The following is a 55881-nucleotide window of genomic DNA, read 5'->3' as shown; positions in this document are numbered from 1 at the left end:
CATGGCTGTCGGCGCGCTTCGGCCTGCCCGCGCTCGACCCGCTGGCGCTGGGCATGGCGGTGCTCGGCTCGCTGGCGCCCGACATCGACCATCCGAAATCGGCGCTGGGCAGCCGGCTGAAGCCGATCTCGATTCCCATCTCCGTCGTCTTCGGCCATCGCGGCATCACCCATTCGCTGCTGGCGGTGGGGGCCTGCACCTGGCTGTTCCTGGAAAGCGGCGCCTACGCCCGCTTCACCGCGCCATTCCTGGTCGGCTACATGATGCATCTGGCGGGCGACCTGCTGTCGCCGGCCGGGCTGCCGCTGCTCTACCCGCTGAAGCGGCGGCGCACCTTCGCGCTGCCGATCATCAAGACCGGCGGTTTTTCCGAACAGATCGTCGTCGTCCTGCTGTGCGGCTGGCTGATCTCCGGCCTGTTCGGCTGCGACTGGCGCGGCATCCTCGACACCGGGCCGTGGCGCAGCGTCGTCGCCGTCCTCGACGAGACCGAACGCGCGTTGTCGCGGCTGCGGCCGGTGGTGGAAACCCACATTCCGCCCCAAGCCCGGCCGGTGCCGGCAGCGCCCAAGCCGGTCCCCAAACCGCTTCCCAAGCCGCCGCAGCGGGTCGCGGCGGTCGCCTGCGGTGGTTGCGGCTGAAGCCTTTCCGCGTCATCGCCACCTTTTCGCCGGAATTTTGCTGCACGCCGACAAAAGTCTGGAATAAAGGATGCGGGACGCGCGTTCGCACCCATATGCATCGGGTCCTTGTCAAAAAGGCCCGGCCCTGGATTGCGGCGCCGCGTTCCTGTTCTCGACCCCTTCGTCGAGAAGGGGAGCCATGGCGCGAGCCATGGCGTGACCGAAACGATCGGGTGCGCGGTTGAGCAAATTCGGGGTCGATCTGGAAGTCCACATTGCGTCCTTGCGGCGCTACGCGCGGGCTTTGCTGCGCAACAACCGCGCGGACGCCGAGGATCTGGTGCAGGAGGCGCTGACGCGCGCGGTGGCGCGCGCCGACAGCTTCCAGGCGGGGACGAACCTGCGGGCGTGGCTGTTCACGATCCTGCACAACGTCCACGTCAATCAGGTCCGGTCCAAGGCCTCCCGCCCGGTCGAGGTCGACGTCGAGGACGTCGAATCGAAGCTGGTCACGCCGGCACGGCAGGAGGAGCGGGTCGAACTGCGCGAGATGATGCGCGCGGTCGACGAACTGCCCGAGGAGCAGCGCAAGGTGCTGCTTCTGGTGGCGCTGGAGGGCCTGAAATACGACGAGGTCGCCGAGATGCTCGGCGTGCCGATCGGGACCGTCATGTCGCGCCTCTCGCGGGCGCGCGAGGCGGTCAGGGCGAAACTGGCGAACGAGGGCGGCGTTGCCCTCCGGCGGGTGAAGTGATGAGCGCGCAACGGGTGAGCGAGGCCGAACTCCACGCCTATGTGGACGGCCAACTGGACGGCAACCGCCGTCTCGCGGTGGAACGCTGGCTGGCCGACGATCCGGAGGCCGCCCGGCGGGCCGAGGATTACCGGACGCAGACGGCGCTGCTGCACGACCTGTTCGACACCGTGCTGCGCGAGCCGCCGACCGACGAGGAGCAGGAACTGGCCGACCGGCTGAAGGGCCGGCTGGCCTTCAACGACAACCGGCCGCCCTGGCACGCCCGGCCGCTGGTGCGATTCGCCGCCGCGGTCATGCTGGTGGTGGCGGGGGCCGGCGGCGGCTGGTTCGGGCGCGGCGCGCAAGGTCCCTCGCCGGTGGTCCAGCAACAGCAGCAGCAGCGCCAGACGCTCGCCACCTTCGCCGAGGAGGCGACGCAGGCCCACCGCTTCTACACCGCCGACGAACGCTTCCAGGTCGAGCTTGGCGCCGACAACCAGGACGAGCTGAACGGCTGGCTGTCCAAGCGGATGGGGCGCGACGTGTTCGGACCGGATCTCGGCCGGGTCGGTTTCCGGCTGATCGGCGGGCGCTCGCTGCCGACCGATCTCGGCGCCGGCGCTCAGTACATGTACGTCAACGACGGCAACAAGCGGATCACGCTGTTCGTCGGCGCGCCGCGCTCCGGCAACGCCTCGGAGTTCAGCTTCACCCAGAACGGCGACGTCCTGACCTTCTACTGGGTCGAGGGGCCGCTGGCCTACGCGCTGGCCGGGCGTCTGTCGAAGGAGGAACTGCTCCAGATCGCCAAGGCGGTCTACAGCGACGTCAAGGCCGGCCCGCCGCGCCGCGAGGAACCGCCCCCGCAGGATCAGCGCCCGCAGGACCAGCAGCAGCAACAACAGCAGCAGGACCAGCCGGCCGGCGTCCAGCCGATCAGCGACACGCAGAAGCCGAAGGACAGCTGAGAAGGGGGCCGCCGTTTCCTTGCGTCATGCCCGTGCTTGGCACGGGCATCCACGGGCAAGCTTTAGGGCTCCGCGTGGATGACCGGGACAAGCCCGGGCATGACGGGAGGCGCCGCTGCCGAAGCGTCACTGCGCCTTGCGGGCGTGCTGCACGGCGCGGCGCACGATGGAGCGGGCCTCGACCGTCACGTCGCCGTTGCCGAACAGGCGCAGGAACATCGCGTTCAGCGAGGCGCGGCCGCTGACCGTCAGCGTGCCGGCCGCCGCATCCTCGGCGATGGTCAGCGGGGCGGCGTGGGCGCCCAGGAAGCCGTTCGGGAAGGCCTTGTCGAAGAAGCTGCGGATGTGCCCGTCGCGCTGGGTGTCGAACATCACCCGTCCGCCGGCCAGCGCCGCCGAGTCGACCGCCTGCGCCAGCCGGGCCCGCACCGCGTAGCCGCGCAGCGCGTCCACCGTGCAGCCAGCCCCGAGGATCGCCGGCGCGGTGAGGACCAGCGCCAGGACGAGTACGAAACGTCGACCCGTCCGCCGGCCCTCATGCCCGCCGTAGGGCAGGGGACGATAGACCAAGGTCATTCCGGCCTCCCAAGCAATCGCCAATGTGAAATGCAGTGATGAAGATAGGCGGCCTTCTCTTAACATGGGTTTAAGGCTGCGAGAACCTGGATTTTACCAAAAAGTTCACAACGAGTTTCGGCGTATTTTATACGTTAACCAGCTCCGGTCCGAGTAATCGGGTATGACGCTGGAGGATCCCTGTCGAAGCCATGCCATGGTAGGGTGAAGGTGGGCGGCTCGACTTGACCGATGCCTCGGGTCCACGCTCGGGTCCGCAAGGGAATGGGGCAAGTTTGCGACAAATCTTAACAATATCCGGTCCGTTCAGACATTGTTTCCCGATCCGGCGCCAGAATCTTGCGGATTTCTCATCCATGTCCCCGCGAGCGCCCATGCCCGACCTCCGCTTCCCCGTCCGCAACCGGCTTGGCCTGCCGGGCCGCGACCACGCGCTCCTGGTGGCGGTGGTCGCCCTTCTCCTGCTGGGCCTGTCGGGGGAGGTGCGCGGGTCGCTCGCCGCGCTGATCGCCGGCTTGCCCGGCCCGCTCCTCTGAGCAGCCCTTTCGGAGCGCGGAACGGCGGGCCGCTTCACCGTTTCCGCCGCTGTGGGTAATGTCGGGTCATGACGGTGACGCAACGGGAGGCGGCCCGATGATGGGCGGTGCATGGCGGGTGGCGATGGCCGGGCTGGTGACCGCCGCCGCGGCGCTGGTCTTTCTCGGCATGGACATCGCCGGGACGGCCGGCATCGATCTGGGCGTGCCGATGCGGGAGGTCCAAATCCGCGACATGGCGGCGGCCGGGATCGGTCTGATCGCCGTGTGGATCGTCTTCGCCAAGCTCAACCGCCATTTCCGCGATCTCGGGCGCCTGCGCGACCGGCTGGCCGGGGGTGGGGGGCGGAGCCGCGACGACGACTGGGCGTCCGGCCGCAGCGACGAGGTCGGCCGGCTTGCCCAGGCCGCCGCCCAGTTGGCGCGTCCCGACCGGATGGCCGAGCGGACGCTCCCCGGCCGTCCGGAACGCAGCCTGTCGGCCCTGCTGGCCCTGGCGGATTCGCCGCTTCTGCTGCTCGACGACCGTGGGCGGGTCGAGCGGCTCAACGCCGCCGCCGCCCGCCTGCTGGACATCGGGGAGGGCGACGACATCGGCCAGGCGCTGGTCCGCGCCGACCTGGCGCGGGCGATCGAGCGCGCGCGGGGCAGCGGCGAGGCGACGCCGGCCGTGCTGCGCCGTTCCGACGACAGCGAGCTGTCGGCGCGGGTCGTCGATCTCGGGCTGAACGCCGGGGTGGCCCTGTCCTTCGTGCGCGGCGGGGCCGGGCTGAGCGGCACCCGCACCCTGTCCCTGCGTCCGGCCGCTCCGGCCGAGCCGCTGGGCGACGAGCAGCCGCTGGCCTCCCTGCCCTTCGTCGCGCTGTGGGTGGCCACCGCCGGGCCGGGGCCGGAGGAAGGACCGGTCGTCGCCGTCGGCACGGTGCGTCTGGCCGGGGCGCGGGTGTTCCGCACCGTGTCGCTGTCGCTGCTGGTCGATCCCGCCACCCCGATCGCGGCGGAGGCCACCGCCCGCCACGGCATCGCCACCGGCACCGTTGCCGGCGAGCGTCCCTTCGCCGAGGTCTGGCCGTCGGTCGCCGAGGCGATGCACCATTGCCTCGCGGTCGGCGTCGGGGTGGACATGGCGCTGGCGGCGCTGGCGCGGACCTGCGCGCAGGTGGGGCTGCCGGTGCCGCCCCTGCCGCCGTCGCTCGATCTCGGCGCCCTGGCGGTGGCGCTGGAGCCGTCGCTGGCCGGTGCGGCGCTCGACCGGCTGGCGGATGCCTTCGGCGTGGCGCCGGCCGCCGCCGGGCCCTTCGCTCCGGCGCTGCGGCAAGCCGAGCTGGCGGCGGTCCTGCTGCGCCGGCTGGACGCGCGCGGCATCGCCACCCACGGGCAGGTTCGGGCGCTGCTGGCCGGTGGGTCCGGTTCCGCGCCCGCCTGACCCGGAATCCAAACTCGGGAACCGCCGCCGCCGCCGGAGCGTTGCTTGTCCCATGGCGGCGTTCCAACCAGCGGCAATCGACCGGTGTCCATGGCCGGCGGCAGGCGGTGACCGATGAGCGGCGGATTGACGGACTGGCTGGTGCAGGTGATGCACCAGCTCGATTACCTGGGGATTTTCCTGCTGCTGGTGCTGGCGCGCGTCGTGCCGCCGGTGCCCGCCGAGTCGGTGATCCCGCTGGCCGGCATCGGCGCGGCGACCGGCGAATACAGCCTGCTCGGCATCGCCATCGCCGGCGGGCTCGGCTCGCTGGCCGGGCAGCTGGTCTGGTTCCTGCCGAGCCGCCTGATGGGGCGCGACCGGCTGGAGGCTTTCCTGAAGACGTATGGTCCCTGGCTGACCATCCACCCCAAGAAGGTGCGGCGCAGCACCGACTGGTTCGAGAAGCGCGGCGGCCTCGCCGTCCTGTTCTCGCAGCCGGTGCCGGGCGTGCGCACGCTCATCTCGATTCCGGCGGGGGCCTGCCGGATGCCGATCCTCAACTATTGCCTGGCCGCCGGTATCGGGTCGGTCCTGTGGACGCTGGTGCTGGCCTGGACCGGCTACACGCTGTCCTCCTGGCCCTTCGCCCACCGGCTGGTCGGGTATGCCACGGTCGGGCTGCTGGTGGTCCTGGTCGGTCTCTACCTGTTCCGGCTGGTCGGCCATTTGCGCCTGCTGCGCAAGGGGACCGCCGGCCCGCGGCCCTACACCCCGTCGCCCAACTGCTGAGGGTCAGCCGGCGTTGGCGGCGATGCCGGTGGCGGCCATGCCCAGCGCCCACAGGCCGAATGCGGCCAGGGCCACCCCGGTGCAATGGTTCAGCATGACCAGTCCCCGGTCGGAGATGCGGTGCCGGACGGCCGCCACCCCCATCGACAGGGTGAACCACCAGAGCGACGCGCCCAGGAACACCCCGAGAACCAGCGTCGACGCCTCGACCCGGTCCAGCGTGCCGCCCAGCCCGAATCCGGCGAAGATGGCGATGAAGGCCATGATCGTCGCCGGGTTGGTCAGCGTCAGCGACAGGCCGGTCATGAAGCCGCCGATCCAGGTCTTGCTGTCGGGGGCCGAGGCCGCCTCGCGCTCCTCCGCGTCGGGCTTCTGGCGGAAGGTGCGGACGGCGACCACCAGCAGGAAGATGCCGCCGACGAGCTGGAAGGCGACCTCGTGCCCGCGCAGGAAGCTGAGCGCCGCCGACACGCCGAAGGCGGCGATGGCGCCGTAGATGGTGTCGGCGATGGCGGCGCCGAAGCCGGTGAAGAAGCCCATCAGCGGGCCGTGCTGGAGCGTGCGGCGGATGCACAGCAGGCCGATCGGCCCGACGGGCGCGGCGATGGCGAACCCGAGGACGATCCCCTGAATCAGCACCCACAAGCCTGCCACCGCGCGTCGCCCCCATTCCAGGAATTCATCGCGGTGTCGATTCGTCGCACCGGCGCGTCGGCGGGTGATAAACGGCCCGGCCGCATCCGTCAATCTTCCATCCTTCAACCGGGGGAACCCGGATTCGCTGCTGTTCGAGCCGAGTGTTTCTTTGTTGTGTGGAATGATGGGACGGATATCCTTTGGGTCAGGTTTCGACGTCCGGGAGAAGGTGGGACATGAAGACGCGTTTTCTTGCCGCGCTGTTGACGGGCTCGGCCCTGGCTCTGCCGATCGTCGCCGCCACCGCTCCGGCCGCGGCGCAGGAGTTCGTGCCGGCCGTGGTGTTCGACCAGGGCGGCAAGTTCGACAAGTCCTTCAACGAGGCGGCCTACAACGGCGCCGAAAGGTTCAAGAAGGACACCGGCACCGCCTACCGCGAGTTCGAGATCACCAACGAGGGCCAGCGCGAGCAGGCGATGCGCACGCTGGTGCGGCGCGGCGCCTCGGTGATCGTCGCCGTCGGCTTCTCGCAGACCGCCGCCGTCGAGAAGGTCGCCAAGGATTCGCCCAACACCAAGTTCTGCCTGATCGACGACAAGCTCGACGCGCCCAACGTCCAGTCGGTGACCTTCAAGGAGCATGAGGGCTCCTTCCTGGTCGGCATGGCGGCGGCGCTGGCGTCGAAGACCGGCAAGGTCGGCTTCGTCGGCGGCATGGACATCCCGCTGATCCGCAACTTCCTGACCGGCTACGAGCAGGGCGTGAAGCACGTCGCGGCCGGAAACGAGGTGTTCGTCAACATGACCGGCACCACGCCAGCCGCCTGGAACGACCCGACGCGCGGCGCCGAACTCGCGAAGAGCCAGTTCGGGCGCGGCGCCGACGTGGTGTTCGCGGCGGCGGGCGCGACCGGCCTCGGCGTGCTCCAGGCGGCGGCGGACGCCGGCAAGCTCGGCATCGGCGTCGACAGCAACCAGAACCACGTCCATCCCGGCAAGGTGCTGACCTCGATGGTCAAGCGCGTCGACGTCGTCGTTTACGACTGCATGAAGACCGCCAAGGAAGGGAGCTGGAAGCCCGGCCACCGCGTCGTCGGGCTGAAGGAGGAGGGCGTCGGCTATGCGCTCGACGCCAACAACCGGGCGCTGATCTCCCCGGAGGTCGAGGCGAAGCTGGAGGCCGCCAGGAAGGACATCATCGACGGCAAGCTGGCGGTGAAGCCCTACCAGCCCTGACGCCACGGCCCCGCCATGGACGGCGCCCTCCCGCCCCCGAATCCCGCCCCCGCTTCCTCCGGCCCGTCCCCGCCGCCGGCCGCGCTGGAGGCGGTGGCGATCAACAAATGGTTCGGCGCCAACCACGCCAACCGCGACGTGTCGCTGGCCATCCCCGCCGGAACCATCCACGGGGTGATCGGCGAGAATGGCGCCGGCAAGTCGACGATCATGAGCATCGTCTACGGCTATCTGCGCGCCGACAGCGGGGAGATCCGGGTGAACGGCCGGCCGGTCGCCATCCGCAGCCCGCGCCACGCGCTGGACGCCGGCATCGGCATGGTCCACCAGCACTTCATGCTGGTCGACCCGTTCAGCGTGCTGGAGAACGTGCTGCTGGGGGCTGAGGGCGGCGTCACCCTGTCGGCCGGGCTGGCCCGCGCCCGCGCCGAGCTGATCCGGCTGGCCCGCGACTACGGGCTGGAGGTGGATCTGGATTGTCCGGTCGGCGACCTGCCGGTCGGGGCCCAGCAGCGGGTGGAGATCCTGAAGGCGCTCTATCGCGGCGCCGACATCCTGATCCTCGACGAGCCGACCGGGGTGTTGACCCCGCAGGAGGCGGACCATCTCTTCCGCATCCTCCGCGCGCTGCGGGCGCAGGGCAAGACGGTGGTCATCATCACCCACAAGCTGCGCGAGATCATGGAGCTGACCGACAACGTGACGGTCATGCGGCGCGGCCAGGTGGTCGCCGACGTCGCCACCCGCGACACCAGCCGCGAACAGCTCGCCGAACTGATGGTCGGCCGCAAGGTTCTGCTGCGGGTCGACAAGCCGCCGGCCCGGCCGGGCGCCGAGGTGCTGCGGGTGGAGGGGCTGCGCGTGCGCGACCCGTCCGGGGTGGAGCGGGTCAAGGGCGTCGGGCTGTCGGTGCGGGCGGGCGAGATCGTCGGCATCGCCGGCGTCTCCGGCAACGGCCAGTCGGAGCTGCTGGAGGCGCTGGCCGGCATGCGGCCCATCGCCGGCGGGTCGGTGCGGCTGCGCGGCGAGGAGATGGCCGGGCGTCCCGAGCGCTTCAACGCGCGGGCGCTGCGGCGTCTCGGCGTCGGCCACATTCCGGAGGACCGCCAGCGGGTCGGTCTGGTCACCAGCTTCTCGGCGGAGGAATGCTCGATCCTCGGCTTCCAGGACGACCCGGCCTGGAACGGCGGCCTGCTGCTCGACCGCGCCGCGGTGGCCGAGCGCTGCGCCCGCCAGATGGAGGATTACGACACGCGCCCGCGCGACGGCGGCCTGAGCGCCGCCAACTTTTCCGGCGGCAACCAGCAGAAGATCGTGCTGGCGCGCGAGATCGAGCGGAACCCCGACCTGCTGCTGGTCGGCCAGCCGACGCGCGGCGTCGACATCGGCGCCATCGAGTTCATCCACCGCCGGCTGGTGGCCCTGCGCGACCAGGGCAAGGCGATCCTGCTGGTGTCGGTCGAGCTGGACGAGATCCGCGCGCTGTCCGACCGCATCCTGGTGATGTTCGACGGCCATCTGGTGGGGGAGGTCGCTCCCGACGAGGCCGACGAGAAGCGGCTGGGCCTGATGATGGCCGGCGCGGCGGATTGAGGTCCCTCTCCCGCATCGGGAGAGGGACGATCATTATTTCGCGAACAGCTGCCCCATGTCGGCGAACGCCTTGAACTCCAGCGCGTTGCCGGCCGGGTCGAGGAAGAACATGGTCGACTGCTCGCCGACCTGCCCCTTGAAGCGGGTGTAGGGCTCGATCACGAATGTCACGCCGGCCGCCTTCAGGCGCTCGGCCAGGGCGTCCCAGTCGGCGGGTTGCAGCACGACGCCGAAATGCGGCACCGGCACGTCGTGACCGTCCACCGGGTTGTGGTGGGCACCGGGAGCCGCCGCCTCGCGCGGCTTCAGGTGGGCGACGATCTGGTGGCCGAACAGGTCGAAGTCGATCCACTGGTCGCTGCTCCGCCCCTCCGGACAGCCGAGCACATGGCCGTAGAAGCGGCGGGCCTCGGCCAGATCGTCGACCGGGAAGGCGATGTGGAAGGGCGTCAGTGTGCTCATGGGTGAGGTCTCTTTCCCGCTGGCGGATGGCTGTTGCGGTTCCCAGCAGACCGCATCGTCGCGGGGTTGACAAACGAGTTCTTGGTCGGATTTGTATGAGTTGAACTCATAGATCGGCCCAACCCCATGTCCGACCGCTCCCTGCCGTCCCTGAACGCCGTCCGCAGTTTCGTCGCGGTGGCGCGCCATCTCAGCTTCACGAAGGCGGCGGCCGACCTGTCGGTGACGCAAGGGGCGGTGAGCCGGATGATGCAGACGCTGCACGCGGACCTCGGCGTCGAGCTGTTCCGCCGCGTCGGGCGCGGCATCGAGCTGACGCCGACCGGCGAGGCGTTCTACGCCGAGGCCTCGCAGGCGCTCGACCGCATCGCGGCGGCGGCGCGGGCGGCGCGGTTGCAGGAGGGGGGCGTGCTGCGGGTCAGCGCGCTGCCGACGCTGGCGCAGCGCTGGCTGGTGCCGCGGCTGAAGCGTTTCCAGGCCGAGAATCCCGACATCCTGGTGGACGTCAGCGTCGGCGAGCACAACGTCGATTTCGCCAAGGAGCCGCTGGACGTCGCCATCCGCTTCGGGGTGGCCGGCTGGCCGGGCACCGTCACCACGCCGCTGATGGCCGAGACGATCGGCGTCTTCTGCGCCCCGTCGCTGCTGGAGCAGGGACCGCCGCTGCGCCACCCCTCCGACCTGCCCAAGCACCGGCTGCTCCAGCACACGACGCGGCCCGATTCCTGGCGCGGCTATCTCGGCGCCTTCGGCCTGACCCTGCCGGAATCGTCCCTGTCGCTCGGCTTCGAGCATTTCTTCATGATCATCGAGGCGGCATCGGCCGGCATGGGGGTGGCGCTGTTGCCGGTCTTCCTGGTGCAGGAGGATCTGGCCTCGGGCCGGCTGGTCCAGCCCTTTGCCGAGACGCTGCGCCAGCGCGGCAGCTACTTCATCGCCCACGCGCCGGGCGCCGAGAGGGCGCGCCGAGTCCGCCAGTTCAAGGCGTGGCTGCTGACGGAGCTTGGGTGAGACGGAATTGGGAATGGCCTGAAAACGAAAAGGCCGCCCATTGGGCGGCCTTTCGTGTAGCGGTCGATCGGGAGCCTTACTTGATCTTGGCTTCCTTGAACTCGACATGCTTGCGAGCCACCGGGTCGTACTTGCGGAACGACAGCTTCTCGGTGGTCTTCTTCGGGTTCTTCTTCTTCACGTAGAAGAAACCGGTGTCAGCCGTGCTCAGCAGCTTGATGAGGACGGTGTTCTGCTTGGCCATGATCTCGATCCCGACAAAAAATCCGTGCCCGCCGGCCCGGCGGGGGCGGCGTCGTAGCGGCGGAAGATACCGTCTGCCACCACGATGTCAAGAGGTAAGGGAGGCGGCTTCCAAGAACAAAATGGCGGCTCGGTCAAGTCGCCGAGTCTAACGCTCCGCCACCGTGTTGACCACGGCAAGAGCCGCCGCGCGCTGGTAAAGCGCCGGTTCGGACAGCAGCCGCGTCGCGACTTTCAGGTCCAGTTCCGGTTCGTGCTCCTTCCAGGGGCAGGACTCGCGGAGCCGGGCCAGCGCCTGCTCGTCGTCGGCCGCCTTGGCGCGCCAGCCGGCGATCTGGGTCGGGCGCAGCCGCCCGTCGCGCAGGTCGCCCAGCAGGGTGTCGGGGTCGTCCTGGCCGGCCCGGCTGGTGCAGACGGTGGGCTGGACGCCCTGGCGGTGCAGGGTGTAGCCGGCCGGGGTGTAGATGCGGCTCCAGGTCAGGAACAGCTCGCCGTCGTTGGGCAGGCGGGTCACCGTCTGGACGCTGCCCTTGCCGTAGGAGGAGGCGCCGACCACCACCGCGCGGCCCGAATCCTGGAGCGCCGCCGCCACCACCTCCGCCGAGGAGGCCGAGCGGCCGTCGACCAGCACCACCAGCGGCAGCCCGTCGGCGATGTCGTCGGGCGCGGCGTCGAAGCGCTGGCGGCTGTCGGGGTGGCGCCCCTCGGTGGCGATGATGCGGCCGCGCCGGATGAACAGGTCGGCGACCGACACCGCCTGGTCGAGCAGCCCGCCGGGGTTGCCGCGCAGGTCGAGCACGAGGCCGCGCAGGTTCCGCCCGGCGCTCTGGCGGATGGTCGCCACCGTCTCGCGCAGGTTGGCGGCGGTCGTCGCGTTGAAGCGCTCCAGCTTCATCACGCCGACCTGATCGGTGATCGAATAGCTGACGGTGTTGGGCACCACCCGCTCGCGGCGCAGCGGCAGGCGGCGCGGCGTGCCGCCGTCGCGGGCCAGCGTCACCATGACGATGGTGCCGGTCGGGCCGCGCAGCCGGTCGCGCATGTCGGCCTCGCTCATGCGGCCGGTCAGGTCGCCGTCGATGGCGAGCAGCTGGTCGCCGTCGCGCACGCCGGAGCGGTCGGCCGGGCTGCGCGGCAGCACGTCGCGCACCGTCACCCGTCCGTTGGCGAGGTCGAGCGAGACGCCGATGCCGCCGTAGCCCTCGCGCTGCGCCCGTTCGTTGGTCGCGCGCTGGACGCCGGTGTAGCGGGAATAGCCGTCGAGGTCGGCGGTCACGCCGTCGAACACCACCTGATAGATGCGCTCGGGCGTCGCCTGGGCGATCGGCGGCGAATAGAGGCGGGCGCGGTCGATGACGCGCGTGGTCAAGGTCGCCCAGCCGGCGGCGTCGGCCGCCCCGGCGGCGCCGTACTCGCCGGCCAGGCCGCCGGACACGTACAGGCGTACGGTGCTGTTGGCGCGCTCGACCTTGACGGTCGGGTCGATGACGGTCAGGCCCTTCAGCCCGTCGACGCCGAGCTGGTCGAAGCTGACCGGCTTCAGGTAGACCTCGGCGATCTTGCCGAAGCCGACGGCGAAGACCTGTTCGCTGACCGTCGCCGGATCGGCGTTCGGCACGGCGTGGACCGGGTTGCCATGGGCGTTGAGGGCAAGGAAGGCGGCGGCGGCGGGAGCGGCGATGCGTCGTGCTCCGCGCAGGCGATGCGACAGAACCCGGAACGGCGAAACGCGAGACGGAGCGTTGCGATCGCGACTGGCCATGGGGCGAACCCGGCCTCCCTTTCCAGCAAATCCGGACCGGAGGGGGGATGATCCCGATCCCGGATGGGTAAGAGATAGCACCATCGTTCGTGGCCGGAGCGGGACAAAATTGAGAGTCCCAACACAATCTTGCGAATTCCATGCCAGTGTGGCGTCAAGGCCACGCTTGCCTGGCCGACTCGCTGAAACGCCACGCTTTCGCTGGTGAGTGGAAGCGTGGCTTGACGGTCACACCTGGGGGTCGGACCCGGGGTCGGCGAGCCGGAACAGGGTGCTGCCGGTCAGCGGATCGGCCTCGGTCAGCACCACCGCCACCGGCGCGCCGAGGCGGTAGGCGCGGCCGCTGCGCTCGCCGACCAGCGCGTGCTTCGCCTCGTCATGCTCGTAACGGTCGTCGGGCAGGGTGCTGGCCGGGACCAGCCCGTCGGCGCCGCTTTCGTCGAGCCGCACGAACAGGCCGAAGCGCGTCACCCCGGCGATGCGGCCGGCGAAGCGATCACCGATCCGGTCGGCGAGATGGGCGGCGGTGAAGCGGTCCACCGCGTCGCGTTCCGCCGCCGCCGCCCGCCGTTCGGTGGTGGAGATGTGATCGCCGATCTCCTCCAGCCGCCCGAGCGCCCCGTCGTCGAGCCCGCCGACGCCGAGGTTGAGGCTGCGGATCAGCGCGCGGTGGACGATCAGATCGGCGTAGCGGCGGATCGGCGAGGTGAAATGCGCGTAGCGCCGCAGGGCGAGGCCGAAATGCCCGATGTTCTCCGGGCTGTAGACGGCCTGGGCCTGGGCGCGCAGCACGACCTCGCTGACCAGCGGGGCCTCGGGCGTGCCCTCCACCTTGCGCAGGATTCGGGTGAAATGGTCGGGCGTCAGCTCCTGCCGCTTGGGCAGGGTCAGGCCGAGGCTGGTCAGGAAGCCGCGCAGGGATTCCATCTTCTCCATCGCCGGCTGGTCGTGGACGCGGTAGAGGCCGGGCATGGTCCGCGCCTCCAGCGTCTCGGCGGCGGCGACGTTGGCGGCGATCATGAACTCCTCGATCAGCCGGTGGCTGTCGAGCCGCTCGCGCACGGCGATGCCGAGGACCCGGCCGCGCTCGTCGACCCGCACGCGCCGTTCCGGCAGATCGAGCTCCAGCGTGCCGCGCCGCGCACGCGCCTGCCAAAGCCGCTCGTACGCGCCGTAGAGCGGGGCGATCACCGGTTCGGCGAGCGGGCCGGTGTCGTCGTCCGGCCGCCCGTCCCGGCAGGCCTGGACCTGTTCGTAGGTCAGCCGGGCGGCGGAGCGCATCAGCCCGCGCACCAGCCGGTGCCGGATCAGCGCACCGTTGCGGTCGAGCCACAGGTGGAAGGCGAGGCAGGCGCGGTCCTCGCCCGGCCGCAGGGAACACAGCCCGTTCGACAAGGCTTCCGGCAGCATCGGCACGACCCGGTCGGGGAAATAGACCGAGTTGCCGCGCTCGTAGGCGGCGCGGTCGAGCGCCGAGCCGGGGCGGACGTAGTAGGAGACGTCGGCGATGGCGACCAGCAGGTGCCAGCCGCCGGGGTTGGCCGGGTCGGGGTCGGCCTCCGCCCACACCGCGTCGTCGAAGTCGCGGGCGTCGGAGCCGTCGATGGTGACCAGCGGGAGGGCGCGCAGATCCTCGCGCTGCCCGAGCGGCGGCACGGCGGCGAGTTCGGCCTCGCGCAGGGCGGCGTGGGGGAAGTCGGTCGGCAGGCCGTGGCTGTGGATGGCGATCAGGCTGAAGGCGCGCGGCTCGGCGGTGGAGCCGAAGCGCTCGGTCACGCGGGCCTGCGGCAGGCCGAGCCGCCCGGCCGGCAGGATGTCGGCCAGCACGAGGTCGCCGTCCTCGGCGTCGCCCCGGTTGGGCGGCAGGACGACGAACTCGGTGCGGTTGCGGCGGTCGGTCGGCAGGATGCGCCCGCCGTCGGGCGCCGGCCGGTAGACGCCGAGGATGCGGCCGTCGGTTCCGGCGTCAACCCGGCGGACGATGCGGCCCTCGTAGAGCCGGTCGTTGATGCGGGCCAGCTTGGCGAGCAGCCTGTCGCCGACGGCCAGGGCGGGAAGGCCGGGTCGGTCGCCCTTGCGCCTACCCTTGGACTCCGGCAGCAGGAAGATGCGCGGCGGCGCGCCCTCGCCGGTCCAGGTCAGCGGGCGGGCCTGGAGTTCGCCGTCGGGGTCGATGCCGGACACCTCCAGGACGGCGACCTCGGGCAGCGATTGCGGCGGAGCCATGCGCTTGTTGCGGCCGCGCTCGACGGTGCCGCCGGCCTCCAGGTCGCGCAGCAGCTCCTTCAGCCGCTCGCGGTCCGCGGAGCCGGACAGCTTGAAGGCGCGGGCGATCTCCCGCTTGCCGACCGGCACCGTGCTGGAGCGGATGAAGGCGAGGACGGCGTCCTTGGTGGGAAAGCGGGAGTCGGTCAAGGGAGGGCGCCGTTCGGGAAGGGGAGGGCGGATAGGTAAGCCCTGGCTCGGGGAAATCCAACCACTCCCCGCGCGATCGCCCGCTCGTCCAGCGTCACGTCTTCCGCGCCCGCGGATGGGCGGAGCGGTAGACGCTCATCAACTGCTCGTTCTCGACGTCGGTGTAGCGCTGGGTCGTCGACAGCGAGGCGTGGCCCAGCAGATCCTGGATCGCCCGCAGGTCGCCGCCGCCGGCCAGCAGATGCGTCGCGAAGCTGTGGCGCAGGGCGTGCGGGGTGGCGCTGTCCGGCAGGTCCATCAGCCCGCGCAGGCGCTGCATCTGATGCTGGGCGATGCCGGGGTTGAGCCGCTTGCCGCGCACGCCCACGAACAGCGGCCCGTCCGGCGCCAGCGTGAAGGGGCAGAGGTCGAGATAGGCGCGCACCGTCTCGTTGACCGCCGGCAGCACCGGGATCATGCGCTCCTTGCGGCCCTTGCCGGTGACGCGCAGGGTGTCGCCGAGCGGCGCGTCCTTGCGCGCCAGCCCCAGCGCTTCCGAGATGCGCAGGCCGCAGCCGTAGAGCAGGGTGAACAGGGCGCGGTCGCGCTTGCCGATCCACGGTTCCTCGCGGTCCTGCTCGGCCTCGCCCAGGAAACGGCCGGCGTCGATCTCGGTCAGCGGGCGGGGGGCCGGGCGCAGCACCTTCGGCGTGGCCAGCGAGGCCACCGCCGGGTTGTGCAGGCGCCCGCTGCGGTCCATCCAGCGGAACAGGTTGCGCACGGCGGCGAGCTTGCGCGCCCGGCTCGCCCCGACCAGCCCGGCCATGGCGAGCCGCGACAGCCAGGCGCGGAAGTCGCCGGCCTTCAAATCGCCGAGGTCGTTGAGCGAGGGCGTGCCGCCGCCGCGGTATTCGGTGAGGAACTGGAGGAACTCGGCGACGTCGCCGATGTAGGCCGACAGGGTGTGGCGGGAGAGGGTGCGCTCGCTCTCCATCCAGCGGCGCCAGTGCTCCAGCGCCTCCTGCACGTCGGGCTTGGCGGCGAAGCCGAGGCTCGGTTCGGTCATCGGGATGTGGTCATCGGGGTCTGGTCATCCGCATTCGGTCACGCCGGCAGCTCCAGCCAGCCGCGGATGACCCGCTCGACCACGCGGGCGAGGAAGCCGACCAGCTCGGTGCCCTGGCCGCCGTGGAAGGTGTCGGGCTCGCGGCTGCCGAAGGCCAGCATCCCCTCGGGCGTCTCGCTCGACACATGGATGCGGATCAGCGCCTCGGACCGCACCAGACCGGCGCCGGGGCCGTAGATGTCGGGGTCGCCCTGGATGTCCTTGTTCAGCACCACGTCGGCGCGGCCCAGCCGCCCGGCGATGGCCCCCGGCTCGACCACGCGCACGCCGGACGTGTGGACGTGCGGGATGTCGGCCCCGTTCGATTCGACGACCAGACAGGCGACGTCGAGGTCGAGCAGAACCGCCAGATCGGTGGTGATGGTCTGGATCAGCTGCTCGAAGCTCTGGGCGTCGAGCAGGAACAGCACGGCGGCGTGGATGCGGTTCTGGCTGTTCAGGTTGGCGCGGCTGGTGACGATCAGCTCGCGCTGCTCGGCCTTCAGGCGCCGCACCTCGCCGCGCAGCCGCTCGACCATGAAGGCCTGGAGGTCCACCACCCCGCGCCCGCGGTCGAGCGACGGCGGGGTCAGGTGGTGGACCAGATCGGCGTTCTGGACCAGGAAGTCCGGGTGGTCCCGCAGATAGGCGCAGACATCCTCGGCGGAGAGGGTGTGCGTCGGTCGTTGGGTGTGGCCCGGTTCCCGGCCCATGGCGCGTCGGCCCGCCCTTAGAGGATCGACTGGCCGGTCTTCTTCCAGTCGTCGACGAACTGGGCGAGGCCCTTGTCGGTCAGCGGGTGGTTGAAGAGCTGCTTGAGCACCGACGCCGGGGCGGTCACCACATGGGCGCCCAGGCGGGCGGCCTTGACGATGTGCATCGGGTTGCGGATCGAGGCGACCAGCACCTCGGTCTTGAACTGTTCGTAGTTGCTGTAGATCTCGCAGATGTCGGTGATGATGCCCATGCCGTCCTGGCCGATGTCGTCCAGCCGGCCGACGAAGGGCGACACGAAGGTGGCGCCGGCCTTGGCGGCGAGGATGGCCTGCGCCGGGGAGAAGCACAGCGTGACGTTGACCATCGTCCCTTCCGACGACAGGATCTTGCAGACCTTGAGCCCGGCCGGGGTCAGCGGCACCTTCACCGCGACGCGGTGCGAGATCTTGGCGATCTTGTGGCCTTCGGCCAGCATGGTCTCGAAATCGGTGGAGGCCACCTCGGCGCTGACCGGGCCGTTCACCACTTCGCAGATCTCGGCGACGAGGTCGAGGAACTTGCGGCCGCTCTTGGCGATCAGGGTGGGGTTGGTGGTAACACCGTCCAGCAGACCGGAATCGGCCAGATCGCGGATTTCGGCAATGTCGGCGGTGTCGACGAAGAACTTCATGACGAAGGGTCCATGCTTGCAGAAGATGACCGGGACCGGCCGCACCGGCACCTTACCGACGCGCCGCCCCGCCCGGTGTCCGGGACATGAGGTCACTGTAGCCGATGCGTGAGCCTTCCGCCAGTTCCGGCCCCGCGACCCAGGGGGATCTTGGATGGGATCTTCTGGGGGCGGTGCCGCGCGTCGCCGTGCTGCTGCCCCTGCCGCTGCGCGAGCCCTACGACTACCGCGTGCCCGACGGCATGACGCTCAACCCCGGCGATATCGTGGAGGTGCCGCTCGGGCCGCGCCGCGTCGTCGGCGTCGTCTGGGGGCCGGGGAGCGGGCAGGTCGAGAGCGGGCGCCTGAAGCCGGTGGTCCGCCGCTTCGACGTGCCGGCGATGACCGGGGTCGCCCGCCGCTTCGTCGAGTGGGTGGCCGCCTACACCATGACGCTGCCCGGCTTCGTGCTGCGCATGGCGATGAGCGTGCCGTCGGCGCTGGAGCCGCCCAGGCCGATGCTGGCCTACACGCGCAAGCCCGGCGCCGAGCCGCCGCCCGGCTTCAAGATGACCGACCCGCGCAAGAGGGTGCTGGCGCTCCTCGACGACACGCTGGCCGGCGGTCCGCCGCGCACGCCGTCCGAACTGGCGGAGGAGGCCGGCTGCGGCGTCACCGTGGTGCGCGGGCTGGCCGAGGCCGGGCTGCTGGAGCCGGTGATGCTGAACCCGACGACGATCGGCCGGCAACCCGACTGGCTGCGGCCCGGCCCGGCCCTGTCGGCGACCCAGCAGGCCGCCGCCGACGATCTGCGGACCCGCGTCGAGGCCGGCGGCTATTCGACCGTGCTGCTCGACGGCGTCACCGGGTCGGGCAAGACCGAGGTCTATTACGAGGCGATCGCCGCCGCGCTGAAGCAGGGTAAGCAGGCGCTGGTCCTGCTGCCGGAGATCGCGCTGTCGGCCCAGTGGCTCGACCGCTTCGCCCGCCGCTTCGGCGCGCCGCCCGCCGAATGGCACTCCGAGCTGACCGGCGCCCAGCGCCGCGACACCTGGCGCGCCGTCGCCAAGGGCGAGGTGCCGGTGGTGGTCGGCGCCCGCTCCGCCCTGTTCCTGCCCTATCCCGACCTCGGCGTCATCGTCGTCGACGAGGAGCACGATTCGGCCTACAAGCAGGAGGAGGGCGCCATCTACCACGCCCGCGACATGGCGGTGGCGCGGGCCCATCTCGGCGGGCTGCCGATCGTGCTGGTCTCGGCCACCCCGTCGCTGGAGACCAAGGTCAACGCCGACAGCCGGCGCTACGCCCGCATCGAGCTGCCGGGCCGCCATGGCGGCGCCGTGCTGCCGGACATCGAGCTGGTCGACCTGCGGCGCGACCGTCCGCCGGCCCGCCATTGGCTGGCGCCGAGCCTGACCAGGGCGCTGACCGAGACGCTGGCCGGCGGCGAGCAGGCGATGCTGTTCCTGAACCGGCGCGGCTACGCTCCGTTGACTCTGTGCCGTGCCTGCGGCCACCGCATGCAATGCCCGAACTGCACGGCGTGGCTGGTCGAGCACCGGCTCGCGCGCAAGCTCCAGTGCCATCATTGCGGCCTGTCGCAGCCGCTGCCGCACGCCTGCCCGGAATGCGGCGAGGAGGGCAGCATGGCCGCCTGCGGGCCGGGGGTCGAGCGCATCGCCGAGGAGGTGGCCGAGCTCTTCCCCGAGGCCCGCGCCGCCATCATGGCGTCGGACACGCTGTTCGGCCCGCGCGCCATCCAGGAGATGGTGCGCAAGGTCGGCGACCATGAGCTGGACATCATCATCGGCACCCAGGTGATGGCCAAGGGCCACCATTTCCCGATGCTGACCCTGGTCGGGGTGGTGGACGCCGACCTCGGGCTGAACGGCGGCGACCTGCGGGCGGCCGAGCGGACCTACCAGCTTCTCCACCAGGTGGCGGGGCGGGCCGGGCGCGGCGAGCGGCCGGGGCGGGTCATGCTGCAAACCTTCATGCCGGAGCACCCGGTGATGCAGGCGTTGGCCGCCGGCGACCGCGACGGCTTCTATCAACTGGAGGCGGAGATGCGGCTGGAGGCCGGGATGCCGCCCTTCGGCCGGCTGGCGGCGCTGATCGTGTCCGGCGAGGATCCGACGCTGGTGGAGCGGGTGGCGATGGCGCTCGGCCGCGCGGCGCCGCGCAGCGAGACGGTGCATGTGCTGGGGCCGGCCCCGGCGCCGCTGGCGCTGCTGCGCGGCCGTCATCGCCGCCGGCTGCTGCTGAAGGCGCCGCGCAGCACCCCGGTGCAGCCCCTGATTGCGGAATGGCTGGAGCGCGTCGAAATTCCGCCCGCGGTCCGCGTGCAGATCGATGTCGACCCCTACAGCTTCCTGTAGAACCCGAAACAAAACAGGGGGAAGACCCGTGGCGGGCAGCGTCGGCGTCACGGCATGGCACCTGTGACGATTGGTCCATTGCCATGGACCTCATCATGGTATTACCACGGTGCGGTCATTTTTGGCTCCGCCCTCTACCCGAGATCACTCATGCACAGGCTGAGCGGCCGCGTCCACCGCCACACCCTGCTGACGGTTCTTCCGGTTCTGCTGCTGCTGCTGGTCATCGCGCTGGCCGCGGGGGCGCCCGCCCGCACGCGCGGCAGCGACGCCGAGGCCGGGGCGATGATGGACCGGGCGGAGCAGTTCCTGCGCCGCCATGGCGCGGACGCCGCCGTCGGCGCCTTCGCCGACCGCGAGGGCGCCTTCATCGACCGTGACCTCTACCCGATGCTGCTGGACCGCGAGGGGGTGATGGTGGCGCATGGCTGGACGCCGGCGCTGAACGGATCGAACCTGCTCGACCTGCGCGACGTGGACGGCAAGCTGTTCATGAAGGAGGCGCTGGAAGGCGTCGGGCGGCAGGGCAGGGCCGACGTCACCTATCAATGGCTCGACCCGCTGTCGGGCCAGATCACCCGCAAGACGCTGCACGCGCGCCGCCTTGAGCTGGGCGGCGAATCCTACACGCTGGCGGTCGGCGTCTACCGCTGAACCGCCGGTCCCAGGGACGCTCAGCGCGCCGCCGGCTTGGCCGGGCGGGGGCGCCAGATCGCCAGGCACTCGGCGGCGCTGCCGCCGGCGCCGATGCCGTACCAGCCGGATCGGTCGTGGAAGGACAGGCTGTAGCGCCCCTCGCCGTCGCGCTCGAACCGGAACACCGGCTTGTCGACCTCCGGCAGCAGCACCAGCAGCCGGTCGTGCCCGCGCCCCGACTCGCGCACCACGCCGACCCAGTGACCGTCCCGCAGCTTGGGTTCGGCGATGGATTCGAAGGTGGCGAGGTCGTCCGGCGTGAAGCGGGCCCGCGAGAAGGCGAGGACGGTGGCGGTGCTGGCGGCGGCGGTGGCGGTCATGGTGGAGGGCCTTTCGTTTCGGTGTCCCGAAATGAGGCGAACCGAAGAAGCGGCTCTGAAACAAGCGGTGCGGCGACCTTGCGCCCGAATGGTTAATTGCCGCTTAAGTTGAGTCCGCGTGACCTCGGAGGTCACAGCCGGTCCGACCACTGGACCGGATTCACCGGTGGCCCGACCGAAGATTCCGCAACCGCTCAAAACGCCGCAGTCAAATTGTCCAGACTCCGTTGCGCGGTGGCGGATCCTGTGATATTGGACCGCTCGCTTTCGCGGCCGGGGTGTTTGTGCCTCGGGTTGACACCCTCTAGGGCCGCCGAATTCACCGTCTACCGAACTCAATTCGAGGGATCAGGTGGCATCCGAAGGAACAGGCGTTTCCGAACTCGCCGCGCGCTACTCCACCGCGCTGTTCGAGCTTGCGGACGAAAACCAGGCGTTGGACACGGTCGCGAGCGATCTGTCCACGCTGAAGCAGATCCTGGCCGAGAGCGCTGACCTGCGTCGCCTCGTCCGCAGCCCCGTGATCAGCCGTGCCGACCAGGCCCGCGCGATGGCCGCTGTCCTGGACAGCGCCGGCCTGTCCGATCTGACCAAGCGCTTCATCGGGCTGGTGGCGGCGAACCGCCGCCTCTTCGCGATCGACGGCATGATCGAGGGCTTCCTGGCCGAGCTGGCCCGGCGCCGCGGCGAGGTGACCGCCCAGGTCACCTCGGCCCAGCCGCTGAGCGACGCCCAGCACGCGGCCGTGGTCGACGCGCTGAAGGCGTCCATCGGTTCCAAGGTGCTGGTGAGCACCTCCGTCGATCCCGAGCTGATCGGCGGCATGATCGTCAAGTTCGGCTCGCGCATGGTCGATACCTCGGTGCGCACGAAGCTGAACAAGTTGCAACTCGCCATGAAGGCCTCAGGGGGGTCAGTCTGATGGATATCCGCGCCGCAGAAATCTCTGCGATCCTCAAGCAGCAGATCGCGAATTTCGGTACCGAGGCGGATGTCGCCGAAGTCGGTCAGGTTCTGTCGGTGGGCGACGGCGTCGCCCGCGTGCACGGCCTGGACAACGTGCGCGCCGGCGAGATGGTCGAGTTCCCCGGTGGCCTGCAAGGCATGGCGCTGAACCTCGAGACCGACAATGTCGGCATCGTGATCTTCGGCGACGACCGCGGCATCAAGGAAGGCGACACCGTCAAGCGCACCGGCACCATCGTCGACGTCCCCGTCGGCAAGGGCCTGCTGGGCCGCGTGGTCGACGGTCTGGGCAACCCGATCGACGGCAAGGGCCCGCTGGTCGACGTGACCCGCACCCGCGTGGAAGTGAAGGCCCCCGGCATCATCCCGCGCAAGTCGGTGCACGAGCCGATGCAGACCGGCCTGAAGGCCGTCGACAGCCTGGTTCCGATCGGGCGCGGCCAGCGCGAGCTGATCATCGGTGACCGCCAGACCGGCAAGACCGCCGTCGTCATCGACACCTTCCTGAACCAGAAGCCGATCAACCAGGGCGACGACGAGAGCAAGAAGCTCTACTGCATCTACGTCGCCATCGGCCAGAAGCGCTCCACCGTCGCCCAGATCGTCAAGACCCTGGAAGACGCCGGCGCCATGGAATACTCCATCGTCGTCGCCGCCACGGCCTCGGAACCGGCCCCGCTGCAGTTCCTGGCGCCCTACACCGGCTGCACGATGGGCGAGTATTTCCGCGACAACGGCATGCACGCCCTGATCGTGTACGATGACCTGTCCAAGCAGGCCGTCGCCTACCGCCAGATGTCGCTGCTGCTCCGCCGTCCGCCCGGCCGCGAAGCCTACCCCGGCGACGTGTTCTACCTCCACTCGCGCCTGCTCGAGCGCGCCGCCAAGATGGGCGACGCCCACGGCAACGGCTCGCTGACCGCCCTGCCGGTCATCGAGACGCAGGCCGGCGACGTGTCGGCCTACATCCCGACGAACGTGATCTCGATCACCGACGGCCAGATCTTCCTGGAAACCGGCCTGTTCTACCGCGGCATCCGTCCGGCCATCAACGTCGGCCTGTCGGTGTCCCGCGTCGGCTCCGCCGCCCAGATCAAGGCGATGAAGCAGGTCGCCGGCACCATCAAGATGGAGCTCGCGCAGTACCGCGAGATGGCCGCCTTCGCGCAGTTCGCCTCGGACCTCGACGCCTCGACCCAGCGCCTGCTGGCCCGTGGCGCCCGTCTGACCGAGCTGCTGAAGCAGGGCCAGTTCCAGCCGCTGCCCGTCGAGGAGCAGGTCGTCTCGATCTTCTCCGGCGTGAAGGGCTATCTGGACGCGATCAAGGTCGAGGACGTCAACCGCTTCGAGGCGAAGTTCCTGTCGGAAATCCGCGCCAAGGGCGCCGACATCCTGGCGGCGATCCGCACCGACAAGCAGATCACGTCGGCGACCGAGGAAAAGCTGAAGGCCTTCCTCGACAGCTTCTCCAAGGTCTTCGTCTGATCCGACGAGCAACAGGGGGCGGGCAACCGCCCCCCGCTGTCACGAACGGTCACGGAACGACCCCGAGCGGAATTGAAGGGCCGGCATGCCTAACCTCAAGGACCTAAAAAACCGGATCGCGAGCGTCCAGTCGACGCGCAAGATCACCTCGGCCATGAAGATGGTCGCGGCCTCCAAGCTGCGCCGCGCGCAGGAGCAGGCGGAAGCCGGCGGTCCCTACGCGGAGCGTATGGGCCGGATGCTGGCCTCGCTGGCCTCCAACGTGCAGGACAGCGGCAACGGGCCGAAGCTGATGACCGGGACGGGCGCCGACAAGGTGCACCTGCTGGTCGTCGTCAGCTCCGATCGCGGTCTGTGCGGCGCCTTCAACGGCTCCATCGTCCGCGAGGCCAAGCGCCAGATCGCCCGCCTCCAGGGCGAGGGCAAGACCGTGAAGCTGCTGACCGTCGGCCGCAAGGGCCGCGACCAGCTGCGTCGCGAGTACGCCTCGCTGATCGTCGAGAGCTACGAGGATGTCGGCCGCCGCCGGCTGTCCTTCAGCGACGCCGACATGGTGGCGAAGAAGGTGCTGGCGATGTTCGACGCCGGCGAGTTCGACGTCTGCTCGGTCGTCTTCAACAAGTTCAAGTCGGCGATCTCGCAGATCGTGACCGTCCAGCAGTTGATCCCCTTCGCGGTTCCGGTCGCGGCCGACGCCGCTCCCGCCGCGACGGAGGAAGCCAAGCCGGTCTACGAGTTCGAGCCGGACGAGGAGCAGATCCTCGCCGAGCTGCTGCCGCGCAACCTGTCGATCCAGATCTACCGCGCGCTCCTGGAGAGCGCCGCGTCCGAGCAGGGCGCCCGGATGACCGCGATGGACAACGCGACGCGCAACGCCGGCGACATGATCAACAAGTTGACGATCACCTACAACCGGACGCGCCAGGCCTACATCACCAAGGAGCTGATCGAGATCATCTCCGGTGCGGAAGCCCTGTAAAGGCGGCGACGAGACGCAATCGGCCGGCGACGGCACACCGACACTTACCGAGTTCCTAGGGAGCTTTACTCCATGGCCACCACCAATTCCGTCGGCAAGATCACGCAGGTTACGGGCGCCGTCGTCGACGTGCAGTTCGACGGCGTCCTGCCGTCGATCCTGAACGCGCTGCACACCCAGAACGACGGCAAGACCCTCGTCCTGGAAGTGGCGCAGCATCTGGGCGAAAGCACGGTCCGTACCATCGCCATGGACAGCACCGACGGTCTGGTGCGTGGTTCCGAGGTGGTGGACACCGGCAACCCGATTGCCGTGCCGGTCGGCCCGGAGACGCTCGGCCGCATCATCAACGTCATCGGCGAGCCGATCGACGAGCGCGGCGCCGTCAACGCCGCCCGCACCCTGCCGATCCACCGCTCGGCCCCGGACTTCGTCGACCAGTCGACGGACGCCGAAGTGCTGATCACCGGCATCAAGGTCATCGACCTTCTCGCTCCCTACGCCAAGGGCGGCAAGATCGGCCTGTTCGGCGGCGCCGGCGTCGGCAAGACCGTGACCATCATGGAGCTGATCAACAACGTCGCGAAGGCGCACGGCGGCGTGTCGGTGTTCGCCGGCGTCGGCGAGCGCACCCGCGAGGGCAACGATCTCTACCACGAGATGATCGAGTCGGGCGTCATCAAGCTCGACGGTCCGGGTTCCAAGGTGGCGCTGGTGTACGGCCAGATGAACGAGCCGCCGGGCGCCCGCGCCCGCGTCGCGCTGAGCGGCCTGACCCTGGCGGAGTATTTCCGCGACGAGGAAGGCCAGGACGTGCTGTTCTTCGTGGACAACATCTTCCGCTTCACGCAGGCCGGTTCGGAAGTGTCGGCCCTGCTCGGCCGCATCCCGTCGGCGGTGGGCTACCAGCCGACGCTGGGCACCGACATGGGCGCGCTCCAGGAGCGCATCACCTCGACGAAGAAGGGTTCGATCACCTCGGTGCAGGCCATCTACGTGCCCGCCGACGATCTGACCGACCCGGCCCCGGCCGCCTCCTTCGCCCACCTCGACGCCACCACGGTGCTGTCGCGCTCGATCGCCGAAATGGCCATCTTCCCGGCCGTGGACCCGCTCGACTCGACCAGCCGCATCCTCGACCCGCGCGTCGTCGGTGACGAGCACTATTCGGTCGCCCGTTCGGTCCAGAAGGTTCTGCAGACCTACAAGTCGCTGCAGGACATCATCGCCATCCTGGGCATGGACGAGCTGTCGGAAGAGGACAAGCTGGTCGTGGCCCGCGCCCGCAAGATCCAGCGCTTCCTGTCGCAGCCCTTCCACGTCGCCGAGGTGTTCACCGGCACGCCGGGCGTGCTGGTCAGCCTGGAAGACACCATCAAGGGCTTCAAGGGCATCGTGAACGGCGACTACGACCACCTGCCGGAGGCCGCCTTCTACATGGTCGGCACCATCGACGAGGCGATCGCCAAGGCCAAGAAGCTGGCGGCCTGATCGGCCTCCGACCTTCGCTGACGCATGGTTCACCCTCTCCCCTCGCAAGAGGGGAGAGGGTTCTTACGAAGAGGCACCAGGAAACCCATGGCCGATAAAGTCGAATTCGAGCTGGTCTCGCCGGAAAAGCTGCTGAAGTCGCTGCCGGTGGACATGGTCGTGGTGCCGGGTACGGAAGGCGATTTCGGCGTGCTCGCCGGGCATGCGCCGCTGATCTCGACCGTGCGTCCGGGCGTCATCGACGTCTATGAGGGCGAGCGGATCGTGGACCGCGTCTTCGTCGCCGGCGGTTTCGCCGAGGTGACCGAGACGCGCTGCACCGTCCTGGCCGAGGAGGCGGTGGCGCTCTCCGATCTCGACCGCGTGTCGGTCGAGAAGACGATCAAGGACCTGTCCGAGGATCTGGACGATTCCAAGTCCGACGCCGAGCGGGCCGCGGTCGAGGCGAAGCTCGCCGTCGCGCGCGCCAAGCTGGAAGCGCTGGGGGCGTCGTCCGCCGCTCACTGAGCGCACGGCACACACCTCGTTGGTTCGACGGGCGGTTCGGTCATCCGAGCCGCCCGTTTCCGTTGCAACGCGGTGAACATTCCTTACATTCAGACGTTGGGCGCGGGCGGCGACGGCTGCGCTTCGATGAGGCTTTCGCCGCGACGGCGCGGCACAACAGAGGCGGACCATGGCCCGAACCCACTGGCGGATCGACGACCTTCCCTGGGACCAGTTCGATCGCAGCAAGATCGATCCGGACATCATCCCGCTGATCAAGGCCGCGGCGCTGGTGGAGTTCAACGCCCACGACTACACCGCCTATCTCTGCAACGTGTTCCACGATGACGCCGAGTTCAAGGCCGTCGCCCAGGATTGGGCGGTGGAGGAGGTCCAGCACGGCCAGGCGCTCGGCCGCTGGGCGGAGCTGGTCGATCCGGAGTTCCAATTCGAGGAGGCCGTCGCCCGCTTCCGCGCCGGCTACAAGGTGCCGATCGACCTGGAGGACTCCGTGCGCGGCTCGCGCAGCGGCGAGATGATCGCCCGCTGCATCGTCGAGACCGGCACCAGCTCCTACTACACCGCCATCGGCGATTCCACCGACGAGCCGGTGCTGAAGGAGATCTGCCGGCGCATCGCCGCCGACGAGCTGCGTCATTTCAAGCTCTTCTACACCTACACCAAGAAGTATCTGGAGCTGGAAGGGCTCAACAGGTTCCAGCGCCTGAAGGTGGCGCTGTCGCGCATCGGGGAATCCGAGGACGACGAGCTGGCCTACGCCTACTACGCGGCCAACGCGCCGGCCGACAGCGTCTACGACCACAAGCGCTACAACGCCGCCTATTCGCGGCGCGCCTACGGCCGCTTCCGGCCCAAGCACATTGACCGCGCCGTCGCCATGGTGTTCAAGGCCTGCGGGCTGACTCCGCACAGCCGCCTGTGCAGCGTCGCCTCGCGCGGCGCCTGGTGGCTGATGGACCGCCGCACCAAGCGGCTGATCGCGCAAGGCGCCTGATCGGGCGCGCCGCCGGCCGGGGCGTCAGCCCCGGCGCCCGCGGCGGACCAGCGACTCCGGGGTGAATTCCTCCGGTTTCAGCGGCTTGTCGAAGATGGGCGGGCGTTGCAGATTGTCGATGCCGCGCGCGACGTAGCGGTCCGTCGTCAGGTCATGGACGAACTCGACCGCCGGCAGGAAGGCCGGCACCTGCCAGTGGGCCACATTGTGGGCCTCGGCGTAGCGCAGCAGCTCGCCCTTGCCGTTGTAATGCTCGGCCATGACGATCTGCCAGGAATCCTCGTCCAGGTAATAGGTGCGGTCGGGCAGGGCATGCTGGAAGTTCGGCTTCAGCCGGGCGTCGACGATCCACACCCGGTGCAGCTCGTAGCGCAGGAACTGCGGGTTGGGGTGGCCGTACCACATGAATTCCGACGGGGCGAGGCCGGCCGTGTTCAGGCGGTAGGCGTTGTAGGGGACGTACATCTCGCGCCGCGACACCAGCGTGAAGTCGAAGCGGTCGAGTGGGCCGCTGAACATGTCGAGCATGTCGGCGGTGGCGATGCCGTCGGTCGCCGGATCCGGCGTGTCGTAGAGGAAATCGGGCGCGGGCACGACGCGTCCCCGCTCCCCCTGGCGGAACCAGGCACGAAAGCCCGACTGGATCGGGTTCAGGGTCGCCTGGGCCAGCAGCACGCTGCCTTCCTGCTCCTTGGGCATCAGGGTGGTGCGGCGGTAGAGCAGGGGACGGCCGCTCTCCTCGCCGGCCGCGTAGGGGAAGGCGACATCCTCGCGGTACAGGCGGCTGTCCAGGGCGCCGGTGGCGCTGGGCAGGATCGTCTGGCCGGTGCGGGTGAGCGACGTGCCGCGCCAGCGCAGCAGATGGTTCCACATCGCCTGCACGCCGTTGGCCGGGATGGGGAAGGGCACGCCGACACGGGCTCCGGTCAGCACCAGCCCGTTGTTGCCGAGCGCGGCGCGGCCGGCGTTCTCCAGGCTGGCGTCATAGACGGCCTGCGGGGCGGCGGCGCTGCGGCGGCAGGGAAAGACCGGAACCTCGAAGCTGTCGGGATGCTTCGCCAGCAGGGCCTGGAGCCCGGCCGACAGGCGGATCTTGTAGCGTTCGACATCGTTGGGACCGACGGTGAACCAGCGCCCGTCCTCGATGTAGGGGTTGGGCGAGGGGCGGCCGGGGACATAGCCCCTCGGAGCCCTGGTCAGCCCGCCGGTCCAGGCGGGGATGGCGCGGGTGCGGTTGCCGGCGCGTATGGCGCCGAAGGGGGTCAGCTCCTCGCCGAGCTTCGGCACGGGGGGCGCCTCGGTCGGTGCCGTCACCGCCTCCTGCGCGCCCGCCACGGTGGCGGCGGTGGTGGTGGCGGCGGTCGTGGCTATCGTTCCCAGCGCCAGGGCCAGCGCCTCGCGGCGGGTGATGGAGGGGCGGCCGCTCATGCGCCCGCCACGAAGCGTTCGACGGCGGCGAAGGCAGCCCGCAGCGCGGTCGCCCGCTCGGCGAGGTGAAGCCAGGAGGTATCGTCCGTCGCCGCGCGTTCCAGCGCCAGCGCGGCGGCGGCGAGAGGCTCGGCCCCGGCGTTGCGCGCGGAGCCGCGCAGATTGTGGGCGCAGGCCCGCACGGCCTCCCGGTCGCCGGCCGACACGGCGTGGTCGAGATCGGTGAGGATTTTCCGGCTGATCGACACGAAATCGTTCAGCAGTTCGGCGACCATCCCGTCGTCTCCGCCGCACAGGGCGCGCAGACCGGCGCGTTCGACAGGCGGCGTCTGGACCTCCACCGGAGCGGTCGGCGTCGGCGTGGGGGGGAGCCAGCGCGCCAGGGCCGCCGCCAGTTGCGGAAGGTCGAGGGGCTTGCTCAGCACGTCGTCCATCCCGGCGGCGTGGTAGCCGGCGATATCGTCCGGCCCGGCGTTGGCGGTAACGGCGACGATCGGCAGCCGGGCCAGGCCCTCCGCCACTTCGCCGGCCCGGATGCGGCGGGTCAGCTCGACCCCGTCGGTTTCCGGCATCTGCACGTCGGTCAGCAGCAGGCCGTAACGGCGCGGCCCCCGCCACGCGGCCAGCGCGGCGGCGCCGCCGTTCGCCATCTCCGCCGCGTAGCCCAGCGCGTGCAACTGCATCAGCAGCACCTTGCGGTTCACCGCGTTGTCCTCGGCCACCAGGATCAGGCGGCCCTGCGCCAGAGCGTCCTCCGGATCCGGCGCTTCGGGAACGGGCGGGACGCCCGACCGCGCCGCCTCCGGTGCGGGCACGGGCTGGGGGAGGAGCGGGGAGAATTCGTCCGTGGCGGCGAGGCGGCCGGCGGCGGCGGCCACGGCGCGCAGCAGGGGCAGGCGCCGCAGCGGCCGGCCGAGCGGTATCACGCCGTGCGCGCTCCGCTCGCCGCCGGACCCTTGCAGCAGCAGGATGACGGGCGGTCGCCGTTCGCCGCTGCGGCGGCCCAGCTCCTCAGGCGCGCAGGCGGCGGCGGGGACGTGCAGCGCCTCGTCCACCGCCACGACGTCGGCGGCGTGGCCGGCCTCGCGGGCGAGGCGTGCCTGGGCGGCCAGATCGGACGGCGAGGCGGCGCCCAGCACGCGGGCGCCGGCGGCCTCCAGATAGCAGGACAGGAAGCTGCGTTCCGTGTCGTCGGGCACCCCCAGCAGCACGGTCAGACCGTCCAGCCCGACGGCGGAACCGGCCTCGGCCTGGGGCTGGGCGTCGCCGTCCGGCGTGCCGGCGGAATCGGCGCGGTCGAGCGACAGGCCGAGCCAGAAGGTCGAGCCGACGCCGGGGACGCTCTCCACCCCGATCTCGCCACCCATCAGCGCGGCCAGCCGCCGGCTGATCGACAGGCCGAGCCCGGTCCCGCCGAAGCGCCGGGCGGTCGAGCTTTCCGCCTGGGTGAAGGGCTGGAACAGCCGGCGCCGCACCGGCTCCGGAATGCCGATGCCGGTGTCGGTCACCTCGATCCGCAACGCCGTCGCCGGCCCGCTTCCGGACCCGGCGGCCAGGGAGGCGCGCATGACGATGCGGCCCGTCTCGGTGAACTTGATGGCGTTGCCGCCGAGATTGAACAGGATCTGCCGCAGCCGCACCGGATCGCCCAGCAGGGCCGGCGGAATCGCCGGGTCGATGTAGGTCAGCAGCGGCAGCCCCTTGGCGCGGGCCGACGGCGCCAGCGTCTCCGCGACCCCCTCGATCAGGGCGGGGATGGAGACGGGCACCCGTTCGACGTCCATCTTGCCGGCCTCGATCTTCGAGAAGTCGAGGATGTCGTCGATGATCCGCAGCAGCGAGATCGCCGATTCCCGCATCGTCGCCACGGTGTCGCGCTGGTGGGCGTCCAGCCCGCTGCGCTCCAGCATGCCCAGCATGCCCAGCACCCCGTTCATCGGCGTGCGGATCTCGTGGCTCATGGTGGCGAGGAAGGCGGATTTGGCCTTGGTCGCCTGCTCCGCCTGCTCCCTCGCCTCCTCCATCCGCTGTTCGGCCAGCTTGCGGCCGGTGATGTCGTAGATCCAGGCGAGATAAACCCCCCGCCCCTCGACCATGGCCGGATCGACCGACAGCAGCGCCCAGAAGGTCGAGCCGTCGGCGCGCCGCAAGGTCACCTCGGCGTCGCGGATCGGACGGTGCTGGAGCAGCGCGCGCAGCTCCGGACGGTTGTCCGCCGGGGCGAACAGCGCGCCGATGGGCGAACCGGCGAGCCGCTCCCTGGGAATGCCGAGCAGCGTGACCAGCCGCTGGTTGGCCAGCACGACGGTGCCGTCCTCGTCATAGGCGCAGACGCCGACGGGGCTCGCCTCCAGCATGGCGTTGACCTGCTCGCGGCTTTCGCGCAGCTCGCGGGTGCGCTGGGCGACGCGGGTCTCGATCGACTGGATCTGGTCGAAGGCGCGCAGCGCGGCGATGACGGCGGTGAACAGGCTTTCCGCCGACAGGTCGGCCTTGGGCTTGTAGTCATTGATGTCGTACTCGACGATCACGTCGCGCTGCGGCGCCTGCCCCGGCTGGCCGGTGCGCAGGATGATGCGGACGTCGCGGTTGCCGAGCTCGTTGCGGATCCAGCGCACCAGCCGCAGGCCGGCCTCGTCGTCCCCCATCACCACGTCGAGCAGGATCACCGCGACGTCGCGCCGGCTTTGCAGGGCGCGCCGGGCGTCGGCCGCGCTGAAACAGCCGACGAGGTCGAGCCGCCGCCCCTGGAAGACGACGTCGGCGAGCAGCAGCCCGGTCATCGCGTGGACGTCGGCCTCGTCGTCCACCACCAGGATCGTCCAGGGCGGAGGCTCGGCGCCGGCCGGGCCGGCTCCGCCGACGCCCGGATCCTCCGCCGCGAAGAGGATGTCGTCGTCGCAGGTGGGTTCAGCGAGCGCACCCGTGCTCATGCCGCCTCGGTCTCCACGCGTCTGGCTCCCCCGCCGGGGCCCTGGCCGGCGCTGGGGCCGGCGCTGGGGCCGGGGCTGGCGCCCGCCGTTTTGGGAATGCGAAGCGTGAACGTAGTGCCGTCGCCGGGCGCGCTGTCAACCGAGATCCGCCCGCCCAGCGTCTGCGTCACCAGATTGAAGACGATGTGCAGGCCGAGCCCGCTGCCGCCGGTGCCGCGCCGGGTGGTGAAGAAGGGTTCGAAAACCCGGGACTGGTGCTCGGCCGGGATGCCGGCGCCGTCGTCGGCGAAGCGGAGGACCACCTCGCCCTCCGGCGACTCCTCGGCGTCGATCACCATGTGGCCGGCCGTCGCATGGCCGTCGGGGTCGGGGGGGAAGGCGTGGGTCAGCGCGTTCATCACCAGATTGGTCACCACCTGGCTCAGCGCGCCGGGGAAGCTGTCCAGCACGATGCCGGGGGAGCAGGCGATGGCGACGCGGTGCGGTCCCTTGCGCAGGGCGGGGCCGAGGGAGGTCACCACCTCCTCCAGATAGGTCAGCAGCTCGAAGCGGCGGCGTTCCTGGCTGGTCTGGTCGATGGCGACGCGCTTGAAGCTCTGGATCAGCTCGGCCGCGCGGGTCAGGTTCTGCTGGATCAGGCGGGTGGATTCGCCGGCGGTCGCCACATAGGCCGTGAGATCGGACTTCTTCATCGTTCCGCCCGCGAAGGCGTCCGACAGCGCGCGGGTGCGGGCGGACAGATGGGTGGAGCAGCCGAAGGCGATGCCGACCGGGGTGTTGATCTCGTGCGCGACGCCGGCCACCAGCAGCGCCAGCGAGGCCATCTTCTCCGCCTGCACGAGGCTGGCCTGGGTTTCCTTCAGGTCGGCGTAGGCGGCCTCCAGCGCCTGCATGGCGTGGAAGATCTCCTCGGCGGAGCGCGCCTCGACCGTCACGTCGGTGAAGGTGCGGACGAAGCCGCCCTCCGGCAGCGGGTTGGTGCGCACCTCGACGATCCGGCCGTCGGGGCGGCGGCGCTTGAAGGTGAAGGGCTGGTCCAGCAGGCCGTCCAGGCCGGCGCCATCCTCGGAGACGAGGTGGAGGTCGGGATCGTCGCCCATCGCGTCGAACGCGCCGCGGGTGCGCTGGAGGGCGACGATGTCGGGAAAGGCGGGGCCGGGAAGGCCGGGACCGCCGGCCAGCGCCTCCGGCGGGACGTCCAGAAGCTCGGCGGCGCGGCGGTTGGACATCACCACCCGCAGGTCGTGGTCGACCTTGATGATCCCCTGGTCGGTGTTGTCCAGCGTGACCTGGAGGATGTTGCGCTCGCGCGCCAGATCCAGCTCGGCCTGGATCCGTTCGGTCACGTCGGACATGGTGCCGGTCAGGCGCAGGGCGGCCCCGCCCGCGTCGCGCTGGGCGGTGGCGCGGTCCTCGATCCAGGCCCATCGGCCGTCGCGCCGCCGCATCCGGTAGACGGCGGTGTAGGCCATCGCCTTGTCGCGCACGCGGCGCCGGGATTCGGCGACGATGCCGGCCGCCTCGTCCGGGTGCAGCAGCGATTCCCAGGTCGCCGCGGTCATCGGCAGCTCGTCGGGGCCGTAGCCGAGCAGGGCGGGGAACTCCTTCGACCACCAATATTGCGTGCTGCGCAGGTCGTAGTCCCAGACCGACGAGCGGGTCGCGGTGATCGCCAGGGCGAGCCGCTGCTCGCTCTGGCGCAGGGCCGCCGCCTCGGCGTCGAGCCGGGCCAGCATGCCGTTGTAGGCCAGGATCACCCGGCCCATCTCGTCCGCCGCCACCCAATCGACCGGGCGTCGGCCGTGCCCCCGCTCGAAATCGAGGATCGAATCGACCAGCCGGCGCAGCGGCAGGCCGATGGTCAGGCGCAGGGCGGCCAGCGCCGCCGCGACGGTTCCGGCCAGCATCAGCAGCAGCAGGAAGACGGTGTTCGCAATCTCCTGCCGCAACTGTTCGCGGACGGGGGCCTGCGTGTAGTGCAGGGCCAGCGTGCCGACCGGGGAGCCCAGCGCCATGACGGTCCGGCGCTCGACCCCGCCGGCCCGCCCGGCGGAGGAGCAGGCGGGGCCGGACGAGGCGAACAGGCCGTCGGGCTGGTTGTCGCCGACCTCGACGCAGACCAGCTCGCGGTTGGCGGCGATGGACTGCATGACGTTGTGGATGGCGGTGACGTCGTAGGACCAGAGATTGTGCGACAGCGCCGCCGCGTTGACGTCGGCGATGGTGGCGACCTTGTCGCGCAGCGCGTCGCGCAGATCCTGGTAGCGGTTGTGGAAGAAGATCGCGGAGAAGCCCGAGACCGCGAGGACCAGGCTGGGGACCAGGATCATCAGAAACTTGGCCGACACCGTCGGCACCCGGCGCCACGCGCGCGCCACACTGTCGATGCCTTGGCTGCTCATGCCCTGCCGGTCCGGACGCTGGCTTGGAGAATGCCGTCGCCGGCACGGAGAGCGGGTGCCTCCGGGGGGAAGTTCTACCCCGTTCCGGCCGGCATCGTCCATCCCGCCGGGGGAAACCCGCCGGTCGGCGGCGACGGCGCTTGAGAAGCCCGCGCCGCTTGCACTACTGTGCATAGGCGAAGACGGTGGGATACGCGCGCGTCCGTAGGGCCGGGCGCGCCAGCGGTCCCGAAGATGTGGGGGTACGATGCAGTTCCAAACGCGCAGCACGTCGGACGAGGTCGAGGTGCGGCTGAACGGTCGGCTGGAGTTCACCGATCACGACCGGCTGTCCGACATCGTCGGGCTGCTGGACGGCCAGCGGGCGCGCCGCTTCACCATCGACCTGTCGGGGCTGGAGTTCCTCGATTCCGCCGGGCTCGGCATGCTGCTGATCCTCCAGGAGGAGGCCGAGCAGCGCAACATCAAGCTGACCGTGCGCGGCCCCCAGGGCGACGTGAAGCGGTCGATCGATCTCGCCCGGATCGGCGAGATCATCACCATCGAACCGTAAGCGGCGCGCCGTGGAGCCGGCCTCCCCGCATCTGCGCCCCTTCTGCGTGATGTGGACCCGCGTTCCCGACGAGACGCGGGCGCGGATCGCCGCCCGCTTCGCCATGCCCGGCTTCGAGCTGTCCGGCTTCGAGCCGGCCGACCCGGCGGCCCTGCCGTCCTGGGCCGACGCCCTGCTGCTGGAGCAGGCCGACCGCGACCGGCTGCGCGAGGCGTTCGACCGCAACCCCTTCCTGACGGTCGAGCTGGGGGAGGGCGGCGACGAGCCCGCCGCCCTGCGCGAGGACTGGACCGGCGCCCCGGCGGTCGAGCCGGGCTTCTACCTGTCGCTGACCACCGGCACCGCCTACGGCCTGCAATGCGCGGTGCTGGTCTGCGACGAGCTGGCGCGGCGCGGCGGCCTGCGGGCCGACCAGCGCTCCAACGTCGAGCTGTGCCTGCACGAGGCCATCGCCAACGCCATCGTCCACGGCAACCTCGGCCTGTCGAGCGCGACCAAGAACCAGCCGGACGGCTACCGGCTGTTCGGGCAGATGCTGCGCGACCGTCTGGAGGATCCGGCGATCAAGCGGCGCCGCATCGACATCTTCTGCCGCTGGAACGCCGCGACCGTCGCCATCGCGGTGGTCGACCAGGGCGGCGGCTTCGACAGCGGCGCGGCTCCGGCCGCGGTGGGCGGCAAGGCGCGCTCGGGGCGTGGCTTCGTCTTCATGCGGGCGCTCGCCAGCCGTGTCGCGGTGACCGACGGCGGCCGCTGCACCGTCCTGCATTTCGACCTCTGACGGGCTTCCACGCCATGGCGATGTCGCTGTCCGACAGTCGGGTCCTCATCGTCGACGACAACGAGTTCAACCGGAAATCGCTGGCTCTGGTCATCCGCCGCGCCGGCATCAGCGAGATCGCCTTCGCCGGGGATGGGGAGGAGGGGCTGCGGGCGGTCGACCGCTTCCGCCCCGACCTCGTTCTGCTCGACGTTGACATGCCGGTGATGAACGGGCTGGAGATGTGCCGGGCCCTGCGGCGCAACGCGACGCACGAGGAACTGCCGGTGCTGTTCCAGACCGCGCTGGACAGCGACGAGGAGCAGGTCCGCTGCTTCGACGCCGGGGGCAGCGACTTCATCTCCAAGCCGATCCGGCCCGGCGAATGCGTGGCGCGGGTCCGCCACCAGCTCGAGAAGCGCAAGCTGTTCAACGACCTCGCCGCCTACCGCGAGCGTGTGCAGCGGGAACTGTCGCACGCCCGCGCGATGCAGCATTCGCTGCTGCCGGAAAGCCGCCGGATCGCGGCGGTCGCCGAGCGCTACGGCCTGATCCTCGACGCGCATTTCGAGACGTCGTCGGAGCTTGGCGGCGATTTCTGGGGGGTCTATCCGCTCGACGACCGGCGCGTCGGCTTCCTGCTGATCGACTTCGCCGGGCACGGCATCACGGCGGCGATCAACACCTTCCGCCTGCACACGCTGATCGACCGTTTTCCAATGGAGGACGCGGCGCCGTCGCAATGGCTGTCGCGGCTCAACGGCGCCCTGAAGGACGTGCTGCCGACCGGGCAGTTCGCCACCGCCTTCTTCGGGATCCTCGATCTGGCGACCGACACGCTGACCTTCGCGGGCGCCGGGGCGCCGAACCCGGTGCTGGGGGTGGGCGCCGACTTGCGGCTGCTCGATTCGGCGGGGCTGGTGCTGGGCGCATCGCGACGGGCCCGCTACGCCGACCAGAGCCACCGCCTGCCGCGCGGCGGTTTCCTGTTCCTCTACAGCGACGCGCTGATCGAATGCGGCGGGGAGGAGCACGGTCCGCTTGGCCAGGAGGCGGTTCCCGCCTTCGTGCGCGACGCCCTGGCGGTCAACCGGCTGCACCCGCTGCGGCCGATGCTGGATCGTTTCTATGCCCGCACCCGCCAGCCGCTGCGTGACGACCTGACGGCGGTGTGGATCGCCCGCCGGGCTTGAGCCGTCCGGCGGGTTGTCCGGCGATCGGTTCGGGTCACGCCGCCGCGGCGGTCACACCTGCGACGTGGCCCGGCGGCGGACCCAGCGGATGCTCTTGAAGGCGATCCACAGCACGGCGATGGCGGCGGCGATCAGCAGCAGGATCTTCGTGCCGCTCTCGCCGATCGACGCCGCGGCCTCGCCGAACAGGTAGCCGGCGCCGGCGAAGCTCCAGGCCCAGATGCCGGCGGCGACGAAATTCCACACCATGAAGCGGCGCCATGGCATGCGGGACGTGCCGACGGCGACCGACGCGATGTTGCGGATGCCGTAGAGGAAACGGAACACCAGGATGAAGCCGACCCCGTACATCTCGAGCCAGCGCAGCACACGGGCGCTGTGAACCTCGGCCGCCGGAAAGCGGGCCAGCGCCTTGGCGCCCCAGCGGCGCCCCATCCAGAACCAGAGCTGGTCGCCGAGGAAGCTGCCGATCCACACGGAGGCGACCAGCCAGTATAGATTGAAGACACCGAGCTGGGCACCCATCCCGCCGAAGATGACAAATGTTTCACCTTCGAAAAAAGCCCAGAAGAATGCCAGTGGGTAGAAGGCATTGCCCCATTCCTGCAACCAGGTGATCCAGTCCAAAGCTCCCTCCGGGAGGCGGTGCGCGGTTCAGTTCCTGCCATTCGCTGCCGATGCGCCGCTCTATTGTGCGATGCGAAAGAAAACGACGGCCGAGCCATGATGATGGCACAGGTCTGCACTGCTTGTCCCGTAAACTTTCCCTGGAATCCGGGATCACCCGTAATCTTCCTGCGACCGCCGGCCGGTGACGGACGGGATCAGGCGTCGTCGCCCGCCAGTTCGCCCACCACCTGCCGGGCGGCGCGCAGAAGCATAGGGTTGGGTTCCGCCGTCTCGCCGGACTCGTCGTCGTCCGCGCGGTCGGGCAGGGCGCGCCGCTTCAACTCGCGCGCCGCCTCGATCAGCAGATAGCTCAACCGGGCATCGGGAATGGCCTGGACGACAGCGCGCAGTTCGGGATTCGACAGCGCGCCCGGGTCGAAGGGCGGCGGCGGGGCCGGTGGAGCGGGTGGGCCGAGCGGCAGCGTCGCGGCACAGGACGCGGCGAGGGCGGCGGACGCGGGCATGGGCACCGCCTCCCTCACCATGTCGACGGCGACGGGGGCGGCGATGCTGGTCGCGCGGGACCGGCGGGCTGGCTTGCGCACGCGCTCCGTCTCGGGCAGATCGTCGAAGAGAAGATGCTGGGCGCTCATCCGTTCACCCGCGGTTTGCGAAGTGTTCCCTTTTTATTCTATGAAGGGGTCTGATTGTCGAGGGGAATCTGTGGTTGCGGCGCGGTGCTTCGGATCCGTGTCCGCTCAGGCCACGGCTTCCAGGAAGCGCTCCGGGCGGCGGATCGGGGTCCGGCCGATCGACCGCACCGACAGAAGCTGGCGGTCCACCGTGACCAGCCAGTCGGCGTCGCCGGCCAGGGCGGCGGCGAGGAACATGTCGTCCTCGGGATCGCGGCACAGCCGGCCGATGGGGGCGGGGGCGACCAGGGTGGTCTCCGCGGTGATGGCGTCGACGAAGCGCTGGCGTGCCGCCGCCGGGCTGTAGCGTTCGAAACCGGGGCGCATCAGCACGGCGCGCAGCTCGGCCAGGGTTGCCGTGCTGCCGAGCAGGCCGCGGTCGGCGCGCACCCGCTCCACGCAGCGGCGCAGGGCGTCGTGGCGGCGGGGAGCCTGTGTTTCGTCCAGAAGGGCGAAGGCCACCAGTATGTTGGTATCCAGCACGGCGCGGACAGGCTTGACCGAATGAAGCCCGGCCCCTTCGTTCCGGGTATCATGGTTTTCCCCGATGTTCATTTCGTCAAATCCGGTCTTTCTTCCAAGGAACCGTCTTCCGGGAGGCTTTCTTGTGGGGCCTCGCGCTTTGCGGTATGAACGATGCACGGCGTCAACGAATCATTAAGAGCGGAATCCCCGGCATGACCACGATCCTCATCGTCGACGACAGTCGGCTGGCGCGCAACATGGTCGCCAGCGTCATCACGTCGTTGCGGCCGGACTGGACCATCCTGTCCGCCGCCAGCGGCGAGGAGGCGCTGGGGGTCGTCGCCGACGCCACGCCGGTGGCCGCCATCGTGGACTACAACATGCCGGGCATGGACGGGATCGCGCTGGCCGAGCAGCTGAAGGCGCGCTTCGACAGCCTGCCGATCGGCTTGCTGACCGCCAACGTCCAGGATTCGTTGAAGAGCAAGGCGGCGGCGATCGACATCCGCTTCATCGCCAAGCCGATCACCTCGGACAAGATCCGGGACTTCCTCGCCGCCGCCGGGCAGTGACGCGGATGGCCGGCGACGAACCGCTGCTTTCGCAAGGCGACGAGGCCGACGCCATCGCCGAGCTGTTCAACATCGGCATGGGGGAACCCGCCGCCGCCTTGAGTTCCATGCTGGGGGAGGAGGTCCGTCTGTCGGTGCCGTCCTTCGCGGTGTCGACCCGCTTGGCCGTCGCCCGCGACCTCGCCCCTGCCATTGTCCCGCCGGTCTGCGCGGTGCGCGGCGCCTTCGCCGGCCCTTTCACCGGCGAGGCGATGCTGCTGTTTCCCGAACAGGGGACGCTCGCCCTGGTCGGCCGTCTGGTCCCGGTCGATCCCGCCGCCGAGGGGCCGGGGGAGATGGAACAGGACGCGCTGACGGAAATCGGCAACATCATCCTGAACGGCTGTCTGGCCAGCCTGTCCAACCTGATCGGCGGCGAAATCGCCGGGGCGGTTCCCGGCTATGGGACCGGCGATCCGGAGGCGGTGATCGGGGCGGCCGAGGATCCCGTCCTGGCCGTGCGCATCGACATGGCGCTGGCCGCCGGCGACGCGCAGGGGCACGCGCTGTTTCTGCTCGACATCGCGTCCCTCGACGCCTTCCGCGAAGCAATCCGCCGGACGCTGGCGAATCTCGGTTCCTGACCGTCCGGCTCTGATCTGGGCGTGCCCGCCTTGGCGCGGGCCGTTTGGAGCCTGCCGTTTGGAAATGGAAAAGGCCGGCCAACCTTGCGGTTCGACCGGCCTTTTCTTGATGGTAGCAGCGGAGGGATTTGAACCCCCGACCAAGGGATTATGATTCCCCTGCTCTACCACTGAGCTACGCTGCCATCGTGTCTACCATCCTGCCCGGTCGTTTCCGCCGGGGCCGCTTCTATAGGATAGGGGGGTGTGGGGTGTCAAGCGGCGAAAACATCCCCTCCCGTTATTTTTTCTAAGACGCCGTCGCGGCGATCCAGCCCCCCCCCAGAACCCGGTCGCCCTGGTACACGACGCAGGCCTGGCCGGGCGCGATGCCGTGCTGTGGCTCGTGCAGGTCCACCCGCGCGGTGCCGTCCGCGGCGAAGCGCCAGGTCGCGGCGGCCGGCGCCTGGGCGGAGCGCAGCTTGACCGACACCTCAAGCCCGTCGCCCTCGGGAAGGGCGGAACCGAGCCAGTTGATCTCGCGCACCGTCACGACGGAGCGCGCCAGATCGCGGCGCGGGCCGACGACGACGCGGCGCTGCGCCGGCTCCAGCCGGACGACGTAGAGCGCCTCCTCCTCGCCGCCGCGGATGCCGCCGATGCCCAGCCCCTTGCGCTGGCCGACCGTGTAATGCACGACACCGCGGTGCCGGCCCAGCACGCGGCCGTCGATGTGGACGATCTCGCCCGGTTCGACCGAGCCGGGGCGCAGCTTCGCCACCACCTCGGCGTAGTCGCCGTTGGGCACGAAGCAGATGTCCTGGCTGTCGGGCTTGGCCGCCACCTCCAGCCCGTGGCGCTCGGCCAGGGCGCGGGTCTCCGGCTTGGTCAGGCCGCCCAGCGGGAAGCGCAGGAAGCCGAGCTGGTCGCGCGTGGTGGCGAACAGGAAATAGCTCTGGTCCTTGCCGGGGTCGGCGGCGCGGTGCAGTTCGGCGCCGTGCGTGCCCTCGACGCGGCGCACGTAATGGCCGGTGGCCAGCGCCTCGGCGCCGAGGTCGCGGGCGGTGTTCAGCAGATCGCGGAACTTGACGCGCTGGTTGCAGCGCACGCAGGGGATCGGGGTCTCGCCGCGCAGGTAGCTGTCGGCGAAATCGTCCATGACGTCCTGGGAGAAGCGGCCCTCGTAATCCAGCACGTAATGCGGGATGCCGATGCGCTCGGCGACCTGGCGGGCGTCGTAGATGTCCTGCCCGGCGCAGCAGGCTCCGGCCTTCTGCAAGGCCAGCCCGTGGTCGTAGAGCTGAAGGGTGATGCCGACGACATCGTAGCCCTCTTCCCGCAGCATGGCCGCGGTGACGGAGGAATCCACCCCGCCGGACATCGCGACGACGACGCGGGTGTCCTGGGGGCGCTTGGAAAGACCGAGGGAGTTCATGGCGCCCAATATGGGAGAAACGGCGGGCAAGGAAAGGGGCGGTCCTTCGACGGGGCGCCCGGGCCGCGAAAGCCCGAGCCCCGGAAGGGCCGCCGACCCGCGCCCCGTCCCGTCCTTACGACATCGCGTTGTTGCTGCCGCCCGGCAGGCGGACCGTCAGACCGTCGAGTTCCTCGGTCATGATGATCTGGCAGCCGAGGCGCGAGGTCTTGGTCAGGCCGAAGGCCAGATCCAGCATGTCCTCCTCGTCCTCCGCCGCTTCCGGCAGGACGTCGTACCATTCCGGCTCGATCACGACGTGGCAGGTCGAGCAGGCCAGCGACCCCTCGCAGGCGCCTTCCAGATCCAGGCTGTTCTTGTGCGCGATCTCCAGCACGGACAGGCCGAGCGGGGCGTCGACCTCGCGGCGGGTGCCGTCGGTCTCGATGAAGGTCATCTTGGGCATGAAGGTCCTCTTTTCGTTGGTGAGGGTGCGCGGGTCGGGATTCAGGAGGATGCCGGAGGCGGGCTCAGCGCCGCGCGGCGGGCGGCGGCCTCGCCGGCCAGGGACTCCAGCCGTTCCAGCCGGGCCAGGATGCGCGCGGCGGCGTCCGCCTTCGACGGATCGGCCTGGGCCTTGCGGAAGGCCGGCGTCAGATACTTGATGCAGGCTTCGATCCGGCGGCCGACGTCCAGCGCGGCGCGGTCGAGCGCCGCCGCGTCGGCGGCGACGGCGACGGCCGTCACCAACGCCGCGGTCTCCTCGTCGGTGTCATCGGGGTCGGCGGCGCCTGTCGGGAGGTCCAGCAGCGCCAGCAGGGCGTGGGCGCGGCGGACCGGGTCGCGCAGCGCCTCGTGCGCGGCGTCGAGCGCCTGGATCTGCGCCTTCGCGTCGGCCTGCTCGCGCGGGCTGCGGGCGGCGAAGCGCTCCGGGGCCAGGGCGCGGGCGAAGCCGGCGTGCTGGCGCGCCAGCTGCGCGGGGTCGAGGTCGAAACGGCGCTCCAGCCCCAGCCGGGCGAAGGGATCGAGCGGGCGGGGCGGCTGGACCGCGCCGCAGGCGTGGCAGAACAGGGCGCGCGGCGCCACCGGGCCGCCGCACAGCGCGCAGGGTTCCAGGTCGCCGGCGAGGCTGCCGGAAATGCCGCCGTTGCGGGAGCCGGGCGGGCCGGAGTCGGAACGTGTCATGCGTGCTGTCCATCGAAACGCCAAGACGGTCGGCCACACGACAGGCCGCTCGTCGGTGCTCCAGCCGCGTCATACCCAGAACCGCGGCCCGGCGCAATGCGCGAATTCGGCAGGGCGCGGCCGGAAACGTCGCGGGTCACGCCCGGGCGCTTCGCCGGGCCATGGCGATCCAGGCGGCCAGGAAGCGGTCCACCGCCTCGTCGTCGCTGGTCCAGCCCAGGCTGACGCGGATGGCCGAGGCCGCCGCCGCCGCATCCTCCCCCATCGCCGCCAGCACATGCGATGGTTTGACCTTGCCGCTGGAGCAGGCCGACCCGGCGCTGACCGCGACGCCGGCCAGATCCAGCCCCATGACCTGCGTCTCGCCGGGGACGCCGGGCAGGACGAGGCAGCTCGTGTTGGGCACCCGCGCCGCGAGGCCTCCCATCACGCGGGCCTGGGGGACGGCGGCCAGGGCCTCGCGTTCCAGCCGGTCGCGCAGGGGGGCGAGGGCGGCGGCGTCGGGAAGCGTGTCGAGCGCCAGCCGGGCCGCCGCGCCGAAGCCGACGATGCCGAGCAGGTTCTCGGTGCCGGCGCGCTTGCGCCGTTCCTGCCCGCCGCCGCGGATCAGCGCTTCGGGTTCCAGCCCCTCGGCGAGGATCAGGGCGCCGACGCCCGCCGGCCCGCCCAGCTTGTGGGCCGACAGGGTCATCAGATCGGCCCCGAGAGCCGGGAAGGAGAGGGGAACCCGTCCGGCGGCTTGGACCGCGTCGCAATGGAGCAGCGCGCCGTGCGCGTGGGCGATGCGGGCGGCCTCGGCGACCGGCTGGATCACGCCGGTCTCGTTGTTGGCGAGCATCAGCGAGACGAGAGGGGCGGAGGCGGCGGCGCCCAGCGCCCGCTCCAGCGCCGCGAGGTCGATCGCGCCGTCGCAACAGGCCGGAAGGCGGGGCGCGTCGGGCGCCGCCGCCAGCACGGACTCATGCTCGATGGCCGAGACCAGGACCGTCCGCGTGGCGAAACCGCGCAGGGCGAGGTTGTTGGCCTCGGTCCCGCTGCCGGTGAACAGCACCTGCGCCGGCCTGACGCCGGCCAGCGCGGCCACGGCCGCCCGCGCCTCGTCCACCGCGCGCCGCGCGCTCCGCCCGAAGGCGTGCACCGACGACGGGTTGCCGACCAGATCCATCGCCTGGACCATCGCCGCCTTCACCGCCGGCTTCAGCGGGGTGGTGGCGTTGTGGTCCAGATAGAGGCGGCCGGCGGGGGCCGGGCCGTTTCCGGACACGGCGCTCACTCGGCGGCGACGGCCGCGCTGTCGGCCTCGGCCAGGACCGGGCGGCCGAGGATCAGGCCGCTGGTGCCGATGATCCGGCGCTCCACCACGTCGGCGACGGTGACCGAGCTGAGATACATGTGGATCTGGTTGCCCAGCTCTTCCCACAGATCGTGGGTCAGGCAGCGCGAGCGGTTGGTGCGGCAGCCCTGCGGCGTGCCGTTGGCGCAGCGGGTGGTGCGGATCGGCTCGTCCACCGCCAGGATGATGTCCGACACGCGGGTGGCGTCGGCCGGATGGGCCAGCAGATAGCCGCCGCCGGGACCGCGCACGCTTTTGACCAGACCGCCCTTGCGCAGCTTGGCGAAGAGCTGTTCCAGGTAGGACAGGGAGATCTCCTGCCGTTCGGCGATGTCGGCGAGCGCGACCGGGCTGCCCTGGCTGGTCGCGGCCAGATCGACCATCGCCATCACGGCGTAGCGGCCCTTGGTGCTCAGTCTCATCGCGTGTCTCCTTGCGCTTCCCGAATCCCGCCGTTGCGGGCCATGACGATGTCTGGTGAAGAGGGGGGTGAGGGGGAAAGCCGTCCGGCCTCCAGCTCCGCGACGCGGGCCTGCAACGCGGTGATCCGGTCGAGCAGACCGGACAGCGCGCGGGCCACGGGGTCGGGGGTGTCGCCGCAGGGCGTGCCGTAGGGCAGGAAAGCTCCGCTGTCGGTGCGGTCGCGCGGCGTCACCGGCCGGGCCGGGATGCCGACCATGGCGGTGCCGGACGCCACGTCGGCGACCACCACCGCGTTGGCCCCGATGCGCGCGCCCTCGCCGACGGTGATGGCGCCCAGGATCTTGGCGCCGGCCCCGACGATGACGCCGTTGCCCAGCGTCGGGTGGCGCTTGCCGGGGGCGAGCGAGGTGCCGCCCAGCGTGACGCCGTGATAGAGCATCACGTCGTCGCCGATCTCCGCCGTCTCGCCGATGACGACGCCCATGCCGTGGTCGATGAAGAAGCGGCGGCCGATGGTGGCGCCGGGGTGGATCTCGATGCCGGTCAGCGCGCGGGCGACCTGGGAAACCAGCCGCGCGGCGAGATGCCAGCCGGCGTCGCGGCAGCGCCGCGCCACCCGGTGCAGCAGCAGCGCGTGGAGACCGGGGTAGCACAGGGCCACCTCCAGCCGGGACCGCGCGGCAGGGTCGCGCGCCATGATCCCGTCGATCTCTTCGCGAAGATGCTTGAACACGCCATCACCCGCCGTGGTATAGTCCGCCGCTCTTGTTGGAGGAGCGATCTTTCGCAAGTCCCATCGAGGCGCACCCGTTGTCCGGCCGCAGCGGACGGGCCATGGGTGCGGACTGGCGGGTTGCCCCGGAGGACGTACCGACGCATATATGATGACCAAGCAAAATGGTCAAGAATTGTGTGCGAAAACCCCACTCCATGACGGGAGACCCCGTCAGCACGCCGGGGCGTCCGGTCTCCGGCGCCGTGGTGGTTCCGACAACCCTTTGTTCGCGTCAGGATCGTCGCTCCCATGCCCGAAGTGCTCATCAACGGCCCCGCCGGTCGCCTGGAAGGCCGTTACACCCACGGCAAGCAGCCGAACGCGCCGGTCGCGCTGCTGCTGCACCCGCATCCGCAGCACAACGGGACGATGAACAACAAGGTGGTCTTCACCCTGTTCCAGTCCTTCACCAAGCGCGGCTATTCGGCCCTGCGCTTCAACTTCCGCGGGGTCGGGCGCAGCCAGGGCACCTACGACAAGGGGGAGGGCGAGCTGGCCGACGCGGCGGCGGCGCTGGACTGGTTGCAGACCTACAACCCCAACGCTCCGGTCTGCTGGATCGGCGGCGTGTCGTTCGGGGCGTGGATCGGCATGCAGCTGCTGATGCGGCGGCCGGAGATCGACGGTTTCGTGTCGGTGTCGCCGCCGGCCAACCTGTTCGACTTCTCCTTCCTGGCGCCGTGCCCGTCCTCGGGTCTGATCGTCCATGGCGACAAGGACGAGCTGGTTCCCCAGGCGGCGGTGAACAAGCTGGTGACCAAGCTGTCGCACCAGAAGGACATCCGCATCGACCACCGGGTCGTTCCGGGCGCGAACCATTTCTTCCTGAACCGCACCGACGATCTGGCGGTGCAGGTCGACGACTATCTCGACAAGGCGCTCGGCAACCCGCTCGCCGCCATCGCGGAATAAGGGGCGCCCCGGCGCCCCTTCGCCGTTTGGCGCCCCCCCCGCCGTTTGACGCCGTTGCCGGCGGCGGTCGCCTTCCACGGTGTGTTCAGCGGGCCTGGGCCGTGAACTGGTCGAACGCCTCCAGGGCCTGGGCGGCGTACATCACCGACGGTCCGGCGCCCATATAGACCGCCATTCCCATCGTTTCCAGCACCTCCGCCCGGCTGGCGCCCTGCCGGACCGCCGCCTCCGCGTGGAAGGCGACGCAGCCGTCGCAGCGTATGGCGACGGCGATGCCGAGCGCGACCAGCTCCTTGGTCCTGGTGTCCAGCGCGTCGGCCTTCAGCGCGGCCTGGGCGATTCCCGAAAAGGCCTTCATCACCTCCGGCGCGCCGCCGCGCAGGTCGCGCAGCGCTCCCGACAGCTCGTCCGCCATGCGCGGCCAGTCCTTGTGCATGGTTTGCTCCTTCCGGTTCGGGGGTATCAGTGGGCGCGCAGGCCGAGGCGGGCGCCGAAACGATTCAACGCCATCGCCAGTGGACACAGGTTGGTGAAGGCGGCCTGAAGCAGGTTCGCGCCGACGAAGGCGGTCAGCCACAGCCAGGCGGGGTCGTGCCATTGCGACAGGGCGAGGCTGACGAGGACGACGGTGCCGGCGAAGGCGAAGACGATGCGGTCGATGGTCATGCGGGGTCTCCGGGACGGATGTGGGACGCGGGCGGGGCGGCAAGGGCCGAACCGGCGTTGACTGAATATTAGATTTTTCTTATTTAATGGTCAAGGCCAGGAACGGACGCTGCGGCAACGACCGCCGGGATCCGAGCCCTGCCGTCAGGCGATCAGAATGATCCGACCATTTCCAAGGAGTTGACCGTCATGCCTCTGTGCACGCTGTTCCGCCGCTTCCTGTCATCCGCCCCGGCCGACCAAAGCGGCGCCGACGAGCGAATCCGGCAGGTCGACCCGGCGACCGCCATCGGCTGGCTGGCGGAGGGCAAGCTGGTCGTCGTCGATGTTCGCGAGCCGCAGGAGCATCGGGCCGGGCGCATACCGGGCGCCATCCTGAATCCGCTGTCGTCCTTCGATCCGGCGGCGGTCCCGCGCGATCCGGACAGGCGGCTGCTGTTCCATTGCCAGAGCGGGCGGCGCTGCGGCCCGGCGGCGGAACGGCTGATGGCGGCGGATTTTCAGGGAACGGTACACCGCCTGCAAGGCGGCATGACAGCCTGGATCGGCGCTGGCGGCCCGGTCGAGCGCTGAAGCGCTAAGAGCGCCTGACAGAAGCTTGAGTCGTCTCTCGACTCGTCATCCCGATAGCGTCCACGAAGGTGGTGGAAATTCGTGGACGCTATCGACCGGGCAGATGGTGGACATTCTCGGGGCCGTGCTGAGCGACGGGCTGCCGGCCGTCGAGGCGGCTTGTGCCGGCCAGGGCTGCGACTGGCTCTTGTAGGGCGGCTGCGGGTGTTTCGTCCGGGATCCCGCGGACCGGATGCCGCCGCATCGCCGGGGCTGCGGAGCGGCGGCGTGCTGTTCCCCTCTCCGTTCATCGTTTCCTCCTGATCGTGCATCCTTGGGGAAAACCGGAGGGAATGGATTTTTTGCCGGCCTCCTTCATGCGGGAAGTTGGCCAGCCGCGCATCGAAGGATGCTGAAGTTGCCGAAGGCTTTTATCCCGGTCTTCGATCATGAAGGAGGTCGTGAATTTCCTGGCAGGCGATGGGGTGATCGATGGTTTAGCAATCCGATGCTCCGCGAATGTTGGCCGCTCATCGGAAGGCATACCTCTTCTCCCAAGGAGGCCCAGGGTGAGATGTGCCCGGCCTTGCCTGGATGGCGTAGTACCGTGATGGCCGCTCCGCCGGGATGTTGAGGTTGGTTGCGTGACCCAACACAGGAGAAACGTCATGGCCAATCCGAACCAGGGACAGGGTGCCGGCGGTCAGCAGTCCGGCGGCAACTTCAAGAACGATCCGGAGCGGGCGGCCGAGGCCGGCCACAAGGGTGGTCAGGTTTCCGGTGGCAACTTCAAGAACGATCCGGAACGCGCCGCCGAAGCGGGCCGCAAGGGCGGCGAACACAGCCACGGCGGCGGGAACCAGGGCGGCGGGAACCAGGGTGGTGGAAACCAGGGCGGCAACCGTTGAGCTCCCGTCTTCCGAAATGGACCTGAATGGATGAGGGAAGGCCGCCCGGACGGGCGGCCTTCCTGCCGTAGGATCCGGATTCCACGGATTTTCTCTTCCTGCTCAGAGCAAGGACATTCCCATGGCCCACGCAGCGCAGCGATCCTTCGCCATCGTCACCGGCGCGTCGAGCGGCATCGGCCGCCAACTGGCCCGGCAGTGCGCGCAGAACGGCTTCGACCTGTTGATCGCCGCCGACGATCCCGCCATCGAACAGGCGGCGCAGGAGTTGCGCGGCCTCGGCGCCGCGGTCGAAACGGTCACCGCCGACCTCGCCACCCCGGAAGGGGTGGACAAGCTGTGCGCGGCGGTGAAGGGTCGGCCGGTCGATGCCCTGCTCGCCAACGCCGGCCATGGCCTGGGGCACGGCTTTCTCGACCAGGATTTCGGCGAAGCCCAGCACGTCATCGACACCAACGTCACCGGCACCCTCCGCCTGATCCACGCCGTCGGCCGCACCATGCGGGCGCGCGGTCAGGGCCGCATCCTGATCACCGGGTCGATCGCCGGCTTCATGCCGGGCACCTACCAAGCGGTCTACAACGGCACCAAGGCCTTCATCGATTCCTTTTCCTTCGCGTTGCGCAGCGAACTGAAGGACAGCGGGGTCACGGTCACCTGCCTGATGCCGGGGGCGACCGACACGGAGTTCTTCGAGCGCGCCGACATGTTGGACACCAAGGTCGGGCAGGACACCAAGGACGACCCCGCCGACGTCGCCAAGACCGGCTTCGAGGCGATGATGAACGGCGACGGCGACGTGGTCAGCGGCTGGAAGAACAAGTTGCAGACCGCCATGGCTGCCGTAACCCCCTCGGGCATCCTGGCCGAGCAGCACCGCAAGATGGCCGAGCCGGGATCGGGCAAGCACTGACCGGCCGCGCGCACCTCCTTCCCCACGAGTCCCGGAGCACAGCATGAAAGCCCTGGTCTGGCACGGCACCGCCGACATCCGTTGCGACACGGTTCCCGATCCCGGCATCGAGCATCCGCGCGACGCCATCGTCAAGGTCACCTCCTGCGCCATCTGCGGGTCCGACCTGCATCTTTACGACCACTTCATGCCCGGCATGGAGAAGGGCGACATCATGGGCCACGAGTTCATGGGCGAGGTCGTCGAGGTCGGCGCCGAGGCCAAGGGCGCGCTCAAGGTCGGCGAGCGCGTCGTCGTTCCCTTCACCATCTGGTGCGGCGAGTGCGACCAGTGCCGGCGTGGCAACTATTCGGTCTGCGAGCGTTCCAACCGCAACAAGGCCGCCGCCGACAAGCTGTTCGGCCACGCCACCGCCGGACTGTTCGGCTACACCCACCTGACCGGCGGCTACGCCGGCGGGCAGGCCGAGTATGTCCGGGTGCCCTTCGCCGACAAGACCCACGTGAAGATCCCCGAGGGACTGAGCGACGAGCAGGTGCTGTTCCTCGGCGACATCTTTCCGACCGGCTGGCAGGCGGCGGCGCAGTGCGACATCGAGCCGACCGACACGGTGGCGATCTGGGGCTGCGGCCCGGTCGGGCAGATGACGATCCGCAGCGCCATCCTGCTCGGCGCCAGGCAGGTCATCGCCATCGACCAGGTGCCCGAGCGCCTGGCGATGGCCAGGGCCGGCGGCGCCGTCACCATCGACTTCGCGAACGAGAGCGTCGTCGAGCGGTTGAACGAGTTGACCGGCGGCAAGGGGCCGGAAAAATGCATCGACGCGGTCGGCATGGAGGCGCACGCCACCGCCACGCTGGACAGCATCATGGACCGCGCCAAGCAGGCGCTGATGCTGGAGAGCGACCGGGCGCATGTGCTGCGCGAGATGATGTATGTCTGCCGTCCGGCCGGCACGCTGTCGATCCCCGGTGTCTATGGCGGGCTGATCGACAAGGTCCCCTTCGGCATGGCGATGAACAAGGGACTGACCTGGCGCATGGGCCAGACCCACGTCAACCGCTGGACCGACGACCTGCTGGAGCGCATCCAGGAAGGCCAGATCGACCCCTCCTTCGTCATCACCCACACCGTGAAGCTTGAGGACGGGCCGGGCATGTACAAGACCTTCCGCGACAAGCAGGACGGCTGCATCAAGGTCGTGCTCAAGCCGTGAGGGGGGAAGGGCCGCCGGGGCAGGCGATGCCCGCCGCCATACCCCGAATGAGCCCGCCGCACCATCCGATGGAAGGTTCATGCTGTGTTTGCCGCCCCCCTACAGTACGGGGCGCGGCAGGCCCTGCCGCATCGACTGACCGGACGCGGTACATGGGAGGAGAGGATTTGGCTCATCAGGCCCATTACAGGATCGACGCCGGCAAGCTGGAGTCCACGGCGCCCTTCAAGGGGAACGCCGACGGAGACGGGGAGCCCCGCCACGGCTTCCTGATCGTCGACGACCACGCGCTGGTGCGCTACGGCTTGTCGCTGGCGATCCGGCAGCGCTACCCCGACGCGGCCGTCGCCGAGGCGGGGTCGCTGGCGCAGGGGCTGGACAAGGTCCGTGCGCTTCCGGACCTCACGGCCGTGCTCTACGATCTGCACATGGAGGCGGAGGACGAGCTGGGCGGGCTGGCGACCATGCTGGAGGCGGCGGGCGACGTCCCGGTGATCGTCGTTTCGGGGGCCAGCGGCAGCGGTATCGTCGCGGGGTGCATCCAGGCCGGTGCCCGCGGCTTCGTGTCGAAGGGATGCGACGGCGTCGTCTTGGACCAAGCCCTGCCCATCGTGCTCGGCGGCGGAATCTACGCGCCGGCTCCGCCACGCTCGCTGGCCGGGCGCCCGATGCCCAGCATGTCCGCCACGCCGATCCGGCAGCCGGCGCGAACGGGCGGCGGTCCGGTGGCGGAACTGACGGACCGGCAGCGGCAGGTGCTCGGGCTGTTGCTGGAGGGTTGCTCGAACAAGGAGATCGCCCGTGAGCTCGGCGTGCTGGAGGGCACCGTCAAGGTGCACCTGCGCGCGATCATGCAGCGGCTCGGCGCGCGCAACCGGACCCAGCTCGCGCTGGCCGCGATGAAGGCGGGGCTGGCGGCGCCCTGAGGTCCGGCGGACTTGGGTCGGAGACCCGGCCAGGATCGCCGGGCAGGATCACCGGTCAGGATCGCGGGTCAGGCCGGCGGTCCGTCCGGCTGCGCCGTCGGCAGGGCGTCCTTCACCTCCGGTTGTGACAGCACCCGACGCAGCACGTCGACGTTCGATCGGGCCTCGGCAAGCTGATGCCCCCAACTGGCGGCGACCCGGTCGTGGCCGCGAGAACGGGCATGGTCGGCGAGGCGGGTGAACAGCTCGATCCGTTCCTCATGGGTGCGCAGGGCCACCCACAGCGCCTTCTCCATCGCCTCCCCCTGCGCCTGCACCATGGTTTCCGCGCTGTAGGTGTGCCCCACCTGGCAGCGGAAATGGATGACCGGGCTGTTGGCGATCTCCGACAGGCCGCCGCCGCAATCCGGGCAGACCAGTGTGGTCGGCCGTCCGACCTTCTTGGTGTCCGCCGCCGTGGTCGTCAGCTCCTTTTCGGCGATCCGGGCCTCGATGGCGATGTCCGGCGGGATGTCCGGGCGTTCCGGGGCGGGTTCGCGGCCCAGCCGAACCAGCAGGGCCGCCATCGCGTCGATGGCGACGACGTGATCGACCGGGGTGTGGGCGATGGCGTTTCGCGGCATGCTCGGCCAATCCGCGTCCTCGGGATCCTGAACCACCGTCAGGCCGCCGCAGCGGTGGATGGCGTGCAGACCCGACGCGCCGTCGTCGAGCATGCCGGTCAGCACGACGCCGACGACCCGCGTGGCGAAGGCGGCGGCGGCCGAACGGAACAGCGGGTCGATCGCCGGCCGCGTCCGGTTCTCCTGCGGGCCGCGCCGGACCAGCACCCGGCCGTCGCGGACCAGCAGATGGCGGTCGGGCGGCGCCACATGGATGTGCGCGGGCCGGATCGGCTCGCCGTCCTCGGGATGGAAGGCGGGCAGCCAGCGGCAGCGCTCCAGCAACTGCGGCAACTGGCTCGGTCCCGCCGGGGTGACGTGCTGCACCAGGAAGACCGTCGGCCCGAAACCGGCCGGCATGTCGGAAAACAGCCGGGTCAGGGCCTGTAGTCCGCCGGCCGAAGCCCCGATGACAAGGATGTCGCGCGTGTTCATGGGACATCAACATCCGCTCGGAACGGTCGTTGCGCCGTTCGGGAAACAATCCCGGCAGACCCCCTTTTCTCCCGTCCGCTTCATTGCGCAGCCGAACCGTCGGGCCGCTTGTCAGGCGCGCGCCGCCATGGCTATCCTTCGCCGATCCAAGGCAATTGTACCGTTATGACCCGCAAAGAAACGACCGACCCCGAATTCTCCAATCTGATCCAGCACATCCAGGAGAGGCGCGGCATCGATTTCCGCGGCTACAAGCGGACCAGTCTGGAACGCCGCATCCGCCGGCGGATGGAGGAGGTCGGCTGCGACGACTTCACCGAATACCACGCCTTCCTCGAGGCCCATCCGCAGGAATTCATCGATCTCCTGAACACGGTGCTGATCAACGTCACGTCCTTCTTCCGGGACACCGAGGCCTGGGAGATCCTCAAGCGCGATGTGGTGCCCCGCATCCTGGCGCGGAAGGGCGACCGCAGCCAGATCCGCATCTGGAGCGTCGGCTGCGCGTCGGGGGAGGAGCCCTATTCGCTGGCGATGCTGTTCGCCGAGGCGATGGGCAGCGCCGACTTCTGCCGGCGCGTGAAAATCTACGCCACCGACCTGGACGAGGCCGCCCTGAACATCGCGCGGCACGCGGTCTACGCGCCGCGCGACGTCGAGACGGTGCCTGGGGCTCTGCTGGACAAGTACTTCGAGCGCACCAACAATCATTACGTGTTTCAGCGCGAGCTGCGCAAATGCGTGATCTTCGGCCGGCACAACATCGTGCACGACGCGCCGATCTCGCGGATCGATCTGCTGATCTGCCGCAACCTGCTGATCTATCTGGAAAGCGACACCCAGAACATCGTCCTGCCGCGTTTGCACTACGCGCTGGTCAACGAGGGCTTCCTGTTCCTGGGCAAGGCGGAAACCCAGCTCGCCCGCTCCAAGATGTTCGAGCCGGTCGACCTGAAGAGCCGCATCTTCGCCAAGGTGCCGCAGGAATGGCGGCGGACGGCGGGCGGCAGCCTGTCGCTGGCGACCGAGGCCTACAACAGCCGGACCAACCAGCAGACACGCCTGCTGGAAAGCATCATCGACGGCAGCGCCACCGCCTACATCGCGGTCAACGGCGACGGCCAGCTGATCTTCGCCAACGTCCAGGCCCGCCGCCTGTTCGAACTGGCCGAGACCGACATCGGCCGCCCCTTCCAGGATTTGACCATCTCCTACCGTCCGGCGGAGCTGCGCAGCAAGATCGAGGAGGTGCAGAACACCGGCCGCACGGTCCGCATCGAGCACCAGGAGTTCTCCCGCCCGCCGGCCGACCCGGTGCGGCTGACCATAGAGGCGGCCCCCCTCTACGGCCGCGACGGCCGGACCTTCGCCACCCTGCTGAGCTTCACCGACACCAGCCGCATCTTCCTGCTCCAGCAGGAGATCGAGGCGGCCCAGGAGAGCCTGGAAACCACCATCGAGGAACTCCAGTCCTCCAACGAGGAGCTGGAGACGACCAACGAGGAACTCCAGTCCACCAACGAGGAACTGGAGACGACCAACGAGGAACTCCAGTCCACCAACGAGGAGCTGGAGACGATGAACGAGGAGCTCCGCTCCGCCAACGAGGAGCTGGAGGTCGCCAACGAGGAGCTGGAGGTCGCCAACGAGGAGATGCGCCGCCAGAGCGAGGAGGCCGGCGAGTACCGCCGCTACTCCGAATCGGTGCTGCGCAGCATGGACGTCGGCATCATCGTGCTCGACCGCGACCTGCGGGTGCGGTCCTGGAACCGCTGGAGCGAGAATGTCTGGGGCCTGCGCAGCGAGGAGGTCGCCGGCGAGAGTTTCCCCGCCCTCGACATCGGCCTGCCGGTGCAGCGCCTGCGCCGTTCGTTGCAGACCATCCTCGACGAGGGCAGCGCCGCCGAAACCATGGAGCTGGAGGCGATGGACCGGCGGGGGCGGCGGATCGACTGCCGGATCCGGCTGTCGCCGCTGCTGTTCGACCGCGACACCCGCGGCGTCGTCCTGATCATCGAGGACATCACCGAACGGGCGCGGGCGGAGACCTACATCCGCTACCTCGGCCGGATCATCGGCGAATCCCTGAACGAGGTCTATTTCCTCGACCCGCTGAGCTTCCGCTTCCTGCTGGTCAACCGCGGCGCGGAAACCAAGCTCGGCCATTCCCTGGACGCGCTGAAGCAGATCGCCCTGCACGAGCTGATGCCGGAAACCGACGCCGAGACGCTTGGCCAGCTGGTCAGCCCGCTTTTGTCCGGCGCCAAGACTGAAATCGTCTTCGAGACGGTCATGGAAAGCGGGGGGGAACCGGCACCCGGTGGAGATGTGCATGCAGTTCTTCGGGAACGAGCAGCCGCCGATCCTGGTGGCGTTGGTCCACGGCATCTCGGAGCGGCAGCGCATCGGCATGACGGTGCCTGCCGACGGCGAGGAGGCCGGAGAGTGACGGGGGCCTGACCTTTCGCGCTACGCCTTCCGGTGGGGTGGCGGGGTTCATAGGAGGAAGGCGAGGGATGGCGGCGGACCTCCGCTGTGCAAGACAGGAACCACGCAGGACATGCGCGGTTCCTGTTGGGAAGACCGACGATGCGGGCGCTGTTCCGAACGACGGGGCCGACCCGCGCCACGGGAGGGAGCGGAACGATGTCGGACGCGCCATTGACCGAGATTGGACCGGAGCGCAAATCCTGTCCCCTCGTGATCCAGCCTCTGTGGGACGCGATGGACCGTGCGATCATCGTGACCGATGTCAATCTGGACGCGCCCGGACCGGTCATCCGCTACGTCAACCCCGCCTTCACCGCTCTGACCGGCTACGCGCCGGAAGAGGTCGTCGGCCGTTCCCCCCGTTTCCTGCAAGGACCGGACACCGACCGGGACGCCGTGGCGGCGTTGAGGCGGGACCTGATGGCCGGCGGACCGGCGCGCGCCACGCTGCTGAACCGCCGGAAGAACGGGGAGCGCTATGCCTGCTCGCTCCTGATCACGCCGCTGATCGGGCGGCATGGCGGCACCGATCATTTCGTCTGCATCGCCCATGACGAGCAGGAGCGGCGGCATCGGGAGTCCCGCCGGCTGTCCGGCGAGCACGAGCAAACCCTGACCTTGGTCGAGGATCTGGAAATCCGGCAGGGGGAGGCCGACGCGACGATCGAGCGACAGCGCGCCGAACTGGCGCTCCTGAACGGCCGTTACGAGGCCGCCTTGCAGCGGGTCGACCTGCTGTCCGAGATGCTGGTTCTGCGCGAGCGCGCGCTCGACCATCATTCGGCGGAGCACGGCCGCTCCACCCAGGAACTCCGCGCCACGCTGGAGGAGATGCGCGCCATGGACGAGGAGGTGCGCGTGACCCTGGCGGAGCTTGAGCACGCCAACCTCGCGCTCGAACGCTCGAACGCGGAACTGCGCGCCTCCCAGGCCTCCAACGCCGACAAGCTGCGGCTGCTCGCCACCGCCAGCCACGACCTGCGCCAGCCGGTGATGTCGCTGGGCTTGTTCCTCGACGTCCTGCGCCACCGGGTCGGGCCGGGAGAGAACAAGATCATGGGCGGCGTCATGGCCGCCCACCTGACCATCCGCACCCTGCTGGACGGGATGCTGGACGCCGCCCGGCTCGACGCCGGGGTGCTGCAGCCGGATTTCGGGCCGGTGTCGATGAACGCGATGCTCGACGGTATCCGCCACGAGTTCGTGCTCCAGGCGGAGATGCGCGGGTTGCGCTTCCGGATCGTTCCCTGTTCCTTGCAGGTGCACAGCGATTCTCAGCTTCTGGAGCGAATCCTGCGCAACCTGATCGCCAACGCCCTGAAATACACCGAGCGCGGTGGGCTGGTCGTCGGTTGCCGGCGCCAGTCCGGCGACCGCCTGCGAATCGAGGTGTGGGACAGCGGTCCCGGCATTCCCAAGGAAAGCCAGCGGCGGATCTTCGAGGAGTTCCAGCAGCTCGACAATCCGGATCACGATCAGAAGCGGGGTGTCGGTCTGGGGTTGTCGATCTGTCAATCGGCCTCGAAAAACCAGCCATCATCGGCGTCCAATTTCCAGCCACGCTTCCAGTTGCAGAAGCCCGTTGTCCAGGGAGTCCACGGGA

55 protein-coding genes and 1 tRNA gene (1 of these 56 only partly in view) are annotated in these 55881 nt (G+C 69.9%); 30 read left to right on the top strand and 26 right to left on the bottom strand.

Features of this window, described 5'->3' with window-relative positions; translation table 11 throughout:
* From J2847_RS23095 to J2847_RS23085, 3 genes are all read left to right on the top strand, one after another.
* Positions 1-641 carry the 3' portion of a metal-dependent hydrolase gene (locus J2847_RS23095; protein ID WP_209781166.1) on the top strand. The gene continues 43 nt to the left of window position 1, outside the view, so the window shows 641 of its 684 coding nt (coding positions 44-684); its start codon lies off the left edge, out of view; its stop codon occupies positions 639-641.
* Between the two features lie 223 nt (positions 642-864).
* Positions 865-1377 (top strand): sigma-70 family RNA polymerase sigma factor, encoded by a 513-nt coding sequence (locus tag J2847_RS23090; RefSeq protein ID WP_085556062.1) that lies wholly within the window; start codon positions 865-867, stop codon positions 1375-1377.
* Positions 1377-2327 (top strand): anti-sigma factor family protein, encoded by a 951-nt coding sequence (locus J2847_RS23085; protein ID WP_085556063.1) that lies wholly within the window; start codon positions 1377-1379, stop codon positions 2325-2327. The genes J2847_RS23090 and J2847_RS23085 overlap by 1 nt, the downstream gene beginning before the upstream one ends.
* A gap of 126 nt (positions 2328-2453) precedes the next feature.
* Here the strand turns inward: J2847_RS23085 and J2847_RS23080 are convergent, their stop codons facing one another.
* Positions 2454-2903, bottom strand: a complete 450-nt coding sequence (locus J2847_RS23080) for a pilus assembly protein TadG-related protein (RefSeq protein WP_209781165.1) — start codon at positions 2901-2903, stop codon at positions 2454-2456.
* 374 nt (positions 2904-3277) lie between these two features.
* Between J2847_RS23080 and J2847_RS23075 the strand changes: the two genes are divergently transcribed.
* The 3 genes from J2847_RS23075 (at position 3278) to J2847_RS23065 (ending at position 5636) form a co-directional block, all read left to right on the top strand.
* Positions 3278-3439, top strand: a complete 162-nt coding sequence (locus J2847_RS23075) for a hypothetical protein (RefSeq protein WP_209781164.1) — start codon at positions 3278-3280, stop codon at positions 3437-3439.
* 97 nt (positions 3440-3536) lie between these two features.
* Complete coding sequence (locus J2847_RS23070; protein ID WP_209781163.1) at positions 3537-4865, top strand: DNA polymerase III subunit epsilon; 1329 nt, start codon at positions 3537-3539, stop codon at positions 4863-4865.
* Between the two features lie 114 nt (positions 4866-4979).
* Entirely contained in the window at positions 4980-5636 is a 657-nt protein-coding gene (locus tag J2847_RS23065; RefSeq protein WP_209781162.1) for a DedA family protein, read from the top strand.
* Positions 5637-5639: 3 nt separating this feature from the next.
* Here J2847_RS23065 and J2847_RS23060 read toward each other — a convergent pair whose 3' ends face one another.
* Positions 5640-6275, bottom strand: coding sequence for a LysE family translocator (locus J2847_RS23060; RefSeq protein WP_223677847.1), 636 nt, complete (start codon positions 6273-6275; stop codon positions 5640-5642).
* A 233-nt stretch (positions 6276-6508) separates the two neighbouring features.
* Between J2847_RS23060 and J2847_RS23055 the strand changes: the two genes are divergently transcribed.
* Positions 6509-7507 (top strand): BMP family lipoprotein, encoded by a 999-nt coding sequence (locus J2847_RS23055; protein WP_209781161.1) that lies wholly within the window; start codon positions 6509-6511, stop codon positions 7505-7507.
* Positions 7508-7522: 15 nt separating this feature from the next.
* Entirely contained in the window at positions 7523-9100 is a 1578-nt protein-coding gene (locus J2847_RS23050) for an ABC transporter ATP-binding protein (RefSeq protein WP_233474729.1), read from the top strand.
* A 33-nt stretch (positions 9101-9133) separates the two neighbouring features.
* Here the strand turns inward: J2847_RS23050 and J2847_RS23045 are convergent, their stop codons facing one another.
* Positions 9134-9562 carry a VOC family protein gene (locus tag J2847_RS23045; RefSeq protein ID WP_209781160.1) on the bottom strand — a complete coding sequence of 143 codons (429 nt, stop codon included), beginning with the start codon at positions 9560-9562 and terminating at the stop codon, positions 9134-9136.
* 126 nt (positions 9563-9688) lie between these two features.
* Between J2847_RS23045 and gcvA the strand changes: the two genes are divergently transcribed.
* Complete coding sequence (gcvA, locus tag J2847_RS23040) at positions 9689-10573, top strand: transcriptional regulator GcvA (protein ID WP_209781159.1); 885 nt, start codon at positions 9689-9691, stop codon at positions 10571-10573.
* 76 nt (positions 10574-10649) lie between these two features.
* Here gcvA and rpmG read toward each other — a convergent pair whose 3' ends face one another.
* From rpmG to fsa, 6 genes are all read right to left on the bottom strand, one after another.
* On the bottom strand, positions 10650-10817 hold the full coding sequence (gene rpmG / locus J2847_RS23035) for a 50S ribosomal protein L33 (protein ID WP_085556071.1): 168 nt from the start codon (positions 10815-10817) through the stop codon (positions 10650-10652).
* 147 nt (positions 10818-10964) lie between these two features.
* Positions 10965-12578: a S41 family peptidase gene (locus tag J2847_RS23030; protein ID WP_209781158.1), complete on the bottom strand. Its 1614-nt coding sequence runs from the start codon at positions 12576-12578 to the stop codon at positions 10965-10967.
* A 228-nt stretch (positions 12579-12806) separates the two neighbouring features.
* Positions 12807-14993 (bottom strand): ribonuclease R, encoded by a 2187-nt coding sequence (gene rnr, locus J2847_RS23025; RefSeq protein WP_209781157.1) that lies wholly within the window; start codon positions 14991-14993, stop codon positions 12807-12809.
* Positions 14994-15087: 94 nt separating this feature from the next.
* Positions 15088-16038 (bottom strand): tyrosine recombinase XerC, encoded by a 951-nt coding sequence (locus J2847_RS23020; protein ID WP_209781156.1) that lies wholly within the window; start codon positions 16036-16038, stop codon positions 15088-15090.
* 38 nt (positions 16039-16076) lie between these two features.
* Positions 16077-16790 (bottom strand): DUF484 family protein, encoded by a 714-nt coding sequence (locus J2847_RS23015; RefSeq protein ID WP_209781155.1) that lies wholly within the window; start codon positions 16788-16790, stop codon positions 16077-16079.
* 17 nt (positions 16791-16807) lie between these two features.
* Positions 16808-17464 (bottom strand): fructose-6-phosphate aldolase, encoded by a 657-nt coding sequence (gene fsa, locus J2847_RS23010; protein WP_085557304.1) that lies wholly within the window; start codon positions 17462-17464, stop codon positions 16808-16810.
* A 104-nt stretch (positions 17465-17568) separates the two neighbouring features.
* Between fsa and J2847_RS23005 the strand changes: the two genes are divergently transcribed.
* On the top strand, positions 17569-19821 hold the full coding sequence (locus tag J2847_RS23005; protein ID WP_233474728.1) for a primosomal protein N': 2253 nt from the start codon (positions 17569-17571) through the stop codon (positions 19819-19821).
* 150 nt (positions 19822-19971) lie between these two features.
* Positions 19972-20475: a cache domain-containing protein gene (locus tag J2847_RS23000; RefSeq protein WP_233474727.1), complete on the top strand. Its 504-nt coding sequence runs from the start codon at positions 19972-19974 to the stop codon at positions 20473-20475.
* Between the two features lie 20 nt (positions 20476-20495).
* Here the strand turns inward: J2847_RS23000 and J2847_RS22995 are convergent, their stop codons facing one another.
* Positions 20496-20837, bottom strand: a complete 342-nt coding sequence (locus J2847_RS22995; RefSeq protein WP_209781153.1) for a hypothetical protein — start codon at positions 20835-20837, stop codon at positions 20496-20498.
* Positions 20838-21189: 352 nt separating this feature from the next.
* Between J2847_RS22995 and J2847_RS22990 the strand changes: the two genes are divergently transcribed.
* The 6 genes from J2847_RS22990 to J2847_RS22965 all read left to right on the top strand — a co-directional run bounded on the left by J2847_RS22990 (position 21190) and on the right by J2847_RS22965 (position 27259).
* The gene (locus tag J2847_RS22990) at positions 21190-21759 is read left to right on the top strand and encodes a F0F1 ATP synthase subunit delta (protein ID WP_209781152.1); all 570 of its coding nucleotides are present in this window, start codon (positions 21190-21192) and stop codon (positions 21757-21759) included.
* On the top strand, positions 21759-23288 hold the full coding sequence (atpA, locus tag J2847_RS22985; protein ID WP_085556080.1) for a F0F1 ATP synthase subunit alpha: 1530 nt from the start codon (positions 21759-21761) through the stop codon (positions 23286-23288). The genes J2847_RS22990 and atpA overlap by 1 nt, the downstream gene beginning before the upstream one ends.
* 85 nt (positions 23289-23373) lie before the next feature.
* Positions 23374-24267, top strand: coding sequence for a F0F1 ATP synthase subunit gamma (locus J2847_RS22980; protein ID WP_085556081.1), 894 nt, complete (start codon positions 23374-23376; stop codon positions 24265-24267).
* 72 nt (positions 24268-24339) lie between these two features.
* Positions 24340-25758 (top strand): F0F1 ATP synthase subunit beta, encoded by a 1419-nt coding sequence (gene atpD / locus J2847_RS22975; RefSeq protein WP_209781151.1) that lies wholly within the window; start codon positions 24340-24342, stop codon positions 25756-25758.
* Between the two features lie 87 nt (positions 25759-25845).
* A complete protein-coding gene (locus J2847_RS22970) occupies positions 25846-26265 on the top strand; it encodes a F0F1 ATP synthase subunit epsilon (protein WP_209781150.1) in 420 nt (139 codons plus the stop codon).
* A 169-nt stretch (positions 26266-26434) separates the two neighbouring features.
* A complete protein-coding gene (locus tag J2847_RS22965) occupies positions 26435-27259 on the top strand; it encodes a ferritin-like domain-containing protein (protein ID WP_085556084.1) in 825 nt (274 codons plus the stop codon).
* A gap of 24 nt (positions 27260-27283) precedes the next feature.
* On the opposite strand, the gene J2847_RS22960 is transcribed toward J2847_RS22965, so the two are convergent.
* The 3 genes from J2847_RS22960 to J2847_RS22950 are packed head-to-tail and all read right to left on the bottom strand — an operon-like array spanning position 27284 to position 34022.
* Positions 27284-28687 (bottom strand): DUF1329 domain-containing protein, encoded by a 1404-nt coding sequence (locus J2847_RS22960; protein ID WP_209781149.1) that lies wholly within the window; start codon positions 28685-28687, stop codon positions 27284-27286.
* Positions 28684-31620 carry a hybrid sensor histidine kinase/response regulator gene (locus J2847_RS22955; RefSeq protein WP_233474726.1) on the bottom strand — a complete coding sequence of 979 codons (2937 nt, stop codon included), beginning with the start codon at positions 31618-31620 and terminating at the stop codon, positions 28684-28686. Before J2847_RS22955 ends, J2847_RS22960 begins: the two co-directional genes overlap by 4 nt.
* On the bottom strand, positions 31617-34022 hold the full coding sequence (locus J2847_RS22950; protein ID WP_211114822.1) for a PAS domain-containing sensor histidine kinase: 2406 nt from the start codon (positions 34020-34022) through the stop codon (positions 31617-31619). The genes J2847_RS22955 and J2847_RS22950 overlap by 4 nt, the downstream gene beginning before the upstream one ends.
* A gap of 247 nt (positions 34023-34269) precedes the next feature.
* On the opposite strand from J2847_RS22950, the gene J2847_RS22945 reads away from it, so the two are divergent.
* The 3 genes from J2847_RS22945 to J2847_RS22935 are packed head-to-tail and all read left to right on the top strand — an operon-like array spanning position 34270 to position 36528.
* Complete coding sequence (locus J2847_RS22945) at positions 34270-34575, top strand: STAS domain-containing protein (RefSeq protein WP_209781148.1); 306 nt, start codon at positions 34270-34272, stop codon at positions 34573-34575.
* Positions 34576-34585: 10 nt separating this feature from the next.
* A complete protein-coding gene (locus tag J2847_RS22940) occupies positions 34586-35356 on the top strand; it encodes an ATP-binding protein (RefSeq protein ID WP_325169467.1) in 771 nt (256 codons plus the stop codon).
* A gap of 14 nt (positions 35357-35370) precedes the next feature.
* Positions 35371-36528, top strand: coding sequence for a PP2C family protein-serine/threonine phosphatase (locus J2847_RS22935; RefSeq protein WP_085556088.1), 1158 nt, complete (start codon positions 35371-35373; stop codon positions 36526-36528).
* A 51-nt stretch (positions 36529-36579) separates the two neighbouring features.
* Here J2847_RS22935 and J2847_RS22930 read toward each other — a convergent pair whose 3' ends face one another.
* From J2847_RS22930 to J2847_RS22920, 3 genes are all read right to left on the bottom strand, one after another.
* A complete protein-coding gene (locus J2847_RS22930; protein ID WP_209781147.1) occupies positions 36580-37155 on the bottom strand; it encodes a DedA family protein in 576 nt (191 codons plus the stop codon).
* A 197-nt stretch (positions 37156-37352) separates the two neighbouring features.
* Positions 37353-37790, bottom strand: coding sequence for a hypothetical protein (locus J2847_RS22925; RefSeq protein WP_209781146.1), 438 nt, complete (start codon positions 37788-37790; stop codon positions 37353-37355).
* 105 nt (positions 37791-37895) lie between these two features.
* Positions 37896-38384, bottom strand: coding sequence for a putative toxin-antitoxin system toxin component, PIN family (locus J2847_RS22920; RefSeq protein ID WP_209781145.1), 489 nt, complete (start codon positions 38382-38384; stop codon positions 37896-37898).
* 122 nt (positions 38385-38506) lie between these two features.
* On the opposite strand from J2847_RS22920, the gene J2847_RS22915 reads away from it, so the two are divergent.
* Positions 38507-38866 carry a response regulator gene (locus J2847_RS22915; RefSeq protein WP_209781144.1) on the top strand — a complete coding sequence of 120 codons (360 nt, stop codon included), beginning with the start codon at positions 38507-38509 and terminating at the stop codon, positions 38864-38866.
* A 5-nt stretch (positions 38867-38871) separates the two neighbouring features.
* On the top strand, positions 38872-39489 hold the full coding sequence (locus tag J2847_RS22910; RefSeq protein WP_209781143.1) for a chemotaxis protein: 618 nt from the start codon (positions 38872-38874) through the stop codon (positions 39487-39489).
* Between the two features lie 110 nt (positions 39490-39599).
* Here J2847_RS22910 and J2847_RS22905 read toward each other — a convergent pair.
* The 7 genes from J2847_RS22905 to cysE form a co-directional block, all read right to left on the bottom strand.
* Positions 39600-39674, bottom strand: a tRNA-Met gene (locus tag J2847_RS22905).
* Between the two features lie 104 nt (positions 39675-39778).
* A complete protein-coding gene (gene mnmA, locus J2847_RS22900; protein WP_209781142.1) occupies positions 39779-40903 on the bottom strand; it encodes a tRNA 2-thiouridine(34) synthase MnmA in 1125 nt (374 codons plus the stop codon).
* Positions 40904-41018: 115 nt separating this feature from the next.
* Positions 41019-41348 (bottom strand): ferredoxin family 2Fe-2S iron-sulfur cluster binding protein, encoded by a 330-nt coding sequence (locus J2847_RS22895; RefSeq protein WP_085556093.1) that lies wholly within the window; start codon positions 41346-41348, stop codon positions 41019-41021.
* Between the two features lie 41 nt (positions 41349-41389).
* Complete coding sequence (locus J2847_RS22890; RefSeq protein WP_209781141.1) at positions 41390-42067, bottom strand: J domain-containing protein; 678 nt, start codon at positions 42065-42067, stop codon at positions 41390-41392.
* Positions 42068-42203: 136 nt separating this feature from the next.
* Positions 42204-43331, bottom strand: coding sequence for a cysteine desulfurase family protein (locus J2847_RS22885; protein ID WP_209781140.1), 1128 nt, complete (start codon positions 43329-43331; stop codon positions 42204-42206).
* Between the two features lie 5 nt (positions 43332-43336).
* Positions 43337-43822 carry an Rrf2 family transcriptional regulator gene (locus tag J2847_RS22880; protein ID WP_085556096.1) on the bottom strand — a complete coding sequence of 162 codons (486 nt, stop codon included), beginning with the start codon at positions 43820-43822 and terminating at the stop codon, positions 43337-43339.
* A complete protein-coding gene (cysE, locus tag J2847_RS22875; RefSeq protein WP_209781139.1) occupies positions 43819-44556 on the bottom strand; it encodes a serine O-acetyltransferase in 738 nt (245 codons plus the stop codon). The genes J2847_RS22880 and cysE overlap by 4 nt, the downstream gene beginning before the upstream one ends.
* 291 nt (positions 44557-44847) lie before the next feature.
* On the opposite strand from cysE, the gene J2847_RS22870 reads away from it, so the two are divergent.
* On the top strand, positions 44848-45510 hold the full coding sequence (locus J2847_RS22870) for an alpha/beta hydrolase (RefSeq protein ID WP_085556098.1): 663 nt from the start codon (positions 44848-44850) through the stop codon (positions 45508-45510).
* An 85-nt stretch (positions 45511-45595) separates the two neighbouring features.
* Here J2847_RS22870 and J2847_RS22865 read toward each other — a convergent pair whose 3' ends face one another.
* Both J2847_RS22865 and J2847_RS22860 read right to left on the bottom strand, forming a co-directional pair.
* Complete coding sequence (locus tag J2847_RS22865; RefSeq protein ID WP_209781138.1) at positions 45596-45946, bottom strand: carboxymuconolactone decarboxylase family protein; 351 nt, start codon at positions 45944-45946, stop codon at positions 45596-45598.
* 26 nt (positions 45947-45972) lie between these two features.
* Positions 45973-46176: a YgaP family membrane protein gene (locus tag J2847_RS22860; RefSeq protein WP_209781137.1), complete on the bottom strand. Its 204-nt coding sequence runs from the start codon at positions 46174-46176 to the stop codon at positions 45973-45975.
* 189 nt (positions 46177-46365) lie between these two features.
* Between J2847_RS22860 and J2847_RS22855 the strand changes: the two genes are divergently transcribed.
* From J2847_RS22855 to J2847_RS22835, 5 genes are all read left to right on the top strand, one after another.
* Positions 46366-46749 (top strand): rhodanese-like domain-containing protein, encoded by a 384-nt coding sequence (locus tag J2847_RS22855; protein WP_209781136.1) that lies wholly within the window; start codon positions 46366-46368, stop codon positions 46747-46749.
* Positions 46750-47396: 647 nt separating this feature from the next.
* A complete protein-coding gene (locus J2847_RS22850) occupies positions 47397-47636 on the top strand; it encodes a con-10 family general stress protein (RefSeq protein ID WP_209781135.1) in 240 nt (79 codons plus the stop codon).
* 121 nt (positions 47637-47757) lie between these two features.
* Complete coding sequence (locus J2847_RS22845) at positions 47758-48549, top strand: SDR family NAD(P)-dependent oxidoreductase (RefSeq protein WP_209781134.1); 792 nt, start codon at positions 47758-47760, stop codon at positions 48547-48549.
* 43 nt (positions 48550-48592) lie between these two features.
* The gene (locus J2847_RS22840) at positions 48593-49765 is read left to right on the top strand and encodes a zinc-dependent alcohol dehydrogenase (protein WP_209781133.1); all 1173 of its coding nucleotides are present in this window, start codon (positions 48593-48595) and stop codon (positions 49763-49765) included.
* Between the two features lie 167 nt (positions 49766-49932).
* Positions 49933-50691, top strand: coding sequence for a LuxR C-terminal-related transcriptional regulator (locus J2847_RS22835; RefSeq protein WP_233474725.1), 759 nt, complete (start codon positions 49933-49935; stop codon positions 50689-50691).
* Between the two features lie 68 nt (positions 50692-50759).
* On the opposite strand, the gene J2847_RS22830 is transcribed toward J2847_RS22835, so the two are convergent.
* Positions 50760-51788 (bottom strand): chemotaxis protein CheB, encoded by a 1029-nt coding sequence (locus J2847_RS22830; RefSeq protein WP_209781131.1) that lies wholly within the window; start codon positions 51786-51788, stop codon positions 50760-50762.
* 165 nt (positions 51789-51953) lie between these two features.
* Here J2847_RS22830 and J2847_RS22825 point away from each other — a divergent pair, with 165 nt between their 5' ends.
* Positions 51954-54248, top strand: coding sequence for a CheR family methyltransferase (locus J2847_RS22825; protein ID WP_233474724.1), 2295 nt, complete (start codon positions 51954-51956; stop codon positions 54246-54248).
* Positions 54249-54530: 282 nt separating this feature from the next.
* A partial coding sequence (locus J2847_RS22820) for a receiver/sensor box histidine kinase (RefSeq protein WP_325169466.1) occupies positions 54531-55881 on the top strand: 1351 nt, incomplete at its 3' end.

Source organism: Azospirillum agricola (assembly GCF_017876095.1).
Taxonomy (GTDB): Bacteria; Pseudomonadota; Alphaproteobacteria; order Azospirillales; family Azospirillaceae; genus Azospirillum; species Azospirillum agricola.
The sequence above is the reverse complement of the archived record's forward strand: the minus strand, read 5'-3'. Positions and strand labels throughout refer to the sequence as shown.

Coding starts and splice junctions, on each gene's coding strand:
- J2847_RS23085 (WP_085556063.1), top strand. CDS start 1,377: ATGAGCGCGCAACGGGTGAGCGAGGCCGAACTCCACGCCTATGTGGAC.
- J2847_RS23080 (WP_209781165.1), bottom strand. CDS start 2,903: ATGACCTTGGTCTATCGTCCCCTGCCCTACGGCGGGCATGAGGGCCGG.
- J2847_RS23075 (WP_209781164.1), top strand. CDS start 3,278: ATGCCCGACCTCCGCTTCCCCGTCCGCAACCGGCTTGGCCTGCCGGGC.
- J2847_RS23070 (WP_209781163.1), top strand. CDS start 3,537: ATGATGGGCGGTGCATGGCGGGTGGCGATGGCCGGGCTGGTGACCGCC.
- J2847_RS23065 (WP_209781162.1), top strand. CDS start 4,980: ATGAGCGGCGGATTGACGGACTGGCTGGTGCAGGTGATGCACCAGCTC.
- J2847_RS23055 (WP_209781161.1), top strand. CDS start 6,509: ATGAAGACGCGTTTTCTTGCCGCGCTGTTGACGGGCTCGGCCCTGGCT.
- J2847_RS23050 (WP_233474729.1), top strand. CDS start 7,523: ATGGACGGCGCCCTCCCGCCCCCGAATCCCGCCCCCGCTTCCTCCGGC.
- J2847_RS23045 (WP_209781160.1), bottom strand. CDS start 9,562: ATGAGCACACTGACGCCCTTCCACATCGCCTTCCCGGTCGACGATCTG.
- gcvA (WP_209781159.1), top strand. CDS start 9,689: ATGTCCGACCGCTCCCTGCCGTCCCTGAACGCCGTCCGCAGTTTCGTC.
- rpmG (WP_085556071.1), bottom strand. CDS start 10,817: ATGGCCAAGCAGAACACCGTCCTCATCAAGCTGCTGAGCACGGCTGAC.
- J2847_RS23030 (WP_209781158.1), bottom strand. CDS start 12,578: ATGGCCAGTCGCGATCGCAACGCTCCGTCTCGCGTTTCGCCGTTCCGG.
- J2847_RS23020 (WP_209781156.1), bottom strand. CDS start 16,038: ATGACCGAACCGAGCCTCGGCTTCGCCGCCAAGCCCGACGTGCAGGAG.
- J2847_RS23015 (WP_209781155.1), bottom strand. CDS start 16,790: ATGGGCCGGGAACCGGGCCACACCCAACGACCGACGCACACCCTCTCC.
- fsa (WP_085557304.1), bottom strand. CDS start 17,464: ATGAAGTTCTTCGTCGACACCGCCGACATTGCCGAAATCCGCGATCTG.
- J2847_RS23005 (WP_233474728.1), top strand. CDS start 17,569: ATGCGTGAGCCTTCCGCCAGTTCCGGCCCCGCGACCCAGGGGGATCTT.
- J2847_RS23000 (WP_233474727.1), top strand. CDS start 19,972: ATGCACAGGCTGAGCGGCCGCGTCCACCGCCACACCCTGCTGACGGTT.
- J2847_RS22995 (WP_209781153.1), bottom strand. CDS start 20,837: ATGACCGCCACCGCCGCCGCCAGCACCGCCACCGTCCTCGCCTTCTCG.
- atpA (WP_085556080.1), top strand. CDS start 21,759: ATGGATATCCGCGCCGCAGAAATCTCTGCGATCCTCAAGCAGCAGATC.
- J2847_RS22980 (WP_085556081.1), top strand. CDS start 23,374: ATGCCTAACCTCAAGGACCTAAAAAACCGGATCGCGAGCGTCCAGTCG.
- atpD (WP_209781151.1), top strand. CDS start 24,340: ATGGCCACCACCAATTCCGTCGGCAAGATCACGCAGGTTACGGGCGCC.
- J2847_RS22970 (WP_209781150.1), top strand. CDS start 25,846: ATGGCCGATAAAGTCGAATTCGAGCTGGTCTCGCCGGAAAAGCTGCTG.
- J2847_RS22965 (WP_085556084.1), top strand. CDS start 26,435: ATGGCCCGAACCCACTGGCGGATCGACGACCTTCCCTGGGACCAGTTC.
- J2847_RS22960 (WP_209781149.1), bottom strand. CDS start 28,687: ATGAGCGGCCGCCCCTCCATCACCCGCCGCGAGGCGCTGGCCCTGGCG.
- J2847_RS22955 (WP_233474726.1), bottom strand. CDS start 31,620: ATGAGCACGGGTGCGCTCGCTGAACCCACCTGCGACGACGACATCCTC.
- J2847_RS22950 (WP_211114822.1), bottom strand. CDS start 34,022: ATGAGCAGCCAAGGCATCGACAGTGTGGCGCGCGCGTGGCGCCGGGTG.
- J2847_RS22945 (WP_209781148.1), top strand. CDS start 34,270: ATGCAGTTCCAAACGCGCAGCACGTCGGACGAGGTCGAGGTGCGGCTG.
- J2847_RS22935 (WP_085556088.1), top strand. CDS start 35,371: ATGGCGATGTCGCTGTCCGACAGTCGGGTCCTCATCGTCGACGACAAC.
- J2847_RS22925 (WP_209781146.1), bottom strand. CDS start 37,790: ATGAGCGCCCAGCATCTTCTCTTCGACGATCTGCCCGAGACGGAGCGC.
- J2847_RS22920 (WP_209781145.1), bottom strand. CDS start 38,384: ATGAACATCGGGGAAAACCATGATACCCGGAACGAAGGGGCCGGGCTT.
- J2847_RS22915 (WP_209781144.1), top strand. CDS start 38,507: ATGACCACGATCCTCATCGTCGACGACAGTCGGCTGGCGCGCAACATG.
- J2847_RS22910 (WP_209781143.1), top strand. CDS start 38,872: ATGGCCGGCGACGAACCGCTGCTTTCGCAAGGCGACGAGGCCGACGCC.
- mnmA (WP_209781142.1), bottom strand. CDS start 40,903: ATGAACTCCCTCGGTCTTTCCAAGCGCCCCCAGGACACCCGCGTCGTC.
- J2847_RS22895 (WP_085556093.1), bottom strand. CDS start 41,348: ATGCCCAAGATGACCTTCATCGAGACCGACGGCACCCGCCGCGAGGTC.
- J2847_RS22890 (WP_209781141.1), bottom strand. CDS start 42,067: ATGACACGTTCCGACTCCGGCCCGCCCGGCTCCCGCAACGGCGGCATT.
- J2847_RS22880 (WP_085556096.1), bottom strand. CDS start 43,822: ATGAGACTGAGCACCAAGGGCCGCTACGCCGTGATGGCGATGGTCGAT.
- J2847_RS22870 (WP_085556098.1), top strand. CDS start 44,848: ATGCCCGAAGTGCTCATCAACGGCCCCGCCGGTCGCCTGGAAGGCCGT.
- J2847_RS22865 (WP_209781138.1), bottom strand. CDS start 45,946: ATGCACAAGGACTGGCCGCGCATGGCGGACGAGCTGTCGGGAGCGCTG.
- J2847_RS22860 (WP_209781137.1), bottom strand. CDS start 46,176: ATGACCATCGACCGCATCGTCTTCGCCTTCGCCGGCACCGTCGTCCTC.
- J2847_RS22855 (WP_209781136.1), top strand. CDS start 46,366: ATGCCTCTGTGCACGCTGTTCCGCCGCTTCCTGTCATCCGCCCCGGCC.
- J2847_RS22850 (WP_209781135.1), top strand. CDS start 47,397: ATGGCCAATCCGAACCAGGGACAGGGTGCCGGCGGTCAGCAGTCCGGC.
- J2847_RS22845 (WP_209781134.1), top strand. CDS start 47,758: ATGGCCCACGCAGCGCAGCGATCCTTCGCCATCGTCACCGGCGCGTCG.
- J2847_RS22840 (WP_209781133.1), top strand. CDS start 48,593: ATGAAAGCCCTGGTCTGGCACGGCACCGCCGACATCCGTTGCGACACG.
- J2847_RS22830 (WP_209781131.1), bottom strand. CDS start 51,788: ATGAACACGCGCGACATCCTTGTCATCGGGGCTTCGGCCGGCGGACTA.
- J2847_RS22825 (WP_233474724.1), top strand. CDS start 51,954: ATGACCCGCAAAGAAACGACCGACCCCGAATTCTCCAATCTGATCCAG.